General features: G+C 43.4%; 38 protein-coding genes, 1 tRNA gene and 7 pseudogenes (1 of these 46 running past the window's edge). 23 read left to right on the top strand and 23 right to left on the bottom strand.

Features of this window, described 5'->3' with window-relative positions; genetic code table 11:
* The 3 genes from dppC to dppA form a co-directional block, all read right to left on the bottom strand.
* On the bottom strand, positions 1–150 hold the 5' end (the start) of the coding sequence (gene dppC / locus NXS07_RS08105; protein ID WP_258086522.1) for a dipeptide ABC transporter permease DppC. The gene continues 753 nt to the left of window position 1, outside the view; 150 of the gene's 903 nt are visible here — the first part of the coding sequence; the start codon lies at positions 148–150; the stop codon falls past the left edge of the window.
* A gap of 10 nt (positions 151–160) precedes the next feature.
* Complete coding sequence (gene dppB, locus NXS07_RS08100; RefSeq protein ID WP_038215384.1) at positions 161–1,180, bottom strand: dipeptide ABC transporter permease DppB; 1,020 nt, start codon at positions 1,178–1,180, stop codon at positions 161–163.
* Positions 1,181–1,323: 143 nt separating this feature from the next.
* Positions 1,324–2,934, bottom strand: coding sequence for a dipeptide ABC transporter periplasmic-binding protein DppA (gene dppA, locus NXS07_RS08095; RefSeq protein WP_038191565.1), 1,611 nt, complete (start codon positions 2,932–2,934; stop codon positions 1,324–1,326).
* Between the two features lie 455 nt (positions 2,935–3,389).
* Between dppA and NXS07_RS08090 the strand changes: the two genes are divergently transcribed.
* On the top strand, positions 3,390–3,533 hold the full coding sequence (locus NXS07_RS08090) for a hypothetical protein (protein ID WP_155271391.1): 144 nt from the start codon (positions 3,390–3,392) through the stop codon (positions 3,531–3,533).
* Between the two features lie 81 nt (positions 3,534–3,614).
* Here NXS07_RS08090 and NXS07_RS08085 read toward each other — a convergent pair.
* From NXS07_RS08085 to glyQ, 3 genes are all read right to left on the bottom strand, one after another.
* Positions 3,615–3,691: transfer RNA gene (locus NXS07_RS08085), tRNA-Pro, on the bottom strand.
* Between the two features lie 199 nt (positions 3,692–3,890).
* Entirely contained in the window at positions 3,891–5,960 is a 2,070-nt protein-coding gene (glyS, locus tag NXS07_RS08080; RefSeq protein ID WP_258086521.1) for a glycine--tRNA ligase subunit beta, read from the bottom strand.
* 9 nt (positions 5,961–5,969) lie between these two features.
* Complete coding sequence (gene glyQ, locus NXS07_RS08075) at positions 5,970–6,878, bottom strand: glycine--tRNA ligase subunit alpha (protein WP_038206845.1); 909 nt, start codon at positions 6,876–6,878, stop codon at positions 5,970–5,972.
* Between the two features lie 213 nt (positions 6,879–7,091).
* On the opposite strand from glyQ, the gene NXS07_RS08070 reads away from it, so the two are divergent.
* Both NXS07_RS08070 and NXS07_RS08065 read left to right on the top strand, forming a co-directional pair.
* Positions 7,092–7,670, top strand: a complete 579-nt coding sequence (locus NXS07_RS08070) for a DNA-3-methyladenine glycosylase I (protein ID WP_038194745.1) — start codon at positions 7,092–7,094, stop codon at positions 7,668–7,670.
* 188 nt (positions 7,671–7,858) lie between these two features.
* Positions 7,859–9,115, top strand: coding sequence for a valine--pyruvate transaminase (locus NXS07_RS08065; RefSeq protein WP_258086520.1), 1,257 nt, complete (start codon positions 7,859–7,861; stop codon positions 9,113–9,115).
* A gap of 330 nt (positions 9,116–9,445) precedes the next feature.
* Here the strand turns inward: NXS07_RS08065 and NXS07_RS08060 are convergent.
* A pseudogene (locus NXS07_RS08060) lies at positions 9,446–9,532 on the bottom strand (hypothetical protein); the annotation flags it as partial.
* 345 nt (positions 9,533–9,877) lie between these two features.
* Between NXS07_RS08060 and NXS07_RS08055 the strand changes: the two are divergent.
* Positions 9,878–10,225, top strand: a complete 348-nt coding sequence (locus NXS07_RS08055; RefSeq protein ID WP_038189881.1) for a YceK/YidQ family lipoprotein — start codon at positions 9,878–9,880, stop codon at positions 10,223–10,225.
* On the opposite strand, the gene NXS07_RS08050 is transcribed toward NXS07_RS08055, so the two are convergent.
* Positions 10,226–11,527, bottom strand: coding sequence for a YidR family protein (locus NXS07_RS08050; protein ID WP_258086519.1), 1,302 nt, complete (start codon positions 11,525–11,527; stop codon positions 10,226–10,228).
* 133 nt (positions 11,528–11,660) lie between these two features.
* Here NXS07_RS08050 and NXS07_RS08045 point away from each other — a divergent pair, with 133 nt between their 5' ends.
* Positions 11,661–12,278 carry a trimeric intracellular cation channel family protein gene (locus tag NXS07_RS08045; RefSeq protein ID WP_038194748.1) on the top strand — a complete coding sequence of 206 codons (618 nt, stop codon included), beginning with the start codon at positions 11,661–11,663 and terminating at the stop codon, positions 12,276–12,278.
* On the opposite strand, the gene ligB is transcribed toward NXS07_RS08045, so the two are convergent.
* On the bottom strand, positions 12,253–14,112 hold the full coding sequence (gene ligB / locus NXS07_RS08040) for an NAD-dependent DNA ligase LigB (RefSeq protein WP_258086518.1): 1,860 nt from the start codon (positions 14,110–14,112) through the stop codon (positions 12,253–12,255). The two genes, NXS07_RS08045 and ligB, sit on opposite strands and share 26 nt — an antisense overlap.
* A 306-nt stretch (positions 14,113–14,418) precedes the next feature.
* Here ligB and gmk point away from each other — a divergent pair, with 306 nt between their 5' ends.
* From gmk to recG, 5 genes and pseudogenes are all read left to right on the top strand, one after another.
* On the top strand, positions 14,419–15,042 hold the full coding sequence (gene gmk / locus NXS07_RS08035) for a guanylate kinase (protein WP_038215366.1): 624 nt from the start codon (positions 14,419–14,421) through the stop codon (positions 15,040–15,042).
* A gap of 54 nt (positions 15,043–15,096) precedes the next feature.
* Positions 15,097–15,372: a DNA-directed RNA polymerase subunit omega gene (rpoZ, locus tag NXS07_RS08030; protein WP_038189891.1), complete on the top strand. Its 276-nt coding sequence runs from the start codon at positions 15,097–15,099 to the stop codon at positions 15,370–15,372.
* 18 nt (positions 15,373–15,390) lie between these two features.
* The gene (gene spoT, locus NXS07_RS08025; protein WP_238097644.1) at positions 15,391–17,499 is read left to right on the top strand and encodes a bifunctional GTP diphosphokinase/guanosine-3',5'-bis pyrophosphate 3'-pyrophosphohydrolase; all 2,109 of its coding nucleotides are present in this window, start codon (positions 15,391–15,393) and stop codon (positions 17,497–17,499) included.
* A gap of 25 nt (positions 17,500–17,524) precedes the next feature.
* Positions 17,525–17,656 (top strand): annotated as a pseudogene (locus NXS07_RS08020) (tRNA (guanosine(18)-2'-O)-methyltransferase TrmH); the annotation flags it as partial.
* 22 nt (positions 17,657–17,678) lie between these two features.
* Complete coding sequence (gene recG, locus NXS07_RS08015; protein ID WP_258086517.1) at positions 17,679–19,760, top strand: ATP-dependent DNA helicase RecG; 2,082 nt, start codon at positions 17,679–17,681, stop codon at positions 19,758–19,760.
* A 122-nt stretch (positions 19,761–19,882) separates the two neighbouring features.
* Here the strand turns inward: recG and gltS are convergent, their stop codons facing one another.
* Positions 19,883–21,097 carry a sodium/glutamate symporter gene (gltS, locus tag NXS07_RS08010; protein ID WP_258086516.1) on the bottom strand — a complete coding sequence of 405 codons (1,215 nt, stop codon included), beginning with the start codon at positions 21,095–21,097 and terminating at the stop codon, positions 19,883–19,885.
* A gap of 241 nt (positions 21,098–21,338) precedes the next feature.
* Between gltS and NXS07_RS08005 the strand changes: the two genes are divergently transcribed.
* Together NXS07_RS08005 and NXS07_RS08000 are read left to right on the top strand one after the other, a co-directional pair.
* Positions 21,339–22,724, top strand: a complete 1,386-nt coding sequence (locus NXS07_RS08005; protein ID WP_258086515.1) for a nucleobase:cation symporter-2 family protein — start codon at positions 21,339–21,341, stop codon at positions 22,722–22,724.
* A gap of 203 nt (positions 22,725–22,927) precedes the next feature.
* Entirely contained in the window at positions 22,928–24,751 is a 1,824-nt protein-coding gene (locus NXS07_RS08000; protein ID WP_258086514.1) for an AsmA family protein, read from the top strand.
* Here NXS07_RS08000 and fabY read toward each other — a convergent pair.
* The 7 genes and pseudogenes from fabY to NXS07_RS07960 all read right to left on the bottom strand — a co-directional run.
* Positions 24,741–25,658, bottom strand: a complete 918-nt coding sequence (fabY, locus tag NXS07_RS07995) for a fatty acid biosynthesis protein FabY (RefSeq protein WP_038206829.1) — start codon at positions 25,656–25,658, stop codon at positions 24,741–24,743. The genes NXS07_RS08000 and fabY overlap by 11 nt on opposite strands.
* Before the next feature lie 113 nt (positions 25,659–25,771).
* Positions 25,772–26,209, bottom strand: a complete 438-nt coding sequence (gene dtd, locus NXS07_RS07990; protein WP_258086513.1) for a D-aminoacyl-tRNA deacylase — start codon at positions 26,207–26,209, stop codon at positions 25,772–25,774.
* An 82-nt stretch (positions 26,210–26,291) separates the two neighbouring features.
* Complete coding sequence (yihX, locus tag NXS07_RS07985) at positions 26,292–26,909, bottom strand: glucose-1-phosphatase (protein WP_038215347.1); 618 nt, start codon at positions 26,907–26,909, stop codon at positions 26,292–26,294.
* 255 nt (positions 26,910–27,164) lie between these two features.
* Complete coding sequence (gene typA, locus NXS07_RS07980) at positions 27,165–28,988, bottom strand: ribosome-dependent GTPase TypA (RefSeq protein ID WP_258086512.1); 1,824 nt, start codon at positions 28,986–28,988, stop codon at positions 27,165–27,167.
* Positions 28,989–30,121: 1,133 nt separating this feature from the next.
* A pseudogene (locus NXS07_RS07975) lies at positions 30,122–30,325 on the bottom strand (DDE-type integrase/transposase/recombinase); the annotation flags it as partial.
* 314 nt (positions 30,326–30,639) lie between these two features.
* Positions 30,640–34,416 carry an inverse autotransporter beta domain-containing protein gene (locus tag NXS07_RS07965; protein WP_258086511.1) on the bottom strand — a complete coding sequence of 1,259 codons (3,777 nt, stop codon included), beginning with the start codon at positions 34,414–34,416 and terminating at the stop codon, positions 30,640–30,642.
* A gap of 243 nt (positions 34,417–34,659) precedes the next feature.
* Positions 34,660–34,851 (bottom strand): annotated as a pseudogene (locus NXS07_RS07960) (DDE-type integrase/transposase/recombinase); the annotation flags it as partial.
* Between the two features lie 19 nt (positions 34,852–34,870).
* On the opposite strand from NXS07_RS07960, the pseudogene NXS07_RS07955 reads away from it, so the two are divergent.
* A pseudogene (locus NXS07_RS07955) lies at positions 34,871–35,173 on the top strand (transposase); the annotation flags it as partial.
* A 311-nt stretch (positions 35,174–35,484) separates the two neighbouring features.
* On the opposite strand, the pseudogene NXS07_RS07950 reads toward NXS07_RS07955, so the two are convergent.
* Positions 35,485–35,900 (bottom strand): annotated as a pseudogene (locus NXS07_RS07950) (IS6 family transposase); the annotation flags it as partial.
* A gap of 351 nt (positions 35,901–36,251) precedes the next feature.
* Here NXS07_RS07950 and NXS07_RS07945 point away from each other — a divergent pair.
* The 9 genes and pseudogenes from NXS07_RS07945 (at position 36,252) to glnG (ending at position 50,538) form a co-directional block, all read left to right on the top strand.
* Positions 36,252–37,823: a hypothetical protein gene (locus NXS07_RS07945; protein ID WP_258086510.1), complete on the top strand. Its 1,572-nt coding sequence runs from the start codon at positions 36,252–36,254 to the stop codon at positions 37,821–37,823.
* 68 nt (positions 37,824–37,891) lie between these two features.
* Positions 37,892–39,106 carry a hypothetical protein gene (locus NXS07_RS07940; RefSeq protein WP_258086509.1) on the top strand — a complete coding sequence of 405 codons (1,215 nt, stop codon included), beginning with the start codon at positions 37,892–37,894 and terminating at the stop codon, positions 39,104–39,106.
* 435 nt (positions 39,107–39,541) lie between these two features.
* Positions 39,542–40,783: a hypothetical protein gene (locus tag NXS07_RS07935; RefSeq protein ID WP_258086508.1), complete on the top strand. Its 1,242-nt coding sequence runs from the start codon at positions 39,542–39,544 to the stop codon at positions 40,781–40,783.
* Positions 40,784–40,955: 172 nt separating this feature from the next.
* The gene (locus NXS07_RS07930) at positions 40,956–42,509 is read left to right on the top strand and encodes a hypothetical protein (protein ID WP_155399058.1); all 1,554 of its coding nucleotides are present in this window, start codon (positions 40,956–40,958) and stop codon (positions 42,507–42,509) included.
* Between the two features lie 147 nt (positions 42,510–42,656).
* Entirely contained in the window at positions 42,657–44,417 is a 1,761-nt protein-coding gene (locus tag NXS07_RS07925; RefSeq protein WP_258086507.1) for an RCC1 domain-containing protein, read from the top strand.
* A gap of 384 nt (positions 44,418–44,801) precedes the next feature.
* A pseudogene (locus tag NXS07_RS07920) lies at positions 44,802–44,966 on the top strand (glutamine synthetase beta-grasp domain-containing protein); the annotation flags it as partial.
* A 1,467-nt stretch (positions 44,967–46,433) separates the two neighbouring features.
* A complete protein-coding gene (gene glnA / locus NXS07_RS07915; protein WP_038221427.1) occupies positions 46,434–47,843 on the top strand; it encodes a glutamate--ammonia ligase in 1,410 nt (469 codons plus the stop codon).
* A gap of 187 nt (positions 47,844–48,030) precedes the next feature.
* Positions 48,031–49,080, top strand: coding sequence for a nitrogen regulation protein NR(II) (glnL, locus tag NXS07_RS07910; protein WP_038206802.1), 1,050 nt, complete (start codon positions 48,031–48,033; stop codon positions 49,078–49,080).
* 24 nt (positions 49,081–49,104) lie between these two features.
* Complete coding sequence (gene glnG / locus NXS07_RS07905; protein ID WP_038221428.1) at positions 49,105–50,538, top strand: nitrogen regulation protein NR(I); 1,434 nt, start codon at positions 49,105–49,107, stop codon at positions 50,536–50,538.
* A gap of 175 nt (positions 50,539–50,713) precedes the next feature.
* On the opposite strand, the gene hemN is transcribed toward glnG, so the two are convergent.
* Positions 50,714–52,087, bottom strand: a complete 1,374-nt coding sequence (gene hemN, locus NXS07_RS07900; RefSeq protein ID WP_038215328.1) for an oxygen-independent coproporphyrinogen III oxidase — start codon at positions 52,085–52,087, stop codon at positions 50,714–50,716.
* Between the two features lie 214 nt (positions 52,088–52,301).
* Positions 52,302–52,820 carry a Der GTPase-activating protein YihI gene (yihI, locus tag NXS07_RS07895; protein ID WP_038215326.1) on the bottom strand — a complete coding sequence of 173 codons (519 nt, stop codon included), beginning with the start codon at positions 52,818–52,820 and terminating at the stop codon, positions 52,302–52,304.
* Positions 52,821–52,967: 147 nt separating this feature from the next.
* Here yihI and NXS07_RS07890 point away from each other — a divergent pair, with 147 nt between their 5' ends.
* Positions 52,968–54,437, top strand: a complete 1,470-nt coding sequence (locus NXS07_RS07890) for a glycosyltransferase family 39 protein (protein ID WP_258086506.1) — start codon at positions 52,968–52,970, stop codon at positions 54,435–54,437.
* A gap of 59 nt (positions 54,438–54,496) precedes the next feature.
* Here the strand turns inward: NXS07_RS07890 and NXS07_RS07885 are convergent, their stop codons facing one another.
* From NXS07_RS07885 to NXS07_RS07875, 3 genes are all read right to left on the bottom strand, one after another.
* Positions 54,497–55,834, bottom strand: coding sequence for an NCS2 family permease (locus NXS07_RS07885; protein ID WP_258086505.1), 1,338 nt, complete (start codon positions 55,832–55,834; stop codon positions 54,497–54,499).
* 340 nt (positions 55,835–56,174) lie between these two features.
* Positions 56,175–56,627 carry a hypothetical protein gene (locus NXS07_RS07880; protein WP_258086504.1) on the bottom strand — a complete coding sequence of 151 codons (453 nt, stop codon included), beginning with the start codon at positions 56,625–56,627 and terminating at the stop codon, positions 56,175–56,177.
* Positions 56,628–56,669: 42 nt separating this feature from the next.
* A partial coding sequence (locus tag NXS07_RS07875; RefSeq protein WP_038223316.1) for an IS630 family transposase occupies positions 56,670–57,671 on the bottom strand: 1,002 nt, incomplete at its 5' end.

Here is a 57,671-nt window from a genome sequence, read left to right as displayed (position 1 = left end):
ATTCGCCAATAGCGCCACCAGCAGCATCAGGACAATATAGGCAAAGCCAACGACCGCACCCTTGTTACGCTTAAAGTAATGCCAAAACTCCTGTATCGGCGTCATCAATTTCGGCGCACCAGATACCGCTGGCTCAGTGGTTTGAGTCATCATGTGCTCCTTATTTCTTATGACGGATACGTGGGTTGACGATGCCATACAGCAAATCAACCACAAGGTTGACCAGAATAATCATGGTCGCCACTAGCAATACTCCCCCCTGCACCACCGGATAATCACGACGCTGAAGGGCATCGATCAACCAGCGTCCCAGCCCCGGCCATGAAAAAATGGTTTCTGTCAGAATGGCACCTGCCAGCATGATCCCCACTTGCAGGCCGATGACAGTGACGACTGGCAGCAAGGCATTACGCAGAGCATGGACAATAATGACACGCATACGGCTCAAGCCTTTTGCGCGGGCGGTACGGATATAGTCTTCCCCCAACACTTCCAGCATTGCGGAACGGGTCATGCGCACAATCACAGCCAGTGGGATCGTCCCCAGCACAACCGCAGGCAGGATCATATGCATTACAGCATCGATAAAATTGCCCTCTTCACCCCAGAACAGAGTATCAATCAGCATGAATCCCGTCAGCGGGTAACTATCATCAAGAAATACGCTGTCGCTTATTCGGCCGGAAACAGGAGTCAAATTCCATTGAACGGATACCAGCATGATGAGCATGATCCCCCACCAGAAAATCGGCATGGAATAGCCCGTCAGTGATATCCCGACAGCCGTATGATCAAAAACAGATCCACGCTTGACCGCTGCCAGTACGCCAACCGGAATACCAACAGAGATCGCAAGTAACATGGCGCAGACCCCTAACTCTAATGTCGCTTTGAATCGGGGCACAAACTCGTCCCACACAGGAATGCGGCTTTTCAGGGAGATCCCCAAATCACCATGAAATATACCATTAATATAATGAAGATATTGCTCCCAGAGAGGTTTATCCAACCCCATAGCAGCCATCAATTCGGCATGACGCTCAGCAGAAACACCGCGTTCTCCCGCCATAATCAGCACCGGATCGCCGGGGATCATGTGTACAAAAGCGAAAGTCAGCAGTGTAATACCAATAAACGTGGGGATTACCATTCCCAAACGTCGGAGGATAAATTGCAGCATATCCTGAGTTCTCTTTTTAATTACCAGTTACAGCTCTCAGGCTGTTTGGTGTAATACAAGGGTCAACTTGCCCATCAAAGAAGCGAAACCATCCCCACAGAAAAATCTGGGGGATGGTTAATCACAACAAATCAAGAGCAGGATTAGTCGAGAGTCACGTTGTAAAAGATGTGTTTACCAAGTGGATCAACCAAATAGCCTTTCACTTCCTTACGGATTGGTTCATAAACCGTGGAGTGGGCAATGATCAATGCGGGTACTTGCTCATGCATTACAACCTGTGCCTGCTTGTAAAGCGCTGTACGTTTAGCCGTGTCAGCCGTTTCACGGGCTGGCTTGATAACGTCCTCAAATGGCTTGTAACACCATTTCGAATAGTTGGAACCTTTCTCTTTGGCCGCACAACTAAACAGAGTGCCGAAAAAGTTATCTGGATCACCGTTATCACCCGTCCATCCCATCATCACCGTCTGCGGTTCACCATCTTTGGCGCGTTTCAGGTATTCGCCCCACTCATAACTGACGATCTTGGCTTTGATGCCAATTTTCGCCCAGTCAGCCTGAATCATTTCGGCCATACGACGGGCATTCGGGTTATACGGACGCTGCACTGGCATTGCCCACAGATCAGTTTCAAAACCATTCGGAAAGCCAGCTTCTTTCAGCAGTTCCTTAGCCTTGGCGGGATCATAGGCATAATCCTTGATGTCATCGTCATAGCTCCACATGGTCGGTGGGATCAGGTTTTTCGCTTTCTGCCCAGCTCCCTGATAGACCGCATCGATGATGGCATCTTTGTTCACCGCCATCGCCAGCGCCTGACGAACCTTAAGGTTATCCATCGGTTTTTTATCGACGTTGAAAGAGAGATAACCCACGTTCAGGCCAGCCTGCTCCTTCAGAACAATATTTTTGTCCTGCTTCATACGGGAAATGTCGGCAGGATTTGGATACGGCATGACCTGACACTCGTTTTTCTGCAATTTTGCATAACGTACAGAGGCATCAGGCGTAATGGAGAACACCAGGCGATCAATTTTCGCCGGGCCTTCCCAGTAATCCTTGAATGCTTTATAGAGAATGCGGGAGTCTTTCTGGTATTGCTGCAATTGGAATGGGCCTGTGCCAATCGGATTCAGGTCAACTTTCTCCGGTGCCCCCGCCTTCATCATCACATCAGCGTACTCTTTGGACAGAACCGAGGCAAAATCCATCGCAAGATCGGCAATGAAAGGCGCTTCAGGACGGGATAACACAAAACGGATGGTGTAATCATCAACTTTTTCTATTTTGCTGATGATGTTATCCAGATCCATGCCAATAAAGTATTCGTAGCTGCCACCTGAAACTTTGTGGTATGGATGATTTTTATCTTTCTGACGCATAAAAGTAAAAATCACATCATCAGCGTTGAAATCGCGAGTTGGCTTGAATTCCTTATTGCTATGCCATTTCACGCCCTTGCGCAAATAGAAAGTATAGGTTTTGCCATCATCACTCACATCCCAGCGCTCAGCCAAACTGGGAATGACATTTGTCGTACCTGCCTTGAAATCCACCAAACGGTTGTAGATCTGTCTGGAAGTCGCATCATAAGTTGTGCCGGAAGTGAATAACTGTGGATTGAAGCCTTCTGGAGAACCCTCAGAGCAATAAACCAGTGTCTTTGCCTGAACACTTGCTGTTACTGCTAACGCAACGAGGCCAATGCCCAGTTTCAGTAAACTGAACTTTTTCTTACTGGAGATTGTCATTACTTAAACTCCGTTTGTGATGTTTATCGTGTCTTGGCCAAGTCCAGCGTTTCCACCTAAATGATGCCGTCCCGACCTGCGTTATTGTTGTTCGTTTATCAATTAACCAATTGTTATGCCTGACGTCAACATAATCACATATAACACTAGCAACATTAGAAAAACATAAAATCAAAAAATAATTAACACTTACGGTGTAAAAATATGACAATCGGCACATCAAACAGATAAAATCACTAAAAATAGTGGATATATAAAGAATTAATTTCTATTGGTGATAATTTGAAATTTGTGACTGAATACTTAAAAAATGAACAATCCGCCTTATAAAAAAGACGGGGCAATATAAGATGCGGGTACGGGTAGAAAAGAAGAAATGTTTTAAATTTAGCCAATTAATATAAAAATAATCGTGTTACTCATTAAAGCAATACTTTATTGAGTAAAGTTAATTTATGAATAAAGAGAAAAATAATGAATTATCGAATCGGGGAGATTCAGTTCCTGAGCGAATTGCCGGCGGTTTCAGAGATAAAATCCAGATAGATGAACAATTTTATCAAACCGACCGTGATATAACGTCGATGTTTAATGAATAGAGATCAAGGAGTGAGTTAACGCCGAGTTTTTATTTAGCACATACGAAAAAACCCTGCTCAAAGAGCAGGGTTTCTGAATGCTGGTCGGCGAGAGAGGATTCGAACCTCCGACCCACTGGTCCCAAACCAGTTGCGCTACCAAGCTGCGCTACTCGCCGAAAACGAAGCGCATCTTACTGCCATCGCTGTAAACCGTCAATATCTTTTTAAAGATAAGTGTTTAATTGATGATAAACCAACCAGAACACGCACAATGAAATATCATCAGTGACACTTAATGGCGATAAAAAACACCGACAGGCAGAAAAAAGCCTCACCACAACGGGCGAGGCTTTTAATCAAACAATGCAGCAATATTTACTGGAGCAATGAAATATCTGCCACGCGCAAGAACAACTCGCGCAGTTCACTCAACAGTGTCAGGCGATTAATTCTGACTTGTTGATCTTCATCCATCACCATCACGTTGTCGAAGAACGCGTCCACCACTTCACGCAGAGAAGCCAGTTCAACCAGCGCGTCCTGATAGTTGCCTTCCGCAAACAGAGGAGCCAGCTTATCTTTCAACACCACAAGATGGGTCGCCAGTTGGATCTCTTCCGCGGCTTTCAATACAGAAGCAAGAACACTGTCATTCAGCTTCTCTTCTGACTTCGCCAGAATGTTGGAAACGCGCTTATTAGCGGCTGCCAGTGAAACCGCTTCATCCAGTGTGCGGAAATGCGTTACCGCTTTCATTCGGGCATCAAAATCTGCCGGTTGAGTCGGACGACGCGCCAGCACTGCCTGAATAGCATCAACGCTGTAACCCTGCTCCTGATACCAAGTGCGGAAACGGCCGAGCATGAACTCAACCACATCATCCACCACGTTCTCATTGGTCAGTTTGTCACCATACAAACGCACGGCTTCTTCTGCCAAGGTCTGGAGATCAAGCGGCAATTTTTTCTCAACGAGAATACGCAGAACACCCAGTGCCGCACGACGCAGCGCAAACGGGTCTTTATCCCCTTTCGGATGTTGGCCAATACCGAAGATACCAGCAAGGGTATCCATTTTATCGGCAATCGCCACAGCACAGGAAACGGCTGTGGATGGCAACTCATCGCCAGAGAAGCGCGGCTGATACTGTTCATTCAGTGCCAGAGCCACATCTTCCGCTTCACCATCATGGCGAGCGTAGTGCATTCCCATCACGCCCTGAGTGTCCGTGAACTCAAATACCATGTTGGTCATCAGGTCACATTTGGACAGCAAGCCCGCGCGGGTCGCATGAGTGACATCTGCACCGATTTTTTCGGCAATCCAGCCAGCCAGAGCCTGAATACGATCCGTTTTGTCACGCAGTGTACCCAGCTGCTTCTGGAACAGTACCGTTTCCAGACGCAGCAGATTGTCTTCCAAACGCTGTTTGCGGTCAGTCTTAAAGAAGAATTCCGCATCTGCCAGCCGTGGGCGCACTACTTTTTCGTTACCCGAAATGATTTGCTGTGGATCAGACGATTCAATATTGGCAACAAAAATAAAATTCGCCATCAATTTGCCGGATTTATCGTAAACCGGGAAATATTTCTGATCGCCTTTCATGGTGTAAACCAGCGCTTCGGCAGGCACTTCAAGGAATTTCTCTTCGAATTTCGCTGTCAGAACCACTGGCCATTCCACCAGAGAAGTCACTTCTTCCAGCAGGCTGTCTGTCAGATCTGCCACACCGCCAAGCTGCATCGCTGCCTGTTCTGCATCACGCTTGATCAACGCTTTACGTGCATAGTAGTCCGCAATGACACGACCACGTTCCTGCAAAATCGCCGGGTACTGCTCTGCATTATCAATCGCAAACTCCGCCTCGCCCATAAAGCGATGACCACGGATAATGCGATCAGATTTGATGCCCAGAATTTCCCCCTCAATCACGTCACTGCCCAGCAGCATCGTGACCGTATGCACAGGGCGGACAAACTGAGTTTCTTTATCGCCCCAGCGCATCAGTTTAGGGATAGGCAGCTTGCCCAGCGAACTGCTCACCATATCCGCCAGAAGTTCTTTCGCTTCACGGCCTTTAACCTGCGCGCGATAAAGCAGCCATTCGCCTTTATCCGTTACCATGCGCTCGGCTTGATCAACCGTGATACCACAGCCACGCGCCCAGCCTTCCGCGGCTTTGGTTGGCTTGCCTTCCGTATCAAATGCCTGAGCAATAGCCGGGCCACGTTTTTCCACTTCACGATCAGCCTGTGCCACAGCCAGATTTGCCACTTTCAGTGCCAGACGACGAGGGGCTGCAAACCAGCTAATTTCACCATGACCCAGATTGGCGTTTTTCAGTTCTGTTTCAAAATTGGCCGCAAAGGATTCAGCTAGCGAACGCAGCGCCTTTGGTGGCAATTCTTCTGTGCCGATTTCCACAAGGAAAGTCTGTTGAATCATGATGGCCTCTCAATTCTTCTTACACATAGGGAAGCCAAGCGCCTCGCGGGAGGCATAATAGGCTTCAGCAACCGATTTGGTCAGGGTACGGATACGCAGAATATAGCGCTGACGTTCAGTCACAGAGATCGCTTTACGAGCATCCAGCAAGTTGAAGGTATGGCCAGCTTTCAAAATACGCTCATAAGCTGGCAGTGGCAGTGGTGCTTCCAGCGCCAACAGCTCCTGTGCTTCTTTTTCATACTGTTCAAAACAGGTGAACAGGAAATCCACATCAGCGTGTTCAAAATTATAGGTAGACTGTTCAACTTCATTCTGGTGATAAATATCGCCATAAGTCGTTTTACCCAGTGGGCCATCGCTCCACACCAGATCGTAAACGCTGTCCACGCCCTGAATATACATCGCGAGACGTTCCAGACCGTAAGTAACTTCACCAGTAACTGGTTTGCACTCAAGACCACCGACTTGCTGGAAGTAAGTGAACTGAGTCACTTCCATACCGTTCAGCCAAACTTCCCAACCCAGCCCCCATGCGCCCAGCGTTGGGTTTTCCCAGTTGTCTTCAACAAAACGGATATCGTGGACGGTAGGATCGAGTCCCAACGCTTTCAATGAACCGAGATAAAGCTCCTGAATATTGTCTGGAGATGGCTTGATGATGACCTGAAACTGGTAATAGTGCTGAAGGCGATTCGGGTTTTCGCCGTAACGACCGTCAGTTGGACGACGGGAAGGTTGCACATAAGCTGCCGCAATGGGTTCTGGCCCTAAAGCGCGCAGGCAGGTCATAGGGTGAGAAGTTCCTGCGCCGACTTCCATATCCAGTGGTTGGATAATGGTGCAGCCTTGACGCGCCCAGTAATCCTGCAATGTCAGGATGAGCCCCTGAAAGGTTTTGGTATCAAACTTTTGCATGTTGAATCCACACGCGATACATCACGCGATACATATGAATTTAAACGAAAGCGGTCAGTATACCCTTTGACCGTAAGATATACAGCACTGATCACCCGCCAATTTTGCTGCAGTATAAAAAAATCTTATCCGAGCCTCTTTACTTGTATATTTATACAGTTAATATAAGTTTAATTATTCACCATCGCCTGTGGGAGTAAAGATATGGAATTCATCAACAAGGAAAGTATTCGCTGTGCTTGGGTCACCGCCGATCCAGATTATCTTGCCTATCACGATAATGAGTGGGGCAAGCCACTGAAGAATAGCCAGCAGCTCTTTGAACTGCTCTGCCTTGAAGGGCAGCAAGCGGGGTTATCATGGCTGACGATCCTAAAAAAACGGCAGGGCTACCGGAAATGCTTCCATCAATTTGATCCGGTCAAAATCGCCAGCATGGATGAAAACGATGTCGAACAACTGCTCAAAGATCCGGCTATTGTGCGCAATCGTGCCAAAATCAATGCCATTATCCACAATGCCCGCACTTACCTGAAAATGGCCGATCAAGGAGAGGATTTCAGTTCATTTATCTGGCATTTTGTTGATGATTCCCCACTCATTAATCACTGGAAATCACGGACAGACGTTCCTGTCAGAACCCCCATTTCTGATGACCTGTCAAATGCACTGAAAAAACGGGGCTTCAAATTTATTGGCAGCACAACCTGCTATGCGTTTATGCAAGCGGCGGGTTTAGTTAATGATCACCTCACAAGTTGCCTGTGCCGAAAAGTTGAAATCAGTGCATAAAAACAGGTGATAAATTCACTTTAAAATATAAAGCTGGAGAAATTCAAAAGACCCAGTTTTTAAATTCAATGAATAATCATAATGTAATATATAACAACACAGAGAACAGGCTTGACCCCATTGCGCCCCAATAAGGGGCGGGGTATGGTGTCCCTTTCTCCTATAAAACAACAGACGCAAACGCCGTTATGAAATTTTCTCAATTCGGAAACAAATTCACACAAGATTCAGGAATTACCCGCCTGATGAATGATCTCAACCAAGGCCTGAGAACACCTGGCGCCATCATGCTAGGTGGTGGCAATCCTGCCCATATTCCTGAAATGGATGATTATTTTCAGCAGATATTGGCTGATCTGGTGTCAAGCGGCCAGTTGGGCGAAACCCTGTGCAACTATGATGGGCCACAAGGGAAAAATACGCTGATAGCGGCACTGGCCCAAGAGTTACAGGAAAAGCTCGGTTGGGAGATCCATCCACAAAATATCGCATTGACCAACGGCAGCCAAAGCGCCTTTTTCTACCTGTTCAATCTACTGGCTGGCCGCAGTGAAGATGGCTCGATGAAGCGAGTTTTATTCCCTCTTGCACCTGAATACATCGGCTATTCCGATTCTGGTCTGGATGAAGGGCTGTTTGTCGCCAATAAACCGAATATTGAGTTGCTGCCCAATGGCCAATTCAAGTATCGGGTCGATTTCGATCACCTGAATATTTCCGAAGATATCAGCCTGATTTGCGTCTCCCGTCCAACCAACCCTACCGGTAATGTCATTACTGACGAAGAGTTGCTGCGCTTAGATGGGCTAGCTCAACAACATCAGATCCCACTGTTAATCGACAATGCCTATGGTGTACCGTTCCCCGGTATTATCTTCAATGACGCGACGCCACTGTGGAATCCCAATATTATCCTATGCATGAGCCTGTCCAAACTTGGCCTGCCGGGTTCCCGCTGCGGGATTATCATCGCTAATGAGAAAATCATCAGTGCTGTCAGTAATATGAATGGTGTTATTAGCCTCGCACCGGGCGGTGTAGGTCCCGCTATCGCGTTGGAAATGATCAGACGCAATGATCTATTCCGCCTATCTCAAAATGTCATCCAGCCATTTTATAAAACGCGGGTAGACAACGTGATTGAGATCATTCGTCGCCATATGTCAGAAGATCGCTGCCTTATCCATAAGCCGGAAGGGGCAATATTCCTCTGGCTCTGGTTCAAAAACCTGCCAATCACCACGGAAGTGCTTTATCAGCGCTTGAAGAAACGGAAAGTGTTAATGGTGCCGGGTCATTTTTTCTTCCCAGGTCTGGAGCACAACTGGCCTCATGCTCATCAGTGTATGCGCATGAACTATGTACCTGATTTGGAAAAGATCGAAGAAGGCATTCGCATTCTGTCGGAAGAGATTGAGATCGCGCATAGAGAAGCGATCCGCTGATTTGGACACAAAAAAAGCTCCCTCATTTAGGGGGAGGGAGCAAGATGATAGCGAGGACTTTTACCTGTGAACAGGACAGTAGTTATTAGAATCCAAAAAGAATTCTTCACACAATTAGGAAAGGAAAACAATCCCTGTTTATACTCTTTCCCTGAACTGAGTCTATTTAATCAGAAAAACCCGAATCTAATAACTTGAATAAGAAGGATTTTTTTGCCTTAAATTGCCTTTACTATGTGAAATTGAGACGATTGAGCCATATTGTGTGATCTAAAGCACATTTAATGAATCAAGAAAATATCCTTAATTATTCAAAATCATTTTTAAACATCACATCGCCCAGAAAATAATCGCCAATATTTGAGGTGACATAATCCTCAAAAACATCACCAGTGGATAAACCGCCGCATACGATTTGGAAAAGACTTTATTTGTTTAATAAAAAATTGGTTTAGCCAAACATTCATTAAATATAAATAAATAGTTTAAATCGATATTAAATTGAATAATTTATTCGTATTGTTAATAAATTATTCAATAATTTGCCTTTATGTTTACATTTAAACAAACATAAAAGTGGAATTTAAATTTCCGTCACAAAAAATCGTTAAATTTAACGATAAATGCTATAGCAAACTGAGTATTACCTGACTATAGTGAATAATATGCAAGGTTTATTTTCATGCTTTGGAAAAAGCAATGTTAAAGCGCACATAAAGCATCTGAGCATCGGCAAATTAACTCACTGAGATCATGGAAACGATGAAAAACCATAAAGTGCTTCTATTATTGTGTACCACACTGGGATGGTCACTTGTCACTGGCTGCTCCAGCATAATGACCCACAGCGGGCCTTATCAAGGTTATTACTCTGGAGCAAAAGCCAGCATTGGCATGCTGAAAGATGACAGTACCGGGTGGGTCATGAAACCTTTGCTCGCCGTGGATCTCCCGTTCTCTGCCTTTCTGGATACGCTCCTGTTCCCCTATGATTATACCCGTTCCAGCAAAGACCAAGCTGAACACTCACCTAAGCATCGCCTTGAAAAACTGGAGCAACGCTCAACTGCCACAGCAACAGCCCCAGAAAATACGAACGCTGAAACATAACTATTCCCCCACACCAGCGATGCCGGTTTCGACAATCAAAACTTGCCGATAACCATCAATATCACGCATGAAAGCAACATATCGGTCATCCGGTGATATCACAATCGCATCCGCAGAAGGTGCATCATCAGTACGTGCTGTCAGCCGATGCATTTCGCCATTTTGGCTATTACAGAGCATAATACTATTGTCACAAACAAAGGCGATGAACCGACCACCGCTGTCCCAGTTAAATGCCGACTGTATGTGATATGCACTGTGAGTCAGTTGCATTGGCACTCCACCATTTGGCGAGATGTACCATAACTGAACGATACCCGTTTCGTCTTTCATCAAAAATCCGATTTTGCTGCCATCCGGTGATGTTCTCAGCCAGTGTCGGGGAACATTTACCACCCCCGGCCAGCGATTTTGATGGGTAAAAGTTAAACGGCGCTGTTTCACACCTGCTGGTGGTGCTGGCAGTGTTGTTTCTGTTCCTGCCAAAGGCTGTTTGCCCTCAATGGCATAATCCTCATTGTTCTCCGGTAAATCAACGAGATAAATTTCTGGTATCTTTTCGCCATTCTCAGCACGGGTATCACCAATAAAAGCCAGTGCCCAACGCTGCCACTGACCATTTTCTTTGAGATATCCCTGTTGCCCAATCCAGCCTTCTTCATAAGCCCGATTGATCTCATCACTGCCAGAACGTGGCTGCGCTGTCGTGCGGCTGACAACAACCGAAAAATAACTGCCATCATATTCTCTGGGATGTTTTTTCGGTGGAATGACTGCTCTCAGAGGGATAGCCACGGCAACATTGCGCAAATCAAGCGCCAGATCTCGTTCATGCATCACATGGTCGTTATAAGTAAAACTCAAACGGTTACCATCAGGGCTGAAAACGTGAACATGCGTACCACCGCGCAGAGCACCGGGTGTATAAGGGGGAGTAATATCCAGCGCATCAATGTTGACGGCTACATTTGGCTGAGTATCAGAGACAATCACACCTCGGCGATGATGAAAATCATACTGCCACTGCCTATCTGGCTTTTCTGGACCGTGGATGAACGCATAGCGAACAGGCTCCTGTAGATTTACCGTCACTACACCAACGTGCGCTCCATCCTGCGCCTGATAAATCACTTCTACCTGCCCACTGCCGACATGAATTTTTTCTATCGTGAGACCCGTAAAAGACGCACCACTGGGGCGAACGTCGTATACCAGCCATTGGCTATCAGGAGTCCAGATATTTATATTAGTTATCTGATGGCTACGGCTGTCGAATGTAATCTGGCGTTCCTTAAAGACCATTTTCCTACCTTATTTTGCGGAGTTTCGCATAATAAAAACTAATCTTATGTAAATGTGGCTAAAAAATTTCAGTCGAGACGTTATTATTCCAACATTACACTTTACTACTACGTTATTCCATTTGATCAAACTTATGCTACTTAGTGTCCTTTATATCATTGGTATCACGGCTGAAGCCATGACAGGCGCCTTAGCCGCAGGTCGCCGGAAAATGGATGTATTCGGCGTTATCATTATTGCTTCCGTGACGGCCATTGGTGGTGGCTCCGTCCGTGACATTATTCTGGGTCATTACCCACTTGGCTGGGTAGAAAACCCAGCCTATATCGTGACCGTTGCCTGCGCTGCGGTGATCACTATCTGGGTTGCCCCCATGATGAAACATCTGCGCCGTTTATTTCTCATTCTCGATGCCATTGGTCTGATTGTCTTTTCCATTATTGGTGCACAAATTGCGCTGAATATGAACCACAGCCCGATCATCGCCGCCATTGCTGCCGTGATTACCGGGGTTTTTGGCGGGGTACTGCGCGATATGTTTTGTAATACTATCCCGCTGGTATTCCAGAAAGAGATCTATGCGGGTGTTTCTTTCGCTGCCGCTTGGCTATATATCGGGTTATTACACACGCCATTGCACCCGAACAGCGTGATCCTGATTACGCTTATCGCAGGGCTGGCGGCTCGATTGATTGCTATCCGTTATCGTCTTGGTTTACCCATCTTCAATTATGACGGTTCTGATCACTGACATTATTAAGAGCATCGGGGGCACGCTCTTGCTCCCTTGCTTCTGAATGACTTACCGGATCCGTTTTTTTCTTCTCCCCAACCTTATTCTCCTCACTTCCCTGCTTTTCTCCAATTCTATGTACAGTTAATACATGAACTAACGCTTTAATCTCTGGATGTTGCAAAAAGGCTGCAATTCTTGCGGTTTGCTTTGCCGTTAGTGGATTCTTCATGCCTGTTTCGGATAACAGCAAATCCCATTGCCAGCCCATTTCATCCGTAAATCGATTGGCATAAGGCAACCCTATCGCTTCACGCCATGACGAAAGCGGCTGTAATCTTGCCTGCTGGAATTGGGCAAAAATCAACTCGGCACGTTTGGTTCCTATGTTTGGCACTTCAGTAAGTTGTACAATATCCAGCGCCAGCCAATCCGTTAAATGTGTCACCAGCCCATATTTTACCAAAGCTGCCCATGTTCCTTGCCCAACGCCTTTCATTTTCAGATTTTCCCCAAGCCATGTCAGACGGGCAATAAATTGTTGCTGGCAACTATCATGGGATACAAGGCAACTCAGCGAATGAAAGTCCTGCGCATTCGGTGGCTGAATATCAGGCCGTTCAGCAATACGCCATACCACTTTATCGAGTTTCGGAACGCCATGCCCCGCCAGCGCTACCGTAACTTTATCTCCCGGATAAACGTTCCACTGTTTCCAGCGTCTGACGGAACCGAGATTGACCCGCCTAACCTGCCTATCATCCAGCTTCACTTTTTCCAGCTCCAGCAAAACGGAGATCCTTCCTGTCCGGCCTATCTTGAAATGGACATCTCTCACGGTTGTCAATTGCTGCTGCAATGGATACTTCCAGGCAACCGCCCAACTGTTTGAGCCTGCGCGCCACTGCCGGCCAGTGGGCTCAGTTTCCTGTCTTAAGACAACGCCATCCGTAGCAAAAGGAAGTGGCTGGATAAAATAGGATTTCCATCTTTTCTCAGCATCTTGCGCACTGATAATTCGGTGGCTATATTGCTGTGCGGTGGGAAACCCCATTGATGCCAATCGCTCCAGCTTTACCGCCATCTCATCTGGCCCATCTGGCCAGCCCCAGATAAATATCCCTATCTGACCAAGTTCTGGCGCAGATGACTTACGCATCATCAGCCCTGCGACCTTGCTGCGCGCTCCTTGACTACCGACAATAGATTGGCGGTGACTATCCTGCTGCCAGAACAACTCACCTTGTAACACCAAGCGCTCCGGTGCATTTTTTATCTGTTTGGGAATGCGGGTAATAAATGGACTTTTGTCCATCCAGTTCGTTCCTTCCGAACCATTGCCGCGACTGATTAACCCCGCCAGTCGGCCTTTCTCATAGACCAACGTAACCGCAACACCATCCACTTTGGGTTGCAGCCAAACAGCCGACCGTCCCTGTAGCCACTGGTGAATTTCCTTTACCCCTTTCAGCTTGTTTAAGCCGGTATGCTGCACAGGGTGAGGATGTTTCCCCTCCCGTGGCACAGCAACAGAAAACGTGCTGTCTGACGTCTGATGTAAACAAGTTCGCCAAAGTGTCAGGGTTTCCAATAGTTGATCATAGATTTCATCATCGATTTCACTGATGCCCTGTTGACGATACAGCTGATCCCACTCCGCCATCTGCCGTGTCAGGTGCTGCATTTCACGTTGGATTTTCTCCTGTGACCAAACAGGACAATCCGCCATGTTTCCTGTACTGCCGGTTTCTGCGCTTTCAGTAAATTTTGCTGGTGCCTGCTCTGCCATTCCTGCCAATGCCACAGGTATTCCAAACAACAGCGCCAATATCATGATGAGAAAATTAAGCATCCCTGCTCCACACGTCCCTTAAACACGAGCAAAGAATAAAAAGCCGTGGAACTTTTACCAAGCAGGAAAAGGCTAATTTGCGAAACGCTTCGAAAAATACATAATCATTTTCTGCAACCATTTATTTTTCCTGAAATTGTTTCGCAAAATGATTCATTAATGTCAGTGAGTTAAGAAAAAATTTTGTTGAAATGTCCGTTGGCATGTATTGTAACGCTGCATGGGTTGACGTATCCGTGTATACTATGTGGGATTTTATATTCCTGCGCTTGCATTTATTAATACCCAATCAGTCAAGAAATCATCATGAACCAAGGAACGTTATATATTGTTTCTGCGCCGAGTGGAGCAGGCAAATCAAGCCTTATTCAGGCTTTATTAAAAACTCAGCCTTTGTATGACACTCAGGTTTCTGTTTCACATACAACGCGCCCAACGCGTTCTGGCGAAAATCATGGTGAGCATTATTTTTTCGTCACTGTTGATGAATTCCAGAATATGATCAGCCATGATGAATTTTTGGAATATGCTTGTGTTTTTGGTAACTATTACGGCACATCCCTCAAAATTATCGAAGATACACTAGCCAGTGGCGTTGACGTTTTTCTTGATATTGACTGGCAGGGAGCGCAGCAAGTCCGGCAGAAAATGCCGGCAGCCCGTAGCATTTTTATTCTTCCGCCATCGAAGGAAGAATTGCTCCGTCGCCTGCGTGGTCGCGGTCAAGACAGCGATGAAGTCATTGACAAACGAATGTCTCAGGCGGTCGCGGAGATGGAACATTACGGCGAATATGATTACGTCATTATCAATGATGATTTCAATACGGCACTAGCCGATTTACAATCTATTATTCGTTCAGAGCGTATACGATTAGATCGTCAGGCTCAACGGCATGATGCCTTAATCAGCAAATTATTGGCAGGCTGAACCAAGTTTCAGTATTATGCCCAGTCATTTATTTATCTGTGGAGTAGCACACATATGGCACGCGTAACTGTTCAAGACGCAGTAGAAAAAATTGGTAACCGTTTTGACCTAGTGTTGGTCGCTGCTCGCCGAGCACGCCAATTGCAATCAGGCGGTAAAGATCCTCTCGTAGCAGAAGAAAACGATAAGATGACTGTTATCGCTCTGCGTGAAATCGAACAAGGCCTCATCAACAATAAAATTCTTGATGTTCGTGAGCGTCAGGAGCAACAAGAACAAGATGCCGCAGAAATTAAAGCGGTTTCTGTCATCGCTGAAGGTCGTCGCTAATTTTACGGTAGGTCTGCCTTGTACCTGTTTGAAAGCCTGAATCAGCTTGTTCTCAAATATTTGCCTGAAGATCAGATAGTTCTACTGAAACAGGCCTATGTTGTTGCGCGGGATGCCCACGAAGGGCAAACCCGCTCCAGTGGTGAGCCATATATTACTCACCCTGTCGCTGTTTCCTGTATTCTGGCCGAAATGCGTCTTGACCATGAGACACTCATGGCGGCACTTCTGCATGATGTGATTGAAGATACGCCAGCGACATTTCAGGATATCGAACAGCTATTCGGCACGGCTGTCGCCGGGTTGGTGGAAGGTGTCTCCAAACTGGATAAGCTGAACTTCCGTAACAAGAAGGAAGCACAAGCTGAAAACTTCCGCAAAATGATCATGGCAATGGTGCAGGACATCCGCGTCATTCTGATCAAACTGGCAGACCGTACACACAATATGCGAACCCTTGGCTCCCTGCGCCCTGACAAACGGCGGCGCATCGCCAGGGAAACGCTGGAAATCTACAGCCCACTGGCTCACCGTCTGGGTATTCATCACCTGAAAACGGAGCTGGAGGAGCTTGGGTTTGAAGCACTGCACCCTAACCGTTACCGTGTGATTAAAGAGGTTGTTAAAGCTGCTCGCGGCAATCGCAAGGAGATGATCCAGAAAATTCTGTCGGAAATTGAAGGCAGATTAACGGACGCTGGCATCCAATGCACCGTTAGTGGACGGGAAAAACACCTCTACTCTATTTATCGCAAGATGCACCTGAAAGAACAGCGTTTTCACTCCATCATGGATATTTACGCCTTTCGCGTCATCATCAACAACCTTGATACCTGCTATCGTGTACTGGGGCAAATGCACAGCCTGTATAAGCCTCGACCCGGCAGAGTGAAAGATTATATTGCCATCCCCAAAGCCAACGGCTACCAATCCCTGCATACCTCTCTTATCGGCCCACATGGCGTCCCTGTTGAAGTCCAGATCCGTACTGAAGATATGGATCAGATGGCAGAAATGGGGGTTGCGGCACACTGGGCATATAAAGTGCAAGGAGAATCAGGCACTACAGCTCAAATTCGCGCCCAACGCTGGATGCAGAGCCTGCTGGAGCTTCAGCAAAGTGCGGGAAGTTCTTTTGAATTTATTGAAAGCGTTAAATCTGATTTATTTCCCGATGAGATTTACGTTTTTACGCCAGAAGGGCGGATTGTTGAATTACCGGCGGGGGCAAGCCCGGTTGACTTCGCCTATGCCGTCCATACCGATATCGGCCATGCCTGCGTTGGAGCACGTGTTGATCGCCAGCCTTATCCACTGTCGCAAACACTTAGCAGTGGGCAGACCGTCGAAATTATTACGGCGCCAGGTGCGCGTCCGAATGCAGCATGGCTGAACTTTGTCGTCAGTTCCAAAGCTCGCGCCAAAATTCGCCAGCTATTGAAAAATCTTAAACGGGATGATTCGATTGGACTCGGGCGTCGTCTGCTCAATCATGCGCTTGGCAATGGAAAGAAAATTACTGATATTCCTCAGGAAAGTATCACCAAAGAGCTGGTAAGAATGAAACTTGCCACATTGGATGATTTGCTGGCTGAAATTGGACTGGGTAATGCTATGAGCGTGGTTGTTGCACGGAATCTGCTGGGTGCAACGGAAAAGATCCCAAACAACAGCAATAGCACCCGTAAACTGCCCATCAAAGGTGCTGACGGCATTTTGATTACCTTTGCAAAGTGCTGTCGTCCAATTCCTGGAGACCCGATCATTTCTCATATCAGTCCGGGAAAAGGTCTGGTTATTCACCACGAATCCTGCCGTAATATCCGTGGATACCAGAAAGAGCCGGAAAAATTCATGCCTGTCGAATGGGATAAAGATGTCAACAGCGATTTTATCGCCGAAATTAAAGTTGATATGTTTAACCATCAAGGCGCACTGGCGAATCTGACGGCGGCCATCAACGATGCTAACTCCAGCATTCAGAGCATGAATACGGAGGAAAAAGATGGTCGCGTTTATTGTGCTTTCATCAGGCTGACGACCCAAGACCGTATTCAGTTGGCGAATATTATGCGTAAGATACGCGTTATGCCAGATGTGATGCGAGTCAGCCGTAACCGAAACTAAAGGTTACTTTTCGAAGGGGGGATATCCCGTATTGGCGGCAGTTTCACGCTGTAAGGGGCTGGAACAGCCACTGATTGAGCAGCAGGGGCAAATCATCGCAAGTGAATCATGGTGGGCAGCAATGCAGGCAACGACTGCACCATCAACAGGGAAATAAATCACACCGACGGAGAAATCGCATGAAAGGCCGACTACTTGATGCTATCCCCTTAACCACCTTGCATGGTGTTGGTGCCAGCCAGGTCACTAAGCTCGCCAAATTAGGGCTGGTTAATCTACAGGACTTGCTGTTACATCTGCCTCTCCGTTATGAGGATCAAACCCGTCTGTATTCCATCAATGACTTACTGCCCGGTGTTTATGCCACCGTGACGGGTGAGGTCTTGCGTACCCATGTCACTTTTGGGCGTCGTCGCATCATGACCTGCCAAATCAGTGATGGAACCGGAGTATTGACCCTGCGCTTTTTCAATTTCACCGCCGCCATGAAGAATAATTTAGCAGAAGGGAAGCACGTCATTGCCTATGGCGAAATCCGGCGCGGGAATCAGGGGCCTGAGATTATTCATCCCGAATATAAAACCCAGCAACACGCTGAACGCGTTCAGTTGCAGGATACATTAACTCCCATCTATCCCACGACAGAGGGAGTGCGTCAGACAACACTGCGTAAGTTAATCGAGCAGGCGCTGGAACTTCTTGATACCTGTGTCATTAACGAGTTATTGCCGGAAGAGTTTAGCCGCAAGATCATCAGCCTTCCTAACGCACTGCATACTTTGCATCGTCCCCCGCCGGATGTTTCACTGACTGATTTGGATAATAACCGACACCCAGCTCAACGCCGGCTGATTCTGGAAGAGTTGCTGGCGCACCATTTAAGTATGCTGGCGGTCAGAGCCGGTGCTCAACGCTTTCATGCCCAGCCGCTCACCGCAGATAATGCTTTAAAACAGCAGCTTCTGAGCCAATTGCCCTTTGTTCCGACAGGTGCACAGGCACGAGTAGTGGCAGAAATAGAGCAAGATTTGGAAAAAAACGTTCCGATGATGCGCTTGATACAAGGGGATGTCGGTTCTGGCAAAACACTGGTAGCTGCACTGGCCGCTTTACGGGCGCTCGTTCACGGTAAGCAAGTTGCATTAATGGCACCCACTGAACTGCTTGCTGAACAGCATGCCAATACCTTCCGTCAATGGTTTGAACCACTTGGCATTCAAGTGGGCTGGCTGGCTGGCAAACAAAAGGGCAAAGCGCGTCAGGCACAGCAGGAAGCCATCGCAAACGGTCAAGTAAGTATGGTGGTCGGTACACATGCGATGTTTCAGGAGCAGGTCAAATTCTCAGGTCTGGCACTGGTTATCATCGACGAACAACACCGGTTTGGTGTTCACCAGCGCCTTGCATTATGGGAGAAGGGACGTGAACAAGGCTTCCACCCTCATCAGTTAATCATGACCGCCACACCGATTCCACGTACCTTGGCAATGACGGCTTATGCCGATCTGGATACCTCGATCATCGATGAACTGCCGCCGGGGAGAACGCCAGTAACAACTGTTGCCATTCCAGATACCCGCAGAAATGAAATTATCCAGCGCATCAAAAGTGCCTGTCTGGATGAAGGACGTCAGGCTTATTGGGTATGTACTCTCATCGAGGATTCTGAAGTTCTGGAAGCGCAGGCCGCTCAAGCCACCAGCGAAGAACTAGCTCTGATATTGCCAGATCTGAAAATCGGTCTGGTGCACGGGAGAATGAAACCCGCAGAAAAACAGACCATTATGGATGCCTTCAAACAGGGTGAGTTGCAGCTACTGGTTGCCACCACAGTCATTGAAGTCGGTGTTGATGTACCCAATGCCAGCCTGATGATCATCGATAATCCTGAACGGCTGGGGCTGGCTCAATTGCACCAGCTTCGTGGGCGAGTGGGTCGAGGAGCAGTGGCTTCACATTGTGTCCTGCTGTATAAAACCCCGCTGACCAACACCGCGAGAATGCGCCTGCAAGTTCTGCGCGACAGTAACGATGGTTTTGTGATTGCCCAAAAAGATTTGGAAATCCGGGGGCCGGGTGAATTGCTTGGCACTCGTCAAACGGGCAATGCTGAATTCAGGATCGCCGATTTACTGCGGGATCAGGGAATGCTACCGGAAGTTCAGCGTATCTCCAATTATATCCATCAGCATTATCCGGAACATGCAAAGGCACTGATTGAGCGCTGGCTGCCTGATCGCTCACAATATAGTCATGCCTGATATCGACACCCAAGGCACCAGCAAGACCAAGGTACCCGCAGCAATGTAAGCAAAAAAATGCCGCTGAATATTTCAGCGGCATTTTTAGCCAAGTTATCTGGCAAGATTAAAAACGAATCAAATTAACCTGCTATAGACGGGAATATCGGTAACAATAGATAAATTTTGATAACGGCAGCGTTAACAATATCAATAAAGAACGCACCTACCATTGGCACAAGAAGGAATGCCATATGTGATGGCCCAAATCGATCCGTAATTGCCTGCATGTTTGCGATAGCCGTCGGTGTCGCTCCCAAACCGAAACCACAGTGACCAGCCGACAGAATAGAAGCATCGTAATTTTTGCCCATCACGCGGTAAGTCACGAAAATCGCATACAATGCCATCACTATCGATTGCACCACGAGGATCACCAGCATTGGCAATGCAAGTGAAGCCAACTGCCACAGTTTCAGACTCATCAACGCCATAGCCAAGAACAATGACAGGCTGACGTTGCCCAGTACCGATACCGCTCGGTCAAATACTCGATAAAAGCCAAGCAGCGATAGGCCATTACTCAGGATTACCCCAACAAACAATACGCATACAAATGTGGGCAATTCAAACATCGTATGCTCTAGCTGTTTCTCAATATAACTCCCTGCCAACAAACAGATAGAGATTAAGGCGATGGTTTCCAGCATAACCAATGGTGTAATCATGCGGCCAGTATAAGGTTTCTCAAACGCAGTAGGAATTTCGGCATCATCTGCCCCCAAGCCCGGCGCTTTGGTATTTTTCACCAGCAAACGAGCCACAGGGCCACCAATCAAACCACCCAATATTAAACCGAATGTCGCACAGGCCATTGCTACTTCGGTCGCATTATCAAAACCATAGCGTTCGGAGAATACTTTACCCCAGGCAGCTCCGGTGCCGTGTCCGCCTGAAAGTGTAATGGAACCAGCCAATAATCCCATTAATGGGTCAAGTCCAAGCATTTTCGCCAGTGCAATACCCACTGTGTTCTGCACCAGCAGCAACCCAATCACGACAAAGACAAAAAGTACCAGAAATTTTCCGCCTGCTTTCAGGCTAGCAAGGTTCGCGTTCAAGCCGATGGTGGCAAAGAACATCAACATGAGGGGGTCTTTGAGAGATAAATCGAAACTCATTTCCCAACCCGTGGATTGCTTAACGGCCAGCAAAACGACAGCGACCAATAGCCCGCCTGCAACCGGTTCAGGGATGGTATATTTCTCAAGGAATGGAATTGATTGTACGAGTTTTCTTCCTAGTAGCAAAACCAGCGTAGCCGCAACGAGCGTGCCATAAATATCCAGCTGATACATCTATGTACCCCATCTATTGTTAAAGTTATGTGAATTTAATGCGACGTTATAATCATCCTATAAAAACGCCAAGAGCAGCTAAGGGGTGGATTAGAAAAAAAATTACTGATAAACACAAGTTAAAAAATTTAAAAATGTGACGAAATCAAATCGTTATTCATTATAAAAATTTAGCGCAAACGATTGCCTTAATAAGGCAGATCATTAAAATAGGTTTTTTGTCCATCCGGAATTTCACATCATGGTTACCTCATCCCGTGAACACTCTGCATCAGAAGCGCCCGAGCAATCAGGTAGCGAATTGATTTACCGTCTAGAAGATAAACCGCCACTTCTACACGCACTGTTTGCGGCCAGCCAGCATCTGCTGGCGATGTTTGTTGCCGTTATCACGCCCGCCATGTTGATCTGTCAGGCGCTGGGGCTGTCCGAACAGGATACACAGCGCATTATCAGCATGTCCCTGTTCGCATCAGGGGTAGCATCGCTCATCCAGATCCGCTCTTGGGGGCCTGTCGGCTCTGGCTTGCTTTCCATTCAGGGAACCAGTTTTAATTTTGTTGCGCCACTGATCATGGGAGGACTGGCTCTTAAAAATGGAGGAGCAGATATCCCAACCATGATGGCCGCTCTGTTTGGTACGCTAATGGTGGCGGCAATCACCGAGGTGCTGCTTTCCCGCGTGCTGCATCTGGCTAGAAAAATCATTACGCCGCTGGTTTCCGGTATTGTCGTGATGATTATCGGCCTGTCACTGATCCAAGTCGGGTTGACTTCCATCGGCGGCGGTTACTCTGCCATTCAAAACGGTACGTTTGGTGCGCCTGAAAATCTGCTGCTGGCAGGAGCCGTTCTTGCCGTTATCGTGTTACTAAATCGCCAGCGCAATCCCTACCTACGAGTTGCTTCTCTGGTCATTGCTATGGCGGTAGGCTATCTGGTGGCTTGGTACATGGGTATGCTACCTCATGCGACACCCAGAACAGACACGCCCGTTATCACCGTTCCCTCTCCGCTCTATTACGGACTGTCTTTTGACTGGAATCTACTGATCCCCCTTATCCTGATTTTTATGGTGACGTCGTTGGAAACCATCGGCGATATTACAGCGACCTCCGATGTTTCAGAACAGCCAGTCAGTGGCCCGTTATATATGAAACGTATCAAGGGTGGTGTACTGGCAAATGGCCTCAATTCGATAGTTTCCGCAGTATTCAATACGTTTCCGAACTCCTGTTTTGGCCAGAACAATGGTGTGATACAACTGACGGGCGTTGCCAGCCGCCATGTTGGTTACATTATCGCTTCTATGCTGATCCTGTTGGGGCTGTTCCCCGCCGTAGCCGGATTTGTACAACATATTCCTGAACCCGTGTTAGGGGGCGCCACCATTGTCATGTTTGGTACTATCGCCGCATCCGGTGTCAGAATTGTCTCCCGCGAGCCACTGAACCGTCGCGCCATTATGATCATCGCGTTGTCGCTAGCCGTTGGTTTGGGCGTATCCCAACAACCCTTGATTTTACAGTTTGCACCTGAGTGGGTGAAAAATCTGCTATCTTCCGGCATTGCCGCTGGCGGGCTGACTGCAATTCTTCTGAACCTGATTTTTCCGCAGGAAAAATAGCGGCCGGATTTTCATTCCTCTGATTTCCTCTCCCGCTTTTTCAGTGGGAGTTTTTTCACTTTGTTTGCGTAACCCTTCGCAATATCAACATGAGTTTCTTCAGAAACACACTGATTGATTATCAATCCACCCCACCCTATTGTGTGAATATCCGTTTTACGGCATAAAGAGTCTTTATCAGGAGGTCATACTGAGGTGAGATCATGAAGTGGTTAAGGAAATTTTTTGTTACTCTTTTGCTGTTGCTGATTTTGGCAATTATCGTCATTTATATCGTTGTCCAGACGCACTGGGGAACCAAACAATTAAACCAATGGCTCAACAGACAAGGCCACTACGAGATCAGCATTGAAAGCATCGGTCACAACTGGCTGCAACCTGCGACATTGACGCTTAACAACGTGAATATCCATGATCAGCAAAGCGCTTTCTCACTCAATGCCAATACCGTTAATCTGGATCTCAAATGGCAACACTGGCTGACACCGCGTAACCTCCATCGGCTAACATTGCAACAAGGGAAACTGATACTGGCAGGCGATCAATTGCCCCCCCTCTTGCAAGCAGACATTCTGCAACTAAACCAGATGAATATTCAGTTAGAAAACCCCCATACACAAATTAAAGGGGAAAATATCACGGGTGGCATCACCCCTTGGATGCCTGCCGCAGGAAACCCGTTTGGCAATGGGCAGTATCAGTTTAGTGCCAGTACTATGAGTTTCAACGGTATTCCCTTTGAAAAGATTATTATGCAGGGCAGCTACCAGAATAAGACTCTGGCTATCGACACTTTTGGTGCAGCATTTCTGCAAGGGGCTATATCTGGGGATGGCCGGCAATTATCTGACGGCAGCTGGCGCTGGAATAATCTCCTGATCAGCAATATACGCTGGCAATCACCGATGACATTGAGCACGTTGCAAGAAAAAACCCGTCATCTTCCGGCCATTCATGTTAAAGACCTCAATATCACCAATGCCAAGCTACAAGGGAAAAATTGGTCTGTCGATTACCTGGATACCACCATCAAAAACCTGGGACTGGTGAATGGGAGCTGGGAAGCTAAAGATGGGCTGATTGATTTCAATGTCATGAATATGGCATTCAATAACGCTCAGTTCAGCAACACACTGGGGCAACTCCATTTTTCTGGTGATACTTTTACTGTCGCTCATCTGACGACCCACTACCAAAAAGGGTTATTCAACATCCAATCCGAGTGGGATCGCAAAAACCGTCAACTGACGTTCAGTAACAGCTCAGTAACCGGGCTAGTTTATGACCTGCCACCCACATGGCGAAACGATATCAAAAACGCCGCACCGGGGTGGATTTCAGGGCTAAAATTAAATGATATCAGCGTCAATAATACTCTGCTGATTGATGTTAATCCGGATTTCCCATTTCAGCTCACCACTCTCTCAGGCCATGTGGATACCATGAATATCCTGAAAAACGGCAGGTGGGGATTATGGGAGGGTCAGGCGTCCTTACAGGCGGCCAGTGGAACATTTAATAAAATTGAAATAACTCGTCCCTATCTGCAATTACACGCTACAGATGACAAGCTAACGATTGATAAACTGAACGCCTTCAACGGTCATGGATTACTACAAGCTAGCGGTTCAGTTGAACAGCAAACCGCCCAAAAACCTTTTGTGCTTAATTTCAAGGGCATGAATGCGGATTTAGGCATCCTGCCACGATGGGGTTGGATACCACTCACTATTCAGGGTGAAGGAAATTTTTCACTCACCATAACAGGTAATCTCTCTGCTGATGATATTAAAGGTACCATCAATGGCACACTGACTGCTGAAGATAAATCATCAAACAAAGACTCACAGTCCATTGCTCAGGGGCTAATTTTAAGCAGTAACTGCTCTCCAGCTGGAGCCGTAGATGGCGCTGCAATAGCGCACCCTACGGCACCTTCAACGGAAGTTCATACAGCAGAGGCAGGTAATACAAGCGCAGAAAGTGAAACTGCCGAGAGTAAAACCTGCCCCAAAATTAAACTGTAACGGGGCGTTCGACAGGCAGCACGAGATAAGTGCCGGTGAACACGCTACCAACGCCCTGTTCACCGCTGACCTGTACTTCCAGTTTAACCCGTGCCTTATTGCCACGGGCAAGGCGAGCCAAATCACCGCTCATGTTATTGAAATCAGCGACGGCATTGGGGCGCCCCGTAATGGGCTGTCGGTAACGGATATTGGCATCTACCAGAATAATGTTGCCCCCCAGTTGGCGTTCCTGTAACAACAGCCAGATCAGCCCCCATGCTGTCAGTGTGGCCTGCGAAAACAGGCTACCCGCAAAAATGGTATGATGCGGGTTCTGATTTCCCGCTTCTGGCATCGTTGTAATAAAGCGTTGCCCAGTATATTGGGTAATGCGTAAACCCATCTTTTCGCTCAGAGGGATCTGTTGATACCATGCCTGCTGCAACTCCGCACACCAGTCCGGACGATGCAGAATATCATCAAGACTCATGATAGGCTTGATCATCAGGAAATGGCTAATGGGAGACGTTCTGGCACCATTGATCAAACCCCGGTTTTTAAATCCCAATTTATTAAAAAAATCAACGGCATCTTCCCGTGCACTGCAAACAATCCGTTTCACACCTTCTTGTCTGGCAACTGATTCCAATGCCATAGCAATCAATGTACCCAGTCCTTTCTGCTGCACATTGGGATGAACAGCCAGAAAACGAATAGCGCCTTCACTGTCTGCATTGATATATAAGCGCCCAACAGCAACCGGATTACCGTGTTCATCCACCACCATTTGATGATGAGCAATCGAATCGTAACCATCTTTTTCTGAACCGATAGGCTGATGAAGCGGCTTGCGCAGCATCTCCCAACGAAATTGATAATAGGTTTCCAGCTCTTGTTCTGTTTGAGGTACTCTCAGATGGTACATAGGAACAACCCCTTTTTTATGCGTGTTGTCATGTGTAGTCAGGAGAGCGCATGCAGCAAACGATGAGTTTTTTTATTGTTATACCCGTCACTCTGTTGAAGTGTGTCTGCATATCATACCTGCAACCAAAAAGTCACCGGCCCATCATTTGTCAGACTCACTTTCATGTCTGCGGCAAATTGCCCCGTTTCTGTTTTTACACCAGTTACACGGCACTGTTCAACAAAATAGCGATAAAGTTCATCTGCTTTTTGAGGTTCAGCACCGCCAGAAAAACTCGGTCTTAAACCTTTTTGGGTATCTGCAGCCAAGGTAAATTGGGAAACGACCAGCAAACTACCATTAGCCTGCTGAACATTCAGATTCATTTTTCCCTGCTCATCACTGAATACCCGATATCCCATTACTTTTTCACATAAACGCTGCGCTTTTTGCTGGTTATCTTCTTTCTCAACGCCGAGTAAAACCAGCAGCCCCTGCTCAACTTCCCCAATAGTTTCATCCTTAACAACAACTTTCGCCTGTGTTACGCGCTGAATTAATGCGATCATTTTTTTGTCTGTTATCCATGTCATCCTTGCCCAAAACGGGCAAGGAAAGTGGGGTAAACCGCCTCGGCAAGGGCAGAAGAAGTTACGTTTCTGTGGGAAGGGAGAAATCATGTGCCTTAAAGTAATCAGGAATCACGCTCCTGTCAGTCACATGAATAGCATTGATGCCTATTTTTCTTGCAGCTTCAACATTTGCCAAAACATCATCAAAAAATACAGCCTGTTCAGCGGTCATACCTTCTGCTCCAAGCACGTATTTAAAAATGTCAGAATTCGGTTTGCGCATGCCCAGATCTTGGGATAAATAAAGGAAATCTGTAGATGCTGCAATCTCAGGGTAATGATGTGGCCAGTAATCAAGATGGAGGCGGTTTGTATTTGACAGTACAACAACACGATGTCCCTGTTCACGCAATTTATTCATCAGTTCAATAACATTCTGTCTGACATCAATAAAGAGCGCATGCCAGCCTTCCGTGAACTGTTCAAAACTGAGCGAGACCTCCATTTCATCGCACAACACATCTGCAAACTCAGCATCCGTTATTTGCCCACATTCATGTTGCTCAAAAGCCTCTCCCATTGAAAATCTTGTGGTCAATGTTGCCAGTGGTGTTCCACTCAGGTTACTCCAGACAGCCAGTACTCTTTTAAAATCAATATCAATAATCACATTACCCATATCGAAAATATACAGCATAATCCCTCCTGACTGACGATTGTCGTTTTGTACTTTTATCATAATTTTGTTAAGAAAAAAGAGTGAAATGATAAAAAACAGACAAATTACGCTTTTGATTAAGAGTTGTTGAAAAAGCTAACAATTTTTTGAGTGGAGGTACAGGTAGGTTATTAGCGTGGATGTCAATCTGAAGAAACGTCAAAGAAACTCAGAGTGCCGGAGCACCCTAAGCTATTCATACGCAATTTGCACACACAATTAAGAGCGGTGAAATTACATTTCTTTGCCACGATTTGCGCGACGGCGATCATTTTCAGTCAAATGGCGTTTACGCAGGCGAATCGACTGCGGAGTCACTTCAACCAGTTCGTCATCATCGATAAATTCCAGCGCCTGCTCCAGTGTTTTCTTGAGATATGGAGACAGTGTCGTTGCTTCATCCGTTCCTGATGCACGAACGTTGGTCAGTTTCTTACCTGTCAGACAGTTCACGGTCAGGTCATTGGAGCGAGAGTGAATACCGATAACCTGGCCTTCATAAACTTCCGTACCGTGACCGAGGAACAGCTTGCCGCGATCCTGCAAACTATACAGTGCGTAAGCAACCGCTTTACCCTGACCGTTGGAAATCATCACACCGTTTTGACGGCGACCGATTTCACCCGGACGAATATCATCATAATGACTGAATGTCGCATACAGCAGACCCGTACCGGAAGTCATGGTCATGAACTCTGTACGGAAACCGATCAAACCACGGCTTGGAATAGAGTAATCCAGACGCACGCGACCCTTGCCATCTGGCAGCATGTCACGCAGTTCGCCCTTACGCTCACCCAGAGCCTGCATCACATCACCCTGATGTTGCTCTTCGATATCCAGTGTGACCTGCTCGAATGGTTCCTGCTTACGGCCATCGATTTCACGGTAAATAACTTTTGGACGGGAAACTCCCATCTCGAAGCCTTCACGACGCATGTTTTCAATCAAGACGGACAGGTGCAGTTCACCACGACCTGCAACGCGGAATGCATCTGGATCTTGGGTTTCTTCAACACGCAGTGCCACGTTGTGTACCAGTTCTTTTCTCAGACGATCAAGGATCTGACGAGAAGTCACGTACTTACCTTCACGACCACAGAAAGGGGAGGTGTTTACGCAGAAGTACATGCTAACAGTAGGCTCATCAACCGCCAGTGCTGGCAAGGCTTCAACAGCACTGGTATCACACAGCGTATCAGAGATGTTCAGCTCGCCCAGACCCGTAATCGCGATGATGTCGCCTGCTTCCGCCTGAGCAGATTCAATGCGATCCAAACCCAGATGACTGAAGACTTTACCGACTTTACCGTTACGGGTTTTGCCTTCACTGTCAACGATGGTGATGTTCTGGTTTGGTTTTACGGTGCCACGCTTAATACTGCCAATGCCGATAACCCCAACATAGTTGTTGTAGTCCAACTGCGAGATTTGCATCTGGAATGTGCCATCCAGATCAACTTTAGGCGGCTCAACGTGATCAACAATCGCCTGATACAGCGGGGTCATGTCTTCCGCCATGTCAGTGTGTTCGTTACCAGCAATACCCATCAGTGCAGAAGCATAAACGATCGGGAAGTCCAGTTGCTCATCAGTTGCACCCAGGTTGACGAACAGGTCAAATACCTGATCGACGACCCAGTCAGGACGTGCGCCGGGACGGTCAACTTTGTTGATGACGACGATAGGTTTCAGGCCGTGGGCAAAGGCTTTCTGGGTTACAAAGCGAGTTTGTGGCATCGGGCCATCCATCGCATCAACCAGCAGCAGCACACTGTCAACCATTGACATCACACGCTCTACTTCACCACCAAAGTCGGCGTGGCCTGGGGTGTCTACGATGTTGATACGGTAATCATTCCATTTAATGGCAGTGTTTTTTGCAAGAATGGTGATGCCACGCTCTTTTTCCAGATCATTGGAATCCATTACACGCTCAGTCGTTGCTGCGCGTTCGCCAAATGTACCAGACTGCTGCAAGAGTTTATCAACCAGCGTGGTTTTGCCATGGTCGACGTGAGCGATGATGGCGATATTTCTTAAGTTATTAATTGACAAGTATTTTTACCATTTTAACTATTTGAGAAAATATTAAACGGATACAGCGTGCAGAACGCAACGCGCATTCATCTAACACAAATATGCTGTTATTTTACACGTTATATCTACAGAGTGAAATAAATGTGAAGCTCATCACCCTAGAAGTTTGTCTGTACAGGAAGAGATACCATGATGAGAGGATGTAATCAGTACATCTAGAACGTCAACAAGATACAGTTCTGCGGTGGGCTTAATGATACCTGCTCTGTTTGACCTTTGCACCACTAGATTTTTTTCTATTGCAATAACTAATTAAAATCAACTAAATAATTAATTTAAAATATTATTATTCCAATCGGTTTTTATAAGAAATAATAATGTTATAAATAGGGATAGTGAGAATATTTTTTGTGGTTTACAGGGTTATTTATGTGTCTTTGTACGAGTTAATACCGATGCCATCAATAAAATATGATTTAATATAATTTTACTTATTAAAACTGAATAAATAGGGAAGAAATTTTCAGATTCAGTAGTGATAATTTATTTTCATTAGTCATTAAATAGACTTATATTTATAGTGTTTTCCTTCTTTTTAAGATCCAATCACGTTTATATAAACACGAATACCAAGAGGGCTAATTTATTATGAACAAAAGAAAATAACTATTCGATCCGATTTCATCTCAATCCGGAAATAATTATTTAAAATAAAGAAATAAAAGAATGTTATTAATAAATGATATTTTTACATAAATTATTTTTATTCAAATATAGTAATGGAGTAGATATAGCAACCACTAAACAAAAAAACCTTATGCGGGGAGACCCCCTCCACATGGCATAGTATATTGGGATGAAGTGCAGAATTATAACGACGGCCCAGTGTTCGAGGAATTTATAGCTTTCAAAGATGTGGTTCAAATAATTTGCTCAGCTAATGTATCTGCGGCATTACGTCAAGATGGTACCGTATTAAACTTGGCAAAATGCTGAACCTAGTCGCGTTAACTTTATATCCCAACCTGAAATGAAGAATGTAAAAGCCATCTACGCAACAGGGACAGCATTTCTTGCTCTGACAGCAGATACCTGGGGGGTTCTGTCGCATTAACGGCGAGTTTATCAGTCGCATTCGGTGTGATTGCTTTTTACATAGTCAGTCGATAAAACAGCTCTGCTGGCGATAAATTCTCGCCTTCATTTTGAAGACATTGTCCTTTACTCAGCATGATGGCTCACTCTATCCCCATCAGCAACGTTTATGCCCCGCAGAACGATTTAAATCCCAGCATCGGGCGTATCCGACGTTTAACATAGCGATGGTCTTGCTCAATGAGGTTATTCAGGTATTTTGCCGGATTTCAATCACCTGCTGAGGCGATTCTTCCGCATTGAGGAGGGTGACCATAGATTTATGCTCTCCATCTGCATCCCCCACCCCGTTCAGCCATCATTTCTCGATATTACGCAAGCTCAGCGCGTAGACCCGCGAACACACTGAGCGATGATATCAACAGGATAATGCAGGTGTTTGAACGCTTCTCGAGTCGGGGACATCGTCAGTTCAACCAATAAAAAATGCCATATTATCCAAACAGGATTTAATGCGACAGAACCCACCAATCAACAACGGTCAAAAATTTCACTTATTATGTGGATTCACCAATTAATTTGATTTTTTTGTGTTTGTTTCACAAATTAATAATCCACTTGCATTTATATCTGTATTTTCTTTGTCAGTAATAGGATTAAAAATTACATATTTATTCGATCCATCATTTAGTTTATATTGAATTGTTTTTGAGTCGGCCTGAGTTTGTTCTGGATGGAAAAAACCCCAATCATTAAGGTTCTTAAATTCATTAGATAATGCAGTTATACCGCCAATAGAAGAGCTAAGATCCTGTACAGAAAAAGTGATAGATTCACCGAATCTAGCAGAACCAGGAGGAGTATTAGAAAGTTCACATATCACGGGACTATCAGCAGTATGATAACCATATAGATTAATTTGATTCTCATTCCCCGTATAAGTTGGAAGTAAAGGATATTTTTTTATATTTATTTTATATTCATATAGGTAAATTCTTCCATCATCTTTATTTATTGTTGCCTTTACTGTTGCGCTGCCTACAGCATAAAACTCTATCGGTCCTTTGTTATTTTCTCCTAAAGATAATAAGGGGTCAAAATCTGATTTTGCATCACTGTAACTATATATAACTTCAGGCTGATTAAAATTTTTCTCTGGCTCGTGGGGATCTCTCAGCTCTGCATTTAACGATCGAAAATAATTATAAGGATGTGGTTCCTGAAAGGTTATATTCTTGTTTTCATTATATTGATTATAAACAAACATTACTGCTTGTTCAGGCTTTGGAATAAAATTCACCAAATTAGCAGAACCCTTACTCTTGGGTTCACCACTGGGTAATTCACTCGGTATTGTCAATGTCACGTTGATAAATGTCTTTTCGATATCCTTTTCATTACCAACTCCAACATTACTGTCTAATGTTGCATATAAATATCCATCATCATCTGTTTTTAATGATATTGTTTCAGGTTCAGATAAGTATTTATTGTCGATTTGTTTCTGGTTGCGTGTCCATTCCACACCATTAAATGTATGATTTGCAATTTTTTCTTGGTCTTTACTTCCTTTCTTTGTAATCAATGCTCTGTATTTGTATTTGTCAGCACCATTGCCAAGCAGCGGTTTTTGGGGATCAAATGGTTTTTCAATACCATCGACCACAACCTTATGGACTTCAACACTGGTAATATCAAAATCCACAGGCGGAGATTTAAAATTAATTGAATCTATGCACTTATGCGTTGTTGGGGATTGAGGAGCATCAACAATAGTCAGACATACTTCAGCAGCTGTAACAGCAGATGTATCCTTTTTACTTGTTAATTCTGCGTTTAATGCTCCATCGGATACAGCAGTTACTTTTCCTGAGGGCGATAAAGATAGACCCGCCTTTTCAGCATCTGTTGGTGATTTAATTCTCCACTCAAATGGAATAGTGCTTCCACTATAGGGAGTTTTACCATCAGCACCAAATACGGTGGCTATAAATTTATATGACTCTCCGGGCGAAATTGTTCCATTTGGTGTCTCAGAGCTTAACATTATGTTCTCAATTGATGGACTGTTGAAAACCAAATCTGTTTGCGAGGGCAGAGAACCATTAATAGCCGCTTTTACTGTAACTACCTGCTCCACACTGCTGCTAAATGTTGCCTCTGAATGACCAGCAGTATAATTATGTGTAACTTTATCATGCTGAGGAGCATCAAAATCCCACGTTATTGGCAGATTTTTCGGTGAATCTTTATCGTTACTTGTTGCTTTAACAGTATATGTTTCACCAACCAATATTGGTCCTGAAGGTGAATGTTTTAGCGAAATTTCTGCCGGTTCGAAAGAAACGCGGCCAGCTGGTTTTTCTGGATGCCCTTCAATCGAAAGAGTCACAGTGACATGATTGACGGGTTCAGAACTCGTCAATGTTGCGATCAATTGCCCTTCACTATCGGTTTTGTCACCATCAGGTACTAATTTCAAAGTCGAAATCTCTTTATGATCGTGATCCCATTTTATATCGGCGATTGATGTATTTGGTGGGACTCGATTCTTACCATATAAAACAACAGCTTTATAGGTATAAGCCTGAACCCCATCTGCTGTTAGAGGCGTTTTCATATTGTTTGGTAATGAAATGTTTATTTCACCTAATTGAAAACGTGAAGTATCTTCTCCAAAACTCACCGTTCCTACTTGCGTTTTAGGCATTCCATCCATTTGCAGGAATACTTTCACATCTTTGATGGGCTTAGTACTGGTTAAAGCTGCTTGTAATTGCCCTTTCTCATTAGTTTTTGATGTTTTTTCAGGTTTTCCCCACTGTAGTCCTGATTTTTCGCCAATTTCTGGCTCGGTTGTCCATTGAACATTATCAAGGGTAACCTGAGCTAAAGGCTGGTTACCTACGGCATCGTAGGTTATAACAGGAGTAAAGAGATAAGTTTTTTTACCATCAGCAGGTAATGTTTCTATAGGACTGACTTCTTTTTCTTTTACTACAAATGGCCTGACAATTAAGGTCATTATTCCATTATTAGACGCTGTTTTTACGGTACTGTTTTCAAATACACTGAAATTAACAGGATAATTATTTGTCTCGCTATGACTAAGTTGATATGTAGGGAATGTAATGAAAATTTGGTTTCCCTTAACATTTATCTTACCGCCGTTTTTGATAAATTCTTTATTATCTTGTAATTCAACTTTATTATCAGGATTATTTGTAGTCGATATTGTTTTTTCTTCATGGCTATAACCAATTAAAGACTGGGGTATAGAAAGTTGAATAGTGGATTGTTTTATATGATCAAGCACAATATTATTATTTCTTTCCACTAAATCATAACGGCTTCCTGTCAATGTACGCATTGAAGCCACATTTTCTGGCGATAATTGCGCACTGAGAGGCACCCCCAGTTTATAATTGAAATTAGCTAAAAACTGCGTTTCAGTATGACCGCTTTCGCCCTGTTTATAATCCACACCCATTGTTATCAGTGGAATTGGGGTATAAGTTAAACCTAATTTAGCCAGGCTTGGGTTTTTCTGTCTGGTATTGCGATTAAATAAGGTAACGTTATCACCGAAATATTGTTCGTATGTCAGTTTCGCACCTAGATTGGGGTAGACGGGCAGGAAAAATTCGCCGTTAATGTCATATCCATTTGCTGGGCGTTCATGATAATTCTTAAAATTCCGTGATTTTTGTAATTCACTCAATCGATAATAGGCATTGGCGGAGAGTTTGATATAGTCGCCCCAAATTTCGCCTCCCAAACCTAAACGCTGATTATTTCCCGTCAGGTCATGATCATAAAAAGTATTCATGCCATACATCCAGTTTTGATAGAAATAGCGTCCACCTAAGCCAACGTTTATGGTATTACGACTGTCTTTGTTACGATAGCCTAATTGAGAGAATAGCAGCCAGTCTGCTTTGTTGTCGTAAAGTGGCAGCAATAAATCGAGGGAGTTGTTTTCCAGCGTTCCCTTTTTATCCAGACCAAAATTGATTCTGGCAGTACCAAACTGTGATAACCATTTTTTAGCTTCGGAAGAGACAGTACTGTTGAATTTTCCCAAAGTATAGGATTTAGCTTGCTCTGCTAAATCCGAAGGAGAAGATGATAGGATATTGCCTACTGTTTGAATATTTCTGGCGATTAAATTTTTGGCATCAGATTCTGAAGTATCATTGGTATTCTCATTAATTATTTTTTTACTTGATTCACTAATAAAAATGTCTACGTTATCTTTACCATCTGCAAAGGCATTCATCAGTATAGAAAGCATAACTAATGCACAAATAAAGATAAAAAAACCAATGAATTTACGAATATATGATGACATATATAGGCACCCCAAAATACATCAAATTATAATTAACAGCCTGATTTTTACTGAATCAGTATAAAATCAGGCTATTCTCCTAATCTTCTATATTAGAAAATATTTTTATTATTGTAATGAAAGATAATTATCAATTGATAACTAAAAGTTATCTTATGGGTATAGTGATTTATCTAAAACGCTATTTTTAAGATTCTGTCGCATTAGCAGAGAGATCTCGAGCGAAAGTATTTTGATTTATTTTTATGCCGTTAGTTGATAGAAATAGGCCTCCGGTGAAATTGGATATTCTGGTTCTTGCGGGTATTGCCCTTTGCGCAACATGCAAACCCGTTCAATCCCAGCTAATACGGTCTGAGCCCGCCTAAAGTTTTTGAACCTCAGAATAGGGCGTATTCGCCTGCGATGATCCTGTTCAATCAGGTTATTGAGATACAAGATGGCCTCCTATCCTGTTGCGATACCTGCTGTTGGGCCAATAACCGCGAGCGCACTCTCTGCACAATTAGGTAACGGTAAGCAATATGCGCGCAGCCGGGATTTTGCGGCCTCAGGCGGGAGAAATACCCTCTTGGGGATCAGCAAGCGAGGAGACAAAAATTTGCGCTGGTTACGGGTTCAATGTGCCAGAGTGTTTATCCAAAACATTGCGCCTCTGTCGGGAAAATTAGCCGATTGGGTCAAAATGCAGCTAACAAGAAAACATTCCTGTGTTGCGTGCTGCGCATTGGCAAACAAACTGGCCAGAATAGCCTGAGCTATTATCACACAACAGACCATAGTTGAAAGGTCATAAATGAAACGGTTTTAAATAATAATTATATTTTTATTCAATAAGTTACCATCCGGTTTTAAGAAGACTGATTCTTGATGACATGAACGGCAAATCGATCCGATAAAAACCTAAGCTAAATAATGAATTAATGAAGTCGTGATACTTTTAAGATCCATCGGGAGCGGAACTTATCATGGCGCGGGCATTTTTACCCCTATTGATGCCGGGTAGATTTAAGCAAACCAACAAGAGATCAAAATCAGTATTGCAAAAATGGGTGAGACCATAGATATTTGCCGGATATTGAGCTGCTTATCCTTCGGTTTTCCCTGATTTAACTCGTCTAGCGCGGCTTTGTTGTACCACTCTTATCCCGATAGGCGGTCAACAAAAAATCAACCGTATTGCCGTCTGAGTCTACAGCACGGTAGAGGTAACGCCATTGTCCTTTGATTTTGATATCGGTTTCATCCATTCGCCACCGACGCCCAATGGCGGGCTTGCTCCGCCGATAACGTTTGCCCATCAACGGAACCCGACGATGAACCCAGCGGCAGAGCGTAGAATGATCGACGGTTATCCCTCGCTCAGCCATCATTTCTTCCAGATTACGCAAGCTCAGAATGTAGGTCAGAGACCAGCGAACACACTAAGCGATAATATCAACAGGATAATGGAGGCGTTTAAACGCGTTTCGGATCAGGGACATCACTCTGGATTCGCTCAAAAACAAGGGAGCTTACCGGATGACCGCTTAATGCGACAGAGCCAGAATTTATCGCCAATAGAACTGTTTTATCGACTAACTGTGTTAAAAAAACAATCACACCGGATACGACTGATAAACTCGCCGTTAATGCGACAGAACCCTAATTTTTCTCTTAAGTAAGAATTTTATGCTGGTGATATAGAGCGGTTATCAGATGATAATTTTTTGTCATTATACTTTTTATATTGATGTATTTATATTGCAAATGTGAAGTCACCAAAGATTGTATAACAAGAAAATAAATACCCTTGGTTAATTATATTTTAAAAATAAAATTCTTGAGGTAATAAAATGAAAACAACACCAAAAAACCCATTAACAGCATCACTTAACCAAAATGCCACTTTGATAATAGGACAAAGCTTTGTTCTCATTCTTACTTTAACACCAGATACTCCTTTATCTGGTGTTAAAGCTAAATTTACAACCGTAACTAATATCACTCCACCAACGGATCATTTAGATTTTAAACCAATAACAAATAAGGAAGGTAAAATAATAAATTATACCTGTGTTATAATGTTAAGTGTAAGTAGCGCTTTAACTGAACAGGATCAAATTATTTTTAATGTAGGAACAACCCTTCCTGTAGCTAACATGACACCCTTGAAATTTAAATGCAACCTTAACAAAATAAACCCCGATTCATTGGAATTGACTATTGACAATGTTTTTTTAGATACATTTAATGTTAAAAACAGTTCTGTAACAAATAAAACCAAAGTATCTACGATACTGACAGATAAGAGCGGAAAGACACTATCTGGTGTTCCAATATATATAGATTCTTTTAGATCAAATAATTTACATGAATGTACTATTAAGGATAATAACGGTAATATTATTACACCACAACAATTTTATACTTATGATGGATTATTTCTTAATTCTCAATCAGATGGTAGTATTGTATTTTATATCTACCCAGAAAAGTCGCTTTCAATGGTGCTTGATTTGAGGTGTTCAGTTATAGACGCCTTTGACTACATCCCAGCAACATCCCCTCTATTTTTTATTAACACGGAACGCCCTAACCCTATGGATAGTCTACGAGAACCCGACATATTAGGGGGATTTCCAGGACCTTTAACTTCTAATACAGGAGAGCCAAATTTTTATGTCTCTATAGATAATTATGATAACAGTAAACGCGGAGATTATATAGTATTTATGATTAAAACTGATAATGATACTACGCCTAAGTATAGTGGATATTATGTTTCTGTTAGTAACCCAAACACAGAACTAGGACAAGGAAAATACTCATACTCTCTGCCTTATGATATTTTTAATATTTCTATTAACTACGAATTTAGTTACATAGTCATTTTGGGGGAAGCTGCTGGTTCGAAAACTTCAAGGCCATACCCTGTGACATATATGGGCGGTGCAATATATAATCCTCCTACAAATGTAACAAGAAAATATGATCGCTGTAAAGTATATACCAGTCTTGGTATTGGTATAGCAGAGATACAACCTGACACAGGTATTAGTTATGATAGTATAAAAAGATATTTGGACAATCCAAGCACACCAAATACTGGATTATTTGTTGAGGTATTAGGGGGGAATAATATACCAGGAAAAGTTCCACTAAATTATAAAGTCACACTAAACGTATATATCCAGTCATCAAATTGTAATACCCATAAATCCTGGACCTTACCTATGCCAACACAGGTCGGTAGTCAAGGCATTGTATCATTGTCCTTTCATATTTCCTTTGATTTTCTGAATAAAATCTACCCCTATGATAATGGTGGTCCAGGTAGTATTTATTTTGATTATGAGTTTAACATTGGAAATAAAAAAAATTATGGGGAAATTTGGGAAGGATTGATTGACACACGACCAGAATAAACAATTAACAAAAATTAATCTTGAATTCGCCTAATAAATTCCATTATCACACTAAAAAGAAAACTTACATGAATAGTAATAAAATAAACTTTGAATCATTAAGATTAGATGTGTGTTTTCCCTTTTTGGCTGTTCCTAATCTATCTACTCAAGGTGTTGATGGAAGAAAAATTAAGGTTACCGCAAAAGTTCAAGACATATACGGTAATTCTTTACCTAACATTTCCATATTTGTATCTGATTCTATTTCTGGAAATTTAAATAATGTGAAAATTTATGGTTCAGACCAAAGTAAAGAAATTACCCCAGTAAAACAAGATGGTAGAGAAGGATTCTCTATAGAAACTGATAAATGTGGGGATATATTATTTTTTATTCACCCACATCAATCTCTTCCTGTTGTTCTAAACTTATATACAAATATAGTCGACTCAACAAGGTTAATGCCTGCTAAACATAAAATCTTTATCGTTAATAATTCTCTGGACAACATGAAAATAAAGTTTGACATGCCTGAAATAATTAATTTTTGGGGGGAGTATCTAAAATCAGATGGGAGTGCTAAATTTGAAATTGATATTCCACACTACCCTGGAAAAACACTAGGTGATTACATTCTATTTTTTGTAAATGGAGAATATACGAAATATTTTATTCGAGTAGATAATAATGATGATTCAAGCACCTCAACTGAAATTCCATATGATATTTTCACGGAAAATGTATACTCTAATTTCTTCTATGTTATCATCAGAGGTTTTGGAAATATATTAGAGGAAAAATCTGTTTCATTACCTTTAACTTATAAAGGAGGTGTTATATATAAACCAGTTCCAGTAGTAGAAAGAAATTATGCTGCATGTATCGTATATACCAGCCTTGGTACTGAGTCAGATGCTATAATCCCAAATGATAGTTCAATTAATTATGCTGCAATAATGCAATACCCAGGTGGTCAGAAAAAAGGATTATATGTTGAAATATTAGGTACTCAAAACCCTAATAGAGAAAAAGATAAAGTCCCATTAAATATTCCTGTAACTTTGAAGTTATATCTAAACTCAATAGATAAGAGTTATGCTAAAATTTATTCAGGAAAAATAAAGGTACAGCCTTCAGGTAGGACATCCGCTGTTATTCATATTCCATTCGATGATGTTAAAGATGTTAAACTATATCAAGATGGTGGGGTAGGTTATATTTACTTTGACTATACATTTTATGACGGCAATGATCAATATGGAGAAATTTGGTCGGCAGAAATTGAAACTGATGATGAATAATGATAATTTCTGGCCTTAATAAAACAATTAATCGGTGTGGTTGTGATAATTGGCAATATTATTATCACAACGAAATAAAATGGGATTATAGATAAAATATATTGCTATCACCCTCTTTGTAACATTGTTTTTTTTGTAATTACGGCCTTAATATTAATACTATTAAATCACCATTTGACGTAAAATACACTGTAATTATGAAGTTTTAAAAAATTTCATAATGGTGATTATCATAAGATGATATAGATATAGATCTATTACTATAGTAATAGATACATTAGTGATAACTATTTTTCATTATACAATGGGTTATAGATAATTTAGATTAATTGTAACAAACCTACTATGTTATTAACTCATTTAATAAATATAGATTTGCATTAAATTTAAATTTTTGTCATTTTATTTTTTAATATATAAATAATAGAGGGAAATATGGTTAATACTGCTAAAGATATCGTGAATCTAAAATCATTAATATTACACATTGATTCTCCTTTTATATCTATTTCTCAATCATCCAATAATAATACAGATGAAATATATACTAAAGTAACAGCAACTATCAGGGATATACATGGAAAGCCCTTAGGTGGAAAAAAGATATTTATTTCTGATAGTTCTAATTCCAATTTAAAAAAAATTAAAATATATGAGTCTAATAACAGAACAGAAATTACAACTGTATCTGAAAAAAACTATGAAGGTTTTTTTGTAAAATCAGATAAGCAAGGTAATGTTTTATTTTTCATACATCCTATAAAATCAGAGAATTTAATACTTAAATTGTTTTCTCAAATATTAGGAGACACAAAACCAATTCCAGCAGATCATGCAATATATATTGTTGATCATACATTAGATGAAATTCCTGAAAAGTATCCAGAACCAGAAATACTCAACTTTATTGAAGGAGATCTAATATCAGATGGGGAAAGTAAATTTTTAGTCAGGATTCCAGAGTATGACAATGTTCAGGATGGAGATTACATACTATTTATCGTTAATAATAAATATACTGGTAATGTCATTCAAATTTCAGGTAAAAATTATTTAAGTAAATTTTTTCCATTACCTTATGACATTTTTGAGAAAGAGAAAGATCATTTTTCCTATTTTAGCTATATTGTCATCAGAGCCCTAGGAGATATAACTAAATATAAATCTAGACCATTGACTTTGACTTACAAAGGAAATCAACAAAATCAACCCTGGGCAGATGTTATCAGGATATACAATACTTGCCAAGTGTATTCTAGTTATGGGATTTTTCCTGACAGCATTGTATATGATACTGTTGATGATAATACGATATCTCAATACAAAAAAACTAATGATCTCGCAGGATTATTTGTGCAAATAACTGGTACCAATGATCCTAATGACAGCACAAAAGTGGCTCTAGGATCAGAAGTAACTTTAAATTTATATATTAATTCAAAAACCGGAATTATTCATTGGTCTTGTACACGCATAATGCCATATGTAGCAGGAAATGCTGGAAAAAATGTAGAATTAACATTTCCAATACCACATGATTTATTGAAAGATCGGGAGTCTTATGAAGATAGATCAAGTATGATTTATTTTGACTATCAAGTTGGGAAAGATACCGATCTCAATGTAACATATGGAAACATTTGGCAAGCGACAATTGACACTGATATATACTCTTAAAAAACATCATTAATACTAGATATAGGGTATGAGAAAATTATATTAATATGGTTTTAAATTATTTTACATAAACTGATATGTATTCATACCCTGATTATAAAAATTGATCTAAGATAATGTTCTCATGTCAATATAATCTATTACATGAATAAAAATAAACATGGTGGTTAATATGCCCAGTAATATGCAACTTTCTCTTCCTAGCGGCTCTAGTGTTATCATAGGCCAACAATTAGCTATTACAGTTACTTTAACATCTGATACATCTATATCTCCTAAGACAGATTTCTATTTAAGTAATAATACAGCTATCATATATATAGACTCCTCTAATATAAAATTGGGTAATGGATTTGGATTGTTTATTGTTAACTTACAAGTATCACCGGAAGTCAATGATGGTGATACTATTACTTTTGATATAGGTTCATCAGATGATAACTTCCCCACAATACCCATCCAATACACAGCCAGGACTCTAAATCATAATTCTTTAATTTTAAAATGGGATTCACATTACATACAGGTTCCGCATAATAAAAATATTCCACCAAAAGGGAAATTTGTCCGAGCTACAGCATTCGTTAAAGACGAAAATCAAAAATCAATACCTAATCTTTCAGTTGTAATCTCTGCCAACTCTATTTTCAGTTTGGAAAAGGTTAATTTCTATAAATCTGACAATATAAATAAAATAGATGTTTTATCATTTAATGATGATAATGAAATGATCTTAAATACAGATGAAAAAGGACGTTTAATTTTACATGTATACCCTAAAGAATCTCAAGCACTGATTCTTAGTTTGTACACTGAAGTATATGGTGTATCCGGGCAAATAGAATCAGAAGGGGGATTGCAAATTCTTGATAAGAATACACCGGATGATAATGATAAACTGGCAGCTCCAAGAATAGATGGGTTTAATGGAGGTGAATTAAATAATGAAGGACAAACAACATTTCTTGTCAAAGTAGAAAAATATAATGATTGTAGAAGAGGTGATGTCATTCATTTTTCAGTCAATGGAAAATATAATGATTATTATTATACTGTTGAAGATATTAACAATCTTGGAGATTATAAGATACCACTTCCCTATTCTATGTTTCCCATAGATATGACTATTGAATTCGCCTATACCGTTTCCCATAACAATAGCAATATTTTATATTCAAAATCATTAGAATTAACATACTCAGGAGAACCCTGGCCAGCTCCAACTTATTATGATAAATGTGTGGTTTACTCTAGTTTTGGACATGATGACCAAAATAATATTATACAAGAATTTCCCACCACAGAATGCATTGGGTTTAATGAAAATAATGTTGTTAACTGCTATAATATATCTAATTATTATAAAAATAAATATAGTGAGGGGTTATTTGTCCTAATTACAGGAACTAACGATCCTGATGATAAAACCAAACCACCATTAGGAAGCAAAATATATTTAAAACTGAATATCACTGCAAATTATCGCAGTCCTCACAAAACTTACCCTGGAAAAATACCTGAAACACCAGGGCCAGATGGTAAAACCGCTGTCGGAGTAATCAGTATTCCATATAATATTCTTAATGGCTGTGGTCAATATGAAGATTGTCATGCAGGACTTATTCAATTTGATTACCAAGCCACAAGTGACAATGGAACCATCCAAGCAAAATCTTGGAAAGGAAGAATTAGTACAGCTAATGAAGGTACACCGCCTGAATGTTAAATACAATGACATAACCATATAATATATAAATGTGATAATTATTATTCATTAGATAATCATTATATTTTTATTTACACTATTATTTCTTATCTGAATTTAAAATTTTACTTTCTTTTGTATAACTTATATTAATTAAAGGAATGAATTATGATTAATGAAGATGCATTACTGGCTGCACCCATTATCTCTGGAGTTAAAGATGGTGTTTTAGATAAATCTAAAATAGATGATTATATTTCATTGTACGTCCCTAAATACGAAGGAATAAGTAACAAAGACACTATTATTCTTAATTTTGTTAAAGAGTTTAACTATGAAGTTTCAGACCCTCATAGTTTAGCTGATCCTATCTTGGTCGGAAAAATTCACAAAAACGATGTTCCAGCTCAGGAATATGTAGCCTCCTATACTCGTAAACAATACTTTGATAATGTTGAATACTCGGAACCTTTATATGTAAAAGTTATTAATGGTACATCTTCTCAGCCATCAGACAAAGAACCCTTTATCGTTATGGGTGCTCGTTATGCTGACCTTGCTGTAGCTAATGGGCTTAAAGCACCACAGCGGCTGACTGCTTGGACTAAAGAGGGTAAGCCACATCCAGTAACATGGACTTATATAGGTGGAACACCATCATTCACTTCTCCTTTTTCACATATTAATTCCCCATTTTTCTATGATTCTGCTCCGTGGCTCCCCATTTCAGTTCAAGACGAACAAGGTAACAAGCTCAAAATAAACCCAATCAATGTGTTTGGTAATGGTGGTACGCTAGGTCTTCCAAAGGCAGATTTTAACGATCCAGTGGAAGAGCCATATCCCTCTGCTTTTGCTGTGCTACTCAATGACAACACCATGGTTGGTTGGGGAGGAACCTTCGGTAATTCCTATATTCAATCTGGAGTTAAAACCATTACTACAAATGGCCCCTCTTATGCTGGGCTTAATGTGGGTTCAGGTACATTATGGTATCACGGTGATTCTAATAGTTCTAATCTCCCTACTGGTTCCTTTGATGATGTGGGAGCCGGTGGAAATAGCTTTTTTGCTGTTTCGGAAGCTAACCAGCAGATGGAAGCCTGGGGAACAATGACGGGTATTTATACTTATCTTGGGGATGGGAAGAATGTTTTTGTAGGAAATAGTTTGGCTATTACTATATATAATCCCGGTACGGAACAGATAATAAGTTGGTGGGGTGCATCAATGGAGGACTGGAATATAGAGCCGCGTTATTCTTCTATTTCCAAACCACGTTACATTACATCAATGGCAACAAGGGGATTCGCCGTTATAGACGAAAATGGTGATCTTTCTACTTGGGGTGATTCAAGTGTATTTAGCGGCTTTAACCCCTCACATCAAGATTTTATACTAACTACTGCAATTACTCCCTTTATTTCGCATTTTGACGCCACAATCGGTACTCACGCAGTTCGCCGTGATGGTACATTATATAGTTGGTCGACCGCAGGTTTCGATGGCGAATCATTTAGTAATGGAGTAGATATAGCAACCACTAAACAAAAATATCTTATGCCGGGAGGCACCCCTCCACATGGCAAAGTATATTGGGGTGGATTGCAGAATTATGACGACGGCCCAGTGTTCCAGGAATTTGTAGCTCTCAAAGATGTGGTTCAAATAACTTGCTCAGCTAATGCATCTGCGGCATTACGTCAAGATGGTACCGTATTAACCTGGCAAAATGCTGAACCTAGTAGTGTTAACTTTATACCCCAACCTGAAATGAAGAATGTAAGAGCCATCTACGCAACAGGAACAGCATTTCTTGCTCTGACAGCAGATAACAAAGTCCATACCTGGGGTGGCTCTGATGGTGGTGGAGATAGCAATGCAGTACAAGCACGATTACAGGGTAAACTGACCTACTATATGGATTAAGATGATATCTGATACCAGAATAATAGTTAGTTCACTCTAAACCAGAAGGCGCAATCAACGTTGATGTTATATGACAGATTGCGCCTTATTGCTTACATATATTGATCAAACACTCAATTGCATCATTAGGGTGTAATTCTGTTTTCTTCACTCCCCGATTTGGGGCGAGTATATTTAAAAACTATCCTCTTTCCCCGTGATTTTTTAGTCACCAAATAACAATATATTGATATTAAATAATTTATTAATGTTGGCACACTTTTCGCTTTTTTCTATGCAACACCAGTTTTATAAAAATTGATCATCCAGAAATTCTCCTTAAAGATAAAATGACATCCTTCTTGCATCGTTCTATCAGGCAGACGTAACCCAGAAGAGTTCAGTATGTCCATTAAGCATGTTTTATCCATGATTGAAGAACATCAGGTGAAGTTTATTGACTTACGTTTTACCGATGCCAAAGGTAAAGAGCAACATATCACCATCCCAGCCCACCAGATTGATGAAGACTTCTTTGAAGATGGCAAAATGTATCATTTCTCCTGCCTTTGAGGTCATTTTCAGATATTCTTGCCAGATAGAGTAATAATATATTTTCCTGAATTTTCTGTCTGACGCCTTTCTCAGTATGTGAATGAAAATCCTCAATATCTAATATTGATTTGGAAATTTCATATAACTCCTCTATATTCTATCGTCTATAATAAAAATCATAAAAGCTTCGTACTCACATTACTGTTATCTTCCTGAATTATAAATAACGCATTCACGTTGCTTAAGATGACTTGATAGAGCATGTAATAACTGAAGTAACCACGATCGAAAATAACGACGGCATTTTCTCCCAGATGGATACAATATCTTTATTATTTGACTATCACCTCTAAAGGATTAGAGGTATCTATAGCCTAATGGTTTCCTTAACCGAATGCCATTGTCCTGCGTACAACCCCGTAATAATAAAAATCATCAACCAGATTTTGACAGGTGGTTGCATGTGGTGCCTCCCTTTATTTTAAGGAAGAGAGGAGAGCCTGATTCAGGTGAATAGTAACTTGGTCTGACACACAATTTGATAACTACCAAAGTGAACCTGAACGAATACACATTATCAGTAATCAGAAAAACCGCTATGCGGCTTGTCTGTCATTCAAATACAATTAAATATTATATTTTATGCAAATCAACACATTGTATGCCACGCTTAAAGATATTCACATCATCCGGCTACTAGATACAAATGTTGCATATATAGAAATTGCTATAATACTGATACATGTACCACATAAGATAGAACAAGTTGCACACAGCTACGAGCTGAAAGCAAAAATCGGACTAAGGACAACGTGGTGATTAAGAAAGTGCCACTGAAATTAACAGAAAACCGTGGGAATGATGTCCCACGGTGAGAGTTTTCAACGCTTTTATATGAGCAAGAGAAATGTCTCTGTTTGAGGTCATATAAGTTCTCAGTTTATCGCGTATCTGATAATACATTGATTTTGCAATCTTTACGGCTGTAGTACTAAGCATGAAAATAGCTCTTTGAAGCCGGACAGATTTTTAGGTACATCAGGCACAGAACCCATCGAGGCGCAGGCCGCCTTGCCTATAGTGACACCGGATAGATTTATGCAAGCCAACCATACATCAAAATGAGTATTGCAAGAACGGAGGTAACCATAGATTTTATACTCTCACACATCAGTCAAAATGGTCTGCACTTCCCTTATTTTTCACCATAATGGTGCAAATTTGTTTTTTTTCTCACCAATTTCACTAACTTAGTGCAATTTTACTTAAAACTTGACTGTGATCTCTTCGGTTTTTACCCTCCAACCCACTCATCTGCTGATCTTAAAGACTTTTAAAAAGTTGGCACGCTTTTCGCAATACTCATTAAGTATCAATTTTATAAGCATTGACCCTATACGAGACACATCATCAGCCCATTAGATAACGCCGCATGTTCCTTGCTCCGTATTATCAGGCTGATGTCAACCAGGAGAACTCAGTATGTCCGTTGAACATGTTTTGTCCATGATTGAAGAACATCAGGTGAAGTTTATTGACTTACGTTTTACTGATACCAAAGGTAAAGAACAACATATCACTATTCCTGCCCACCAGATTGATGAAGACTTCTTCGAAGATGGCAAAATGTTTGACGGTTCATCTATCGGTGGCTGGAAAGGGATCAATGAATCCGACATGGTGTTAATGCCAGATCCAACGACCGCAATGCGAGATCCTTTCTTTGGTGATGCCACACTGATCCTGCGCTGTGACATCCTGGAACCCGGCACTATGCAGGGTTATAGCCGTGATCCGCGTTCTATTGCCAAACGTGCGGAAGATTTCCTGCGTGCAAGCGATATTGCTGATACGGTTCTGTTTGGGCCAGAGCCTGAGTTTTTTCTGTTCGATGACATTCGTTTCGGTAGTTCCATTTCGGGTAGTTATTACCATATTGATGATGTTGAAGCCGCATGGAACAGTGGGACACGCTATGAAGGCGGTAACAAAGGCCACCGTCCGGGCATCAAAGGCGGTTATTTTCCAGTTCCTCCCGTGGACTCCTCTCAGGATCTGCGTTCAGCCATGTGTCTGACAATGGAAAAAATGGGGCTGGTGGTTGAAGCTCACCACCATGAAGTGGCGACCGCAGGCCAGAATGAAATCGCAACCCGCTTTAATACTATGACCAAAAAAGCGGATGAAACCCAGATTTACAAATATGTGGTGCACAATGTGGCCCATTCATTCGGTAAGACCGCAACGTTTATGCCAAAACCGCTGGTAGGCGATAACGGCTCTGGTATGCACTGCCACATGTCGCTGTCCAAAAATGGCAACAACCTGTTCGCGGGTGATAAATATGGTGGCCTGTCCGAACTGGCGCTTTACTACATCGGCGGCGTCATCAAACATGCCCGTGCATTGAATGCCTTTACCAACCCAACCACCAACTCGTACAAACGTCTGGTCCCGGGTTTTGAAGCACCAGTGATGCTGGCTTACTCAGCCCGTAACCGCTCTGCTTCCATCCGCATTCCGGTTGTGGCAAGCGCCAAAGCCCGCCGTATTGAAGTACGGTTCCCTGATCCGGCCGCAAACCCTTATCTGTCCTTCTCTGCCCTGCTGATGGCAGGTCTTGATGGCATCATCAACAAAATCCACCCTGGTGATGCGATGGACAAAAATCTCTATGACCTGCCAGCAGAAGAAGCTCAAGAGATCCCAACCGTAGCCTCTTCTCTGGATGACGCGTTAGCCGCTCTGGATGCAGACCGGGAATTCCTGACTCGTGGTGGTGTTTTCACTGATGATGCCATTGATGCTTATATCAAATTACTGCATGGTGAAATCGAACGCGTACGCATGACGCCACATCCGCTGGAGTTTGAACTGTATTACAGCGTGTAATGCTTGATGGCATTACGACTATCCTTTTTTGTTGCCGTGAAACTTTTGACCCATCTTCGGATGGGTCCTTTTCCCGCACATTTGCGACGGCAGATGACACTTGATGAACAAATCACAGACTGAACGGAGAGACTGCTCGATTTATGTCTGAATAAGGTACAATGCACCAAAAAAGTGCAAAGGTTGGATGACGATGGCTGATTTTCCCAAAGCAGAACACATACTCGACTCACTGATTAACAGTGTCTTGGTACTGGATAACGATTTGATTATCCGCTATGCCAATCATTCCGCCATGCAACTACTGGCACAAAGTACGCGTAAATTATTCGGCACTCCCCTTCCGGTACTATTCAGCTATCTCTCACTGGACACAGAATTGATGCGTTCCAGTTTGATCAGGGGTCATGGTTTTACCGATAACGAAGTGATATTGGTGATCAATAATCACTCTCATGTGATGTCGCTCAGTGCCCAACCCATTTCCGAACAGTTTATTCTGCTGGAACTCGCTCCTATGGATAGCCAGCGTCGTTTAAGCCAAGAGCAGATACAACAGGCACAGCAGGCGGCTGCGCGGGAATTGGTTCGGGGGCTGGCGCATGAAATAAAAAACCCCCTTGGCGGGCTGCGGGGAGCGGCGCAACTGCTCGCAAAAGCGTTGCCCGATCCCTCCCTGCGGGAATATACCCAAGTGATTATTGAGCAGGCTGACAGGCTGCGCGCCCTCGTTGATCGATTGCTGGGGCCACAGCATCCGGGAACCCGGATCAGCCAGAGCATCCACCATGTGGTTGAACGAATCTATCAGTTGGTATCACTGGAAATGCCCGCCAATGTCACTTTGATCAAGGATTATGATCCCAGCCTGCCAGAACTGGCGCATTATCCTGATCAAATTGAACAAGTTTTACTGAATATGACCCGCAATGCACTACAGGCCTTGGGGGAGAAAGGCGGAACGATCACCCTGCGAACCCGAACCGCGTTCCAAATTACCTTACACGGTGAACGCTATCGTCTGGTCGCCAGAATTGATATTGAAGACAACGGCCCGGGCATTCCTCCCAACATTCAGGATACGCTATTTTATCCCATGGTCAGTGGGCATGAAGGAGGAACTGGACTTGGGTTATCCATCGCCCGTAACCTTATCGATCAACACGCTGGCAAAATCGAATTCACCAGTTGGCCGGGTCACACGGAATTTTCCATTTACCTGCCTATCAAGAAATAACCGAGCAAGAAAGAGGGGATAATAATGCAACGAGGAAAAGTCTGGATCGTTGATGATGACAGTTCTATCCGCTGGGTACTTGAACGGGCGCTGAGTGGCGCAGGTCTGGAGTGCATCAGTTTTGAAAATGCCGATTCCGTGCTGACGGCACTCTCACAGGACTGCCCAGAAGTTCTGCTGTCGGATATCCGCATGCCGGGTTTGGATGGCCTGAATCTGCTTAATCAGATAAAACAGAGCCATCCACAGCTTCCCGTCATTATCATGACGGCCCATTCCGATCTGGATGCTGCCGTCAGTGCCTATCAACAAGGCGCATTCGATTATCTGCCAAAACCCTTCGATATTGATGAAACTGTCGCATTGGTTGAGCGAGCATTGAGTCATTACCGCGAACAACATCAATCATCGCGCAATCCGCAAGTAGCAGCCTCTGTTTCTGAGATGATTGGGGAAGCCCCTTCCATGCAGGAGGTGTACCGGATTATCGGCCGGCTTTCTCGTTCCTCCATTAGTGTCTTAATCAATGGTGAATCGGGAACGGGAAAAGAGTTGGTCGCCCACGCGCTGCACCGCCACAGCCCACGAGCCTCATCCCCTTTTATTGCCTTGAATATGGCGGCGATCCCGAAAGACTTGATTGAATCAGAACTGTTTGGTCATGAAAAAGGCGCTTTTACTGGTGCCAATCAAGTCCGACACGGGCGTTTCGAGCAAGCTAATGGTGGCTCGCTATTCCTGGATGAAATTGGCGATATGCCGCTGGATATCCAGACTCGCTTACTGCGAGTTCTGGCGGAAGGGCAATTTTATCGGGTGGGTGGCTACGCGCCAGTAAAAGTTGATGTGCGCATTATTGCCGCCACCCACCAGAACCTTGAACAGCGGGTGACGGAAGGTAAGTTCCGCGAAGATCTCTACCATCGCCTGAATGTGATTCGTGTTCAATTACCCCCTTTGCGGGATCGCGTAGAAGATATTCCCCGTCTGGCACACCATTTTCTGCAACAGACTGCCAAAGAATTGGGCGTCGAGGCCAAGGTGCTTCATCCCGATACCGAAATCGCCCTGATGCATCTGCCATGGTCGGGGAATGTCCGCCAATTGGAGAATGTCTGCCGCTGGCTGACAGTGATGGCAGCCAGCAAAGAAGTGCTGGTACAAGATTTGCCTGCCGATCTGATTGAGAACCCTACAACGGAAAAAATCGGCAATTTTCCCTCCTCCCGTTCTGCACTACCTGAACACTGGCCGCGACAATTGGCTGAATGGGCACAGAACGCTTTAAAAGAGGGACGCACTGATCTCCTTTCCGATGCTTTGCCGTTGCTGGAGCGTACCTTACTCAATTGTGCGTTGGAATATACAAACGGCCATAAACAAGAAGCTGCACGTTTGCTGGGATGGGGAAGGAATACGATTACCCGGAAATTGAAGGAGTTGGGGATAGAATCGTGATTAATTTACTGACTCAAATCAGACCTTTTTACATTATTAACTCTGGTAACCAGAATATCCGAGTCTCAGGTTAAAAGCCTCTCAGTAATAGATAGCATCTATTACTGAGACAGTATTCTGATAGATCAATGAATTGCGTTAATATTGCTTCATCGTTTGTTAATAATAGTATTCTTCATATCACCCGTGAAAACTGCCGCTGGCGCATCTGATTACGTAGGTAGCTATCAAAGCACATGCAGACATTACGGATCAACAAACGTCCTTTTGGCAATACCTGAATCTGCTTCTCCGTGATATCTACTAGCCCATCTTCCACTAGCGGAGCCAACAGTTGCAGGTCTTCGGCAAAATAGTCGGCGAAATTCAGCCCATAACGCTGTTCGATATCTGCAAAAGTCAGCCGAAAGTTGCAGATAAGATCTTTGATCACATCACGGCGAATACAGTCATCCTGTGTCAGCACTAAACCACGCCACAAAGCATGACCCTGTTCTTCCACCGCCGCGTAGTAGATTTTGAGATCTTTCTGATTCTGGGAATAACTATCGCCCAACATGCTGATGGCAGAAACGCCCATACCCAATAAGTCACACTCTCCCTGAGTGGTGTATCCCTGAAAATTGCGGTGCAAAACACCTTCTCGCTGGGCAATCGCCAGTTCATCATCAGGGCGGGCAAAGTGATCCATCCCAATAAACTGATAACCATTGCCCGTCAGGGTAGCAATGGTGTCCTGCAAAATATCTAGCTTCTGTTCTGCGCTTGGTAAATCATGCTCCTTGATTTTACGCTGCGCCGCAAATAAGTCCGGCAGGTGAGCATAATTGAACACACTCAGGCGATCAGGAGACAACGCCAGCACCCGCTGCAATGTAAAGGCAAAACTCTCTGATGTCTGCTTCGGCAGACCATAAATCAAATCAATGCTGGTAGAAGTAAAACCCGTTTCGCGGGCGCGATTGACCAGTTCGAAGATAAAATCCTCATCCTGCTCACGATTGACCAGATGCTGCACTTCCTTATTAAAATCCTGTACTCCCATGCTCAGGCGGTTAAAACCCTCATGGCGCAGATGATTAATCACATCCAGCTCGATCTCACGTGGATCAATTTCAATAGAAAGCTCGGCTTCCGGCAGAAAATCAAAGTGGCTACGCAGCACCAACATCAATCGGCTGATCTGTGTTTTGTCGAGATAAGTTGGCGTCCCGCCACCCCAATGCATTTGGCTGACTTTCCGCTGGGAGAATAATCTGGCTCGTGCCGTGATTTCTTTTTCCAGAATATTCAGATAGTCATCTGCCTTATGCTTCTGACGAGTGACCAATTTATTGCAGCCGCAGAAATAACAGAGCTTGTGGCAAAACGGAATATGAATATAGAGAGAAAGTGGGCGATCGGGGTAACGCGCGGCGGCCTGCGCAAAAGCAGTATTATCGTACTGCTGGTTAAACTCCAAAGCCGTTGGGTATGAAGTGTAACGAGGCCCTGAATAGTTGTATTTCTGGATCAAAGGTAAATCCCAAACAATGGTTTGCTCTGACATACTTATTCCTTCCGTTGTTTTCGCTCCCCGAAACGCAACGCTTTTACCGAATTGCAGCGCTGTGTTCCGATGGCACGACTCAACCGATTTTTACGTCTCAATAGCTGCCATAGTTTACCCAATAACCACAATAAATAACATACTAATACTGTGGTTATAAGTAGGGTTATCAGAATGAATCTACCTTTATGATCGCGACAAATTTATGCTGGGATTACTTACCCTTCAGCAACTGCATGATATCTTCTTTCTTCTCTTCTTCGCTGTCATCTTCTTCCAGATTAATGCCCAGCTCTTCCATCAACTCATCAATACGATCAAGTTTCTCGTCAACATAAGCATTTTCTTCCTGAGAGAGCTCTTCACCCTTCTCAAGACGTACCAGCAACTCATCCAGATGCTCATCCTGTTCCAGCATTGCCAGCTCTTCCTGTGGTGACAGACGGGGCTTCTGGCTGGCTTTCGGTTTTTCCACAACCGGTTTTACCACGACTTTTTCGCCAATAATCAAAGGAACCGGAACCTTACTGCCGATACGCGGATCTTGCCCCGGCTTGTCTCCAGAACGGTTCTTGTTACTGTCATTACCGTGATTACGATTGCCAGATGGGTGACCACTGTGTTTTTTCTGGCGTTTACGCTCACGCCCTTCAGCATTCAACTCTTCGCGGCTTTTTCTTTTTTGCTTACCAGCCGAAAATTTCGCTGGTGACTTTTTCTTTAACTGGTTCATAGCTTGTGACCCTACTCGCTTAATCAGAATATTTTTCGCGGAATCTAACAGAAACCACCTATAACATCCAATGTCATTCACTAATTGTTCAAAATTCAGCTAATATTCTACGGAACTTTAACTCAATCAATATGATCATTTGCCGCTATGCGTTTTTTTGATACTTCGTCTTATCGCATGTCGTTATTTCTTTGGATCACGGGCTATGCGCTTTTGTGGGTAATCGCAAGCTACTCACTCGACCCCACTGTACCTTATGATGCTGTAGAAGCCTTGAATTGGGGGATGAATGGAGAGTGGGGCTCACCCAAAAATCCGTGGCTGGTGGGCACAGTGATGCTACCTGCCATACACATCAGCACAATTTCCTTCAGTTTTTACTGGTATTTCACCCACTTTGTTGCCATTGCTATCGGAATGCTGGGTGTCTGGCGATTAGCCTTCCGGTTGACAGGTAAAGTTGAACTGGCGTGGCTTGCCATGCTGACACTGAATCTGTCCGGCATCATCAACTTCGATATCATTCCTTATAATGATAATTATCTGTTAGTCATGCTCTGGCCGTGGGCACTGCTATTTTTCCTGCGGGCCATTGACGATCATCCCAAATGGTGGCTGGCATTCGCCCTCACCACAGGGCTGGCAACAATGGGGAAATATTCTTCACTTTCTATCATTGGCTCCGTCTTTTTGCTCTCTCTGTTCGTACCCAAAGTGCGCCGTAGCTATAGAGAGCCCCTGTTTTATCTCGCTATCGCACTCTGGTTCATGCTGATATTGCCCAACGGCTGGTGGCTGGTGCATAACGACTTCGCCGCGTTTAAATGGGTAGATTCCCAGATTCAGCAAGGGGTTAATCTGCATACCACGCGCGCGGTACTTTCCGTGTTCTATCCCCTGATTATCGTTAGTACGATTATTTACCTGTCAGGCGGACGGATTGGCTGGCCGAAACAGCAATCCAACGCGCTGGTCAATATCGTTATCCTACTGCCCCTGCTGATTATTTATGGCTGGTTTTCCTTCAATCAGGGCGGGCGAATGACCGAGTGGCTACAACCATTTATGACGGTAGCACCCGCGCTGCTCGTCGGTTCACTGACGGTACTCCCCCGCAAACCCCTGAAAAATACACTGCGGGGTTTGGCAGTCTTTGCGGTATTGGTTTGGGTTGGCTATGTCAGTGTGATGATAGCTAATGCCCGTGGTGCAGGGCAAAAGTTCGCGGGTATAAAAACGTTCGCCAGCCAGCTGGATCAGCGCTGGAATGAACTTTACCCGACCCCATTACATTATGTTGGCGGTGAATATCTGCATCAATGGCTGACGTTTTACAGTCATTACCGCCCGGAGACAATACAGCCTTGGGAGTTAGGTAATGGCGAGCCCCCTAATGTGTATAATCGCCATATCAAAGAGAGCAATATTGTGAAAAAGGGTGCGTTATTGGTGGGAGAGAAAGGTAAGAGCTGCGAACAGGAAAACTTCCAGTCTACACTCAAGCAATGGTCAGTGTTGGTCATCAGCTACAAGGAAGAATTCTCCTTCCAGCCACAGCCGAGTGCCAAAACTGAAACCGTCTGTATCGGTTTCGTTGCCCCTGAAAATAATCAGTAACGATAACTAAAAAAAAGCCTGGTAGTGAATACCAGGTTTTTTCTTATCATCCCTGCTATTTAGTGAGCATCGACAAACGCCATTTTCAGCACAAACAATAATGTCACGACAATAACGCAAGGACTGATTTCACGCCATTTCCCCGTTCCCAGTTTCATGGCGCAATAAGCGATAAACCCCAGCGCGATACCTTCTGTAATAGAGAAACTGAATGGCATCATGACCGCAGTGATAAAGGCGGGAACGGATTCAGTCAGATCATTCCATGTCACCCGTGTCAGGCTCGAGGTCATTAAAACCCCCACATAAACCAGCGCTCCCGCTGTGGCATACGCCGGAACCATACTAGCCAGCGGGGAAGCAAACATCACCAACAGAAACAGCATACCCACCACAATAGCAGTCAGCCCAGTACGCCCGCCAACAGAAACCCCAGAAGAGCTTTCGATATAGGCTGTCACCGAAGACGTTCCGACATAAGAGCCCGCTACCGAACTGATGCTATCCACATACAGCGCCTGCTTCATGCGAGGGAACTTACCACTACTGTCTGCAATACCCGCTTTATCCGTCACTCCAATCAACGTACCGGAAGAATCAAACAAATTAACCAGCATGAAAGAGAAAATCACGCCGGACAATGCGATATCCAACGCACCTTTGACATCGACATTTCCGACAACGCTCATCACGCTTGGCGGTAGGTCAAAAATACCGTGATACTCCACATAACCCATCATCAGGCCGATGACGGTTGTGACGACAATGGAAACCAGTACGGCGGCATGAAAATTACGCGCTGACAAAATGGCAATGATAAAAAAGCCCAATGTTCCCAGCAGGACATTATGGGAAGCGAAATTGCCGATTGAGACGATAGTGTCTGAATTTGGCACGATAATGCCCGCATTTTTCAGCCCCATCATGGCGATAAAAAGCCCGATACCGCTGGTGATACCGACACGCAGGCTCAAAGGGATATTGGCGATCATCCAATAACGGACGCGAAAAATGGTGAGGATCAACAACCCTACCGCGCCCCAGAAAATCGCCCCCATCGCGACCTGCCACGAAATCCCCATCGCCCCGACAACGACAAAAGCGAAAAACGCATTCAGCCCCATTGCAGGCGCAACAGCAACAGGAAGATTGGCCATCAACCCCATCATAATGCTGCCAAATGCGGCAATCAGGCAGGTGGTAACAAATACGGCTTTGATATCCATTCCCGCCACCGCCAAAATTTGCGGATTGACAAAGACGATGTAAACCATAGTCAGAAAGGTTGTAAACCCGGCGATCATTTCGGTACGAACCGTCGTGCCATGTTCCTCTAACTTAAACACGCGCTGAAGCAGACCCTGTTGATTTGCAGAGCCAGAATTGAGTGTGCTCATATAATATTTATTCCCAAAAAACGAAGTTTTCGACCTATCCTACAGGAAACTTATTCAAATCGTTACCCTGAAAAGGTAAAAAAAGTAAACGATTGCGGCAAGCACAATCAATGAGTTAAATAACATAATGATTTTTGTGGAGATTCATTGGCAGACATTATTTTACCCTTAAGCCTGACGATATCCGGTGCGTCGACAAGTAAAGAATCACTATTTCTGATTCTATTATCTGTGATTTTATACAGAGTCAAAATACTTCTGAATTGGTTGTTAGTTAATATATGTTTTATGTCCATTTAGCTTTCCCCATTCGGTTCTATTTTCTTTCTTTTCCTATCTATTATTTCTTACGCTTTTTCGATTTTATAGTTCTTGAATATTCCCTTAACTGCTTTTTATTAAATCCTTTTATCTTATCCAATTCATCATTAAAAACAATACGTTCAACCCTGATGCACATTTTAGCCCATATAAAACCAGAATAATATTTACCATTCAACATTAACTTGATAAACAAACAACATAACGCTATAGCAGGAAAATAAAAGAAATCAGAGTCATACACTCCTTTCAAATAAGACATAGACAAACTAAAAAAGAATACAACAGTATTTGTATATTTTTGGATAACAGGGCCATAATAGTATCCACTTAAAGTAAGACCAATATGAGAAAATGAAATAAAAGCACTAAGCATTAATGACAAAACAAAAGAAAATGCTTTTATTTCATAACTTGTATTTTCTATTAATAAACTAGGTATAGCTACCGCTACACCTGAAAAAAAAGCCATATAAACTATCATAATAAAAAATATTATAAAACCTATACGCAATTAACTTGAAGATGCAGGAATTAAAGTCTGGAAATTATCTGTCAACCGGGTGGTGAGTTCTTTCGCTTTTTCTGGCAATGTGACATGAAAAAAGTGATGCAGTGTTTCACGGAACGTTTTTGCCTCCGAGAAATAGATATTGTTTCGTACCTGCTCATTCGCATACTTCCATAATCGCTCAATCGGGTTGAGGTTAGGGCTGTAAGGGGGCAGATAATGCAACTCGATATTCAGAACCTCGGCAAAAAATTGAACTATTTCAGCGCGGTGGTAACCGGCTCCATCCAGAATGAGATGAATTTTTTGTGAAAGCGGATAGGTTTCTCGGATTGAGCCGAAAAACAGGACAACATTTTTCGCGTTAATCGTCGGATATTCACGAATAATGGTCTCTTCAATCCGTTGCAAATTGAGTGCGCCCATGATGTTAAGGCGGGTCCGGCTGCCTGTGGTTTCGACCACTTTGACATGCTCTCTTCCGCGCCTCATCCAGCCGTAACTTAATTTTGTGGACTGGGTAGGATGCATCGCATCAATAAACAAAATAGGCGCATTTTGGCCACATTCAGCTTTCAACGCGTTGTAGGTCTTAATAAAGTGTTGCTGTTTATACACATCGGATTTATGAGGCGTTCCCATCGGCTTCTTGTAGCTGAACCCTTGGCGGTGGAGCCATTTTGTCATCCCAGCCACAGTGAAAGTCACCTGCCAGCGCGCCCAGACACAAGCCACAATTTGCGCGGTAGTGTGCATCAAATTTGCCGTCAGATACTCCACTAATTCTGTCGTCTGTTCGGCAGATAAACGGCTTTCAGAGCCGCCATTTTCAGGGGCGAGTTTTTCCTCAGAGACGTAATCCTTCAGATGGCGACTCACCGTACTTTCATGAATACGCAAAGCCTGGGCAATCATCTGGGCAGTCCAGCCTTCTGAGGCCAAAAGCACGGCCTTGATGCGGTCACGTACGCGCCCATCACGAGTCGTATCGTGCATCAATTCGAG

It is taken from the genome of Xenorhabdus bovienii, from assembly GCF_024721015.1.
In the GTDB taxonomy this organism is placed as follows: Bacteria; Pseudomonadota; Gammaproteobacteria; order Enterobacterales; family Enterobacteriaceae; genus Xenorhabdus; species Xenorhabdus bovienii.
The sequence above is the reverse complement of the archived record's forward strand: the minus strand, read 5'-3'. Positions and strand labels throughout refer to the sequence as shown.

Coding starts and splice junctions, on each gene's coding strand:
- NXS07_RS07935 (WP_258086508.1), top strand. CDS start 39,542: ATGGTTAATACTGCTAAAGATATCGTGAATCTAAAATCATTAATATTA.
- NXS07_RS07925 (WP_258086507.1), top strand. CDS start 42,657: ATGATTAATGAAGATGCATTACTGGCTGCACCCATTATCTCTGGAGTT.
- yihI (WP_038215326.1), bottom strand. CDS start 52,820: ATGAACCAGTTAAAGAAAAAGTCACCAGCGAAATTTTCGGCTGGTAAG.
- NXS07_RS07930 (WP_155399058.1), top strand. CDS start 40,956: ATGCCCAGTAATATGCAACTTTCTCTTCCTAGCGGCTCTAGTGTTATC.
- NXS07_RS08045 (WP_038194748.1), top strand. CDS start 11,661: ATGCTACTTAGTGTCCTTTATATCATTGGTATCACGGCTGAAGCCATG.
- NXS07_RS07885 (WP_258086505.1), bottom strand. CDS start 55,834: ATGAGCACACTCAATTCTGGCTCTGCAAATCAACAGGGTCTGCTTCAG.
- NXS07_RS08050 (WP_258086519.1), bottom strand. CDS start 11,527: ATGGTCTTTAAGGAACGCCAGATTACATTCGACAGCCGTAGCCATCAG.
- NXS07_RS08005 (WP_258086515.1), top strand. CDS start 21,339: ATGGTTACCTCATCCCGTGAACACTCTGCATCAGAAGCGCCCGAGCAA.
- ligB (WP_258086518.1), bottom strand. CDS start 14,112: ATGCTTAATTTTCTCATCATGATATTGGCGCTGTTGTTTGGAATACCT.
- dppA (WP_038191565.1), bottom strand. CDS start 2,934: ATGACAATCTCCAGTAAGAAAAAGTTCAGTTTACTGAAACTGGGCATT.
- glnG (WP_038221428.1), top strand. CDS start 49,105: ATGCAACGAGGAAAAGTCTGGATCGTTGATGATGACAGTTCTATCCGC.
- NXS07_RS07945 (WP_258086510.1), top strand. CDS start 36,252: ATGAAAACAACACCAAAAAACCCATTAACAGCATCACTTAACCAAAAT.
- NXS07_RS07880 (WP_258086504.1), bottom strand. CDS start 56,627: ATGGCTTTTTTTTCAGGTGTAGCGGTAGCTATACCTAGTTTATTAATA.
- glnL (WP_038206802.1), top strand. CDS start 48,031: ATGACGATGGCTGATTTTCCCAAAGCAGAACACATACTCGACTCACTG.
- yihX (WP_038215347.1), bottom strand. CDS start 26,909: ATGCTGTATATTTTCGATATGGGTAATGTGATTATTGATATTGATTTT.
- fabY (WP_038206829.1), bottom strand. CDS start 25,658: ATGTACCATCTGAGAGTACCTCAAACAGAACAAGAGCTGGAAACCTAT.
- rpoZ (WP_038189891.1), top strand. CDS start 15,097: ATGGCACGCGTAACTGTTCAAGACGCAGTAGAAAAAATTGGTAACCGT.
- gltS (WP_258086516.1), bottom strand. CDS start 21,097: ATGTATCAGCTGGATATTTATGGCACGCTCGTTGCGGCTACGCTGGTT.
- NXS07_RS07965 (WP_258086511.1), bottom strand. CDS start 34,416: ATGTCATCATATATTCGTAAATTCATTGGTTTTTTTATCTTTATTTGT.
- recG (WP_258086517.1), top strand. CDS start 17,679: ATGAAAGGCCGACTACTTGATGCTATCCCCTTAACCACCTTGCATGGT.
- NXS07_RS08055 (WP_038189881.1), top strand. CDS start 9,878: ATGAAAAACCATAAAGTGCTTCTATTATTGTGTACCACACTGGGATGG.
- NXS07_RS08000 (WP_258086514.1), top strand. CDS start 22,928: ATGAAGTGGTTAAGGAAATTTTTTGTTACTCTTTTGCTGTTGCTGATT.
- glyQ (WP_038206845.1), bottom strand. CDS start 6,878: ATGCAAAAGTTTGATACCAAAACCTTTCAGGGGCTCATCCTGACATTG.
- glyS (WP_258086521.1), bottom strand. CDS start 5,960: ATGATTCAACAGACTTTCCTTGTGGAAATCGGCACAGAAGAATTGCCA.
- dtd (WP_258086513.1), bottom strand. CDS start 26,209: ATGATCGCATTAATTCAGCGCGTAACACAGGCGAAAGTTGTTGTTAAG.
- glnA (WP_038221427.1), top strand. CDS start 46,434: ATGTCCGTTGAACATGTTTTGTCCATGATTGAAGAACATCAGGTGAAG.
- NXS07_RS08090 (WP_155271391.1), top strand. CDS start 3,390: ATGAATAAAGAGAAAAATAATGAATTATCGAATCGGGGAGATTCAGTT.
- dppB (WP_038215384.1), bottom strand. CDS start 1,180: ATGCTGCAATTTATCCTCCGACGTTTGGGAATGGTAATCCCCACGTTT.
- NXS07_RS07890 (WP_258086506.1), top strand. CDS start 52,968: ATGCGTTTTTTTGATACTTCGTCTTATCGCATGTCGTTATTTCTTTGG.
- NXS07_RS07940 (WP_258086509.1), top strand. CDS start 37,892: ATGAATAGTAATAAAATAAACTTTGAATCATTAAGATTAGATGTGTGT.
- hemN (WP_038215328.1), bottom strand. CDS start 52,087: ATGTCAGAGCAAACCATTGTTTGGGATTTACCTTTGATCCAGAAATAC.
- NXS07_RS08065 (WP_258086520.1), top strand. CDS start 7,859: ATGAAATTTTCTCAATTCGGAAACAAATTCACACAAGATTCAGGAATT.
- gmk (WP_038215366.1), top strand. CDS start 14,419: ATGAACCAAGGAACGTTATATATTGTTTCTGCGCCGAGTGGAGCAGGC.